The sequence below is a fragment of the Prosthecochloris marina genome, assembly GCF_003182595.1.
In the GTDB taxonomy this organism is placed as follows: domain Bacteria; phylum Bacteroidota; class Chlorobiia; order Chlorobiales; family Chlorobiaceae; genus Prosthecochloris; species Prosthecochloris marina.
This window is the reverse complement of the sequence record NZ_PDNZ01000007.1, coordinates 57672-115342: the sequence shown is the minus strand read 5'-3', so window position 1 is coordinate 115342 and position 57671 is coordinate 57672. Positions and strand designations below refer to the sequence as shown.

At 47.5% G+C, this 57671-nt stretch carries 58 protein-coding genes (2 of these 58 cut by a window edge); 26 read left to right on the top strand and 32 right to left on the bottom strand.

The genetic code is table 11. From position 1 onward, the window contains the following. From CR164_RS10400 to CR164_RS10370, 7 genes are all read right to left on the bottom strand, one after another. A protein-coding gene (locus tag CR164_RS10400) for a tetratricopeptide repeat protein (protein WP_110023928.1) crosses the window boundary here: on the bottom strand, window positions 1-633 show its beginning. The gene continues 768 nt to the left of window position 1, outside the view; only the first 633 of its 1401 coding nucleotides appear in the window; its start codon is at window positions 631-633; its stop codon lies off the left edge, out of view. A gap of 139 nt (window positions 634-772) precedes the next feature. After that, on the bottom strand, window positions 773-2686 hold the full coding sequence (uvrC, locus tag CR164_RS10395; protein WP_110023927.1) for an excinuclease ABC subunit UvrC: 1914 nt from the start codon (window positions 2684-2686) through the stop codon (window positions 773-775). Between the two features lie 283 nt (window positions 2687-2969). Next, on the bottom strand, window positions 2970-4739 hold the full coding sequence (locus tag CR164_RS10390; RefSeq protein WP_110023926.1) for a sodium:solute symporter family protein: 1770 nt from the start codon (window positions 4737-4739) through the stop codon (window positions 2970-2972). Window positions 4740-4779: 40 nt separating this feature from the next. Beyond that, a complete protein-coding gene (locus CR164_RS10385) occupies window positions 4780-5055 on the bottom strand; it encodes a DUF4212 domain-containing protein (RefSeq protein WP_110023925.1) in 276 nt (91 codons plus the stop codon). 187 nt (window positions 5056-5242) lie between these two features. After that, window positions 5243-6340: a hypothetical protein gene (locus tag CR164_RS10380; protein ID WP_110023924.1), complete on the bottom strand. Its 1098-nt coding sequence runs from the start codon at window positions 6338-6340 to the stop codon at window positions 5243-5245. A gap of 368 nt (window positions 6341-6708) precedes the next feature. Next, window positions 6709-7563 carry a DUF1207 domain-containing protein gene (locus tag CR164_RS10375; RefSeq protein WP_110023923.1) on the bottom strand — a complete coding sequence of 285 codons (855 nt, stop codon included), beginning with the start codon at window positions 7561-7563 and terminating at the stop codon, window positions 6709-6711. Between the two features lie 21 nt (window positions 7564-7584). Then, complete coding sequence (locus tag CR164_RS10370; protein WP_110023922.1) at window positions 7585-8529, bottom strand: aspartate carbamoyltransferase catalytic subunit; 945 nt, start codon at window positions 8527-8529, stop codon at window positions 7585-7587. A gap of 311 nt (window positions 8530-8840) precedes the next feature. Between CR164_RS10370 and hypA the strand changes: the two genes are divergently transcribed. The 7 genes from hypA to CR164_RS10335 all read left to right on the top strand — a co-directional run bounded on the left by hypA (window position 8841) and on the right by CR164_RS10335 (window position 17244). Then, window positions 8841-9182, top strand: a complete 342-nt coding sequence (gene hypA, locus CR164_RS10365) for a hydrogenase maturation nickel metallochaperone HypA (RefSeq protein WP_110023921.1) — start codon at window positions 8841-8843, stop codon at window positions 9180-9182. Window positions 9183-9310: 128 nt separating this feature from the next. Next, window positions 9311-10099 carry a hydrogenase nickel incorporation protein HypB gene (gene hypB, locus CR164_RS10360; RefSeq protein ID WP_110023920.1) on the top strand — a complete coding sequence of 263 codons (789 nt, stop codon included), beginning with the start codon at window positions 9311-9313 and terminating at the stop codon, window positions 10097-10099. Then, complete coding sequence (gene hypF, locus CR164_RS10355) at window positions 10069-12360, top strand: carbamoyltransferase HypF (RefSeq protein ID WP_322113415.1); 2292 nt, start codon at window positions 10069-10071, stop codon at window positions 12358-12360. Before hypB ends, hypF begins: the two co-directional genes overlap by 31 nt. A gap of 220 nt (window positions 12361-12580) precedes the next feature. Further along, entirely contained in the window at window positions 12581-12808 is a 228-nt protein-coding gene (locus CR164_RS10350; RefSeq protein ID WP_110023918.1) for a HypC/HybG/HupF family hydrogenase formation chaperone, read from the top strand. A gap of 82 nt (window positions 12809-12890) precedes the next feature. Continuing rightward, window positions 12891-13982 (top strand): hydrogenase formation protein HypD, encoded by a 1092-nt coding sequence (gene hypD, locus CR164_RS10345; RefSeq protein WP_110023917.1) that lies wholly within the window; start codon window positions 12891-12893, stop codon window positions 13980-13982. 81 nt (window positions 13983-14063) lie between these two features. Continuing rightward, window positions 14064-15113 carry a hydrogenase expression/formation protein HypE gene (gene hypE / locus CR164_RS10340; protein WP_110023916.1) on the top strand — a complete coding sequence of 350 codons (1050 nt, stop codon included), beginning with the start codon at window positions 14064-14066 and terminating at the stop codon, window positions 15111-15113. Window positions 15114-15234: 121 nt separating this feature from the next. Then, complete coding sequence (locus CR164_RS10335; protein WP_110023915.1) at window positions 15235-17244, top strand: ATP-binding protein; 2010 nt, start codon at window positions 15235-15237, stop codon at window positions 17242-17244. A 31-nt stretch (window positions 17245-17275) separates the two neighbouring features. Here the strand turns inward: CR164_RS10335 and CR164_RS10330 are convergent, their stop codons facing one another. The 12 genes from CR164_RS10330 to nifH all read right to left on the bottom strand — a co-directional run bounded on the left by CR164_RS10330 (window position 17276) and on the right by nifH (window position 29001). Next, window positions 17276-18085: a TOBE domain-containing protein gene (locus tag CR164_RS10330; protein ID WP_110023914.1), complete on the bottom strand. Its 810-nt coding sequence runs from the start codon at window positions 18083-18085 to the stop codon at window positions 17276-17278. A gap of 72 nt (window positions 18086-18157) precedes the next feature. Next, entirely contained in the window at window positions 18158-18835 is a 678-nt protein-coding gene (locus CR164_RS10325) for a molybdate ABC transporter permease subunit (RefSeq protein WP_110023913.1), read from the bottom strand. After that, a complete protein-coding gene (gene modA, locus CR164_RS10320; protein ID WP_110023912.1) occupies window positions 18832-19560 on the bottom strand; it encodes a molybdate ABC transporter substrate-binding protein in 729 nt (242 codons plus the stop codon). Before modA ends, CR164_RS10325 begins: the two co-directional genes overlap by 4 nt. A 121-nt stretch (window positions 19561-19681) precedes the next feature. Next, on the bottom strand, window positions 19682-19993 hold the full coding sequence (locus CR164_RS10315; RefSeq protein ID WP_110023911.1) for a (2Fe-2S) ferredoxin domain-containing protein: 312 nt from the start codon (window positions 19991-19993) through the stop codon (window positions 19682-19684). A 202-nt stretch (window positions 19994-20195) separates the two neighbouring features. Beyond that, a complete protein-coding gene (locus CR164_RS10310) occupies window positions 20196-21470 on the bottom strand; it encodes a radical SAM protein (RefSeq protein ID WP_110023910.1) in 1275 nt (424 codons plus the stop codon). Between the two features lie 11 nt (window positions 21471-21481). Then, window positions 21482-22834: a nitrogenase component 1 gene (locus tag CR164_RS10305; RefSeq protein ID WP_110023909.1), complete on the bottom strand. Its 1353-nt coding sequence runs from the start codon at window positions 22832-22834 to the stop codon at window positions 21482-21484. After that, the gene (gene nifE / locus CR164_RS10300) at window positions 22831-24192 is read right to left on the bottom strand and encodes a nitrogenase iron-molybdenum cofactor biosynthesis protein NifE (RefSeq protein ID WP_110023908.1); all 1362 of its coding nucleotides are present in this window, start codon (window positions 24190-24192) and stop codon (window positions 22831-22833) included. The genes CR164_RS10305 and nifE overlap by 4 nt, the downstream gene beginning before the upstream one ends. 24 nt (window positions 24193-24216) lie before the next feature. Beyond that, window positions 24217-25599, bottom strand: a complete 1383-nt coding sequence (nifK, locus tag CR164_RS10295) for a nitrogenase molybdenum-iron protein subunit beta (protein ID WP_110023907.1) — start codon at window positions 25597-25599, stop codon at window positions 24217-24219. Between the two features lie 164 nt (window positions 25600-25763). After that, entirely contained in the window at window positions 25764-27389 is a 1626-nt protein-coding gene (gene nifD, locus CR164_RS10290; RefSeq protein WP_110024004.1) for a nitrogenase molybdenum-iron protein alpha chain, read from the bottom strand. Between the two features lie 33 nt (window positions 27390-27422). Beyond that, window positions 27423-27800, bottom strand: coding sequence for a P-II family nitrogen regulator (locus tag CR164_RS10285; protein ID WP_110023906.1), 378 nt, complete (start codon window positions 27798-27800; stop codon window positions 27423-27425). Then, a complete protein-coding gene (locus CR164_RS10280) occupies window positions 27800-28156 on the bottom strand; it encodes a P-II family nitrogen regulator (protein WP_110023905.1) in 357 nt (118 codons plus the stop codon). Before CR164_RS10280 ends, CR164_RS10285 begins: the two co-directional genes overlap by 1 nt. Before the next feature lie 20 nt (window positions 28157-28176). After that, on the bottom strand, window positions 28177-29001 hold the full coding sequence (gene nifH / locus CR164_RS10275) for a nitrogenase iron protein (protein WP_110023904.1): 825 nt from the start codon (window positions 28999-29001) through the stop codon (window positions 28177-28179). A gap of 520 nt (window positions 29002-29521) precedes the next feature. Here nifH and CR164_RS10270 point away from each other — a divergent pair. Continuing rightward, the gene (locus tag CR164_RS10270) at window positions 29522-29884 is read left to right on the top strand and encodes a hypothetical protein (protein ID WP_239994536.1); all 363 of its coding nucleotides are present in this window, start codon (window positions 29522-29524) and stop codon (window positions 29882-29884) included. A gap of 37 nt (window positions 29885-29921) precedes the next feature. After that, entirely contained in the window at window positions 29922-30062 is a 141-nt protein-coding gene (locus CR164_RS13035) for a hypothetical protein (RefSeq protein WP_153303695.1), read from the top strand. A 139-nt stretch (window positions 30063-30201) separates the two neighbouring features. Here the strand turns inward: CR164_RS13035 and CR164_RS10265 are convergent, their stop codons facing one another. The 10 genes from CR164_RS10265 to CR164_RS13030 all read right to left on the bottom strand — a co-directional run bounded on the left by CR164_RS10265 (window position 30202) and on the right by CR164_RS13030 (window position 38619). Beyond that, window positions 30202-31833 (bottom strand): sigma 54-interacting transcriptional regulator, encoded by a 1632-nt coding sequence (locus tag CR164_RS10265; protein WP_110024001.1) that lies wholly within the window; start codon window positions 31831-31833, stop codon window positions 30202-30204. Next, on the bottom strand, window positions 31830-32993 hold the full coding sequence (locus CR164_RS10260; RefSeq protein ID WP_420820813.1) for a homocitrate synthase/isopropylmalate synthase family protein: 1164 nt from the start codon (window positions 32991-32993) through the stop codon (window positions 31830-31832). Before CR164_RS10260 ends, CR164_RS10265 begins: the two co-directional genes overlap by 4 nt. Window positions 32994-33209: 216 nt before the next feature. Next, complete coding sequence (hpt, locus tag CR164_RS10255) at window positions 33210-33731, bottom strand: hypoxanthine phosphoribosyltransferase (RefSeq protein WP_110023903.1); 522 nt, start codon at window positions 33729-33731, stop codon at window positions 33210-33212. A 2-nt stretch (window positions 33732-33733) separates the two neighbouring features. Then, window positions 33734-34765: an adenosine deaminase gene (locus CR164_RS10250; protein WP_110023902.1), complete on the bottom strand. Its 1032-nt coding sequence runs from the start codon at window positions 34763-34765 to the stop codon at window positions 33734-33736. 383 nt (window positions 34766-35148) lie between these two features. Further along, window positions 35149-35736, bottom strand: coding sequence for a gamma carbonic anhydrase family protein (locus CR164_RS10245; protein ID WP_204901809.1), 588 nt, complete (start codon window positions 35734-35736; stop codon window positions 35149-35151). Beyond that, a complete protein-coding gene (locus CR164_RS10240; protein WP_204901808.1) occupies window positions 35733-36449 on the bottom strand; it encodes a LysE family translocator in 717 nt (238 codons plus the stop codon). Before CR164_RS10240 ends, CR164_RS10245 begins: the two co-directional genes overlap by 4 nt. 211 nt (window positions 36450-36660) lie before the next feature. Continuing rightward, window positions 36661-37506 (bottom strand): class I SAM-dependent methyltransferase, encoded by an 846-nt coding sequence (locus tag CR164_RS10235; RefSeq protein WP_110023900.1) that lies wholly within the window; start codon window positions 37504-37506, stop codon window positions 36661-36663. Between the two features lie 129 nt (window positions 37507-37635). Next, complete coding sequence (locus CR164_RS10230; protein ID WP_146204167.1) at window positions 37636-38121, bottom strand: hypothetical protein; 486 nt, start codon at window positions 38119-38121, stop codon at window positions 37636-37638. Between the two features lie 12 nt (window positions 38122-38133). Next, window positions 38134-38295, bottom strand: a complete 162-nt coding sequence (locus CR164_RS10225; protein ID WP_110023898.1) for a YqaE/Pmp3 family membrane protein — start codon at window positions 38293-38295, stop codon at window positions 38134-38136. 159 nt (window positions 38296-38454) lie between these two features. Continuing rightward, window positions 38455-38619 (bottom strand): hypothetical protein, encoded by a 165-nt coding sequence (locus CR164_RS13030; protein ID WP_153303694.1) that lies wholly within the window; start codon window positions 38617-38619, stop codon window positions 38455-38457. 79 nt (window positions 38620-38698) lie between these two features. Here CR164_RS13030 and CR164_RS10220 point away from each other — a divergent pair, with 79 nt between their 5' ends. From CR164_RS10220 to CR164_RS10195, 6 genes are all read left to right on the top strand, one after another. Then, window positions 38699-39889, top strand: a complete 1191-nt coding sequence (locus CR164_RS10220) for an acetate/propionate family kinase (protein ID WP_110023897.1) — start codon at window positions 38699-38701, stop codon at window positions 39887-39889. Window positions 39890-39955: 66 nt separating this feature from the next. Beyond that, complete coding sequence (locus tag CR164_RS10215) at window positions 39956-42337, top strand: phosphoketolase family protein (protein ID WP_161953523.1); 2382 nt, start codon at window positions 39956-39958, stop codon at window positions 42335-42337. Between the two features lie 180 nt (window positions 42338-42517). Next, complete coding sequence (locus tag CR164_RS10210; RefSeq protein WP_110023895.1) at window positions 42518-43495, top strand: calcium/sodium antiporter; 978 nt, start codon at window positions 42518-42520, stop codon at window positions 43493-43495. A gap of 110 nt (window positions 43496-43605) precedes the next feature. Beyond that, on the top strand, window positions 43606-44586 hold the full coding sequence (locus CR164_RS10205; RefSeq protein ID WP_110023894.1) for a TIGR00341 family protein: 981 nt from the start codon (window positions 43606-43608) through the stop codon (window positions 44584-44586). A 49-nt stretch (window positions 44587-44635) separates the two neighbouring features. Continuing rightward, entirely contained in the window at window positions 44636-44941 is a 306-nt protein-coding gene (locus CR164_RS10200; RefSeq protein WP_110023893.1) for a Rieske (2Fe-2S) protein, read from the top strand. Window positions 44942-45117: 176 nt separating this feature from the next. After that, window positions 45118-46023, top strand: coding sequence for an EamA family transporter (locus CR164_RS10195; RefSeq protein WP_110023892.1), 906 nt, complete (start codon window positions 45118-45120; stop codon window positions 46021-46023). A gap of 487 nt (window positions 46024-46510) precedes the next feature. Here CR164_RS10195 and CR164_RS10185 read toward each other — a convergent pair whose 3' ends face one another. Then, window positions 46511-46999 (bottom strand): YqhA family protein, encoded by a 489-nt coding sequence (locus tag CR164_RS10185; protein WP_110024000.1) that lies wholly within the window; start codon window positions 46997-46999, stop codon window positions 46511-46513. Window positions 47000-47254: 255 nt separating this feature from the next. On the opposite strand from CR164_RS10185, the gene CR164_RS10180 reads away from it, so the two are divergent. Both CR164_RS10180 and CR164_RS10175 read left to right on the top strand, forming a co-directional pair. Then, window positions 47255-47764, top strand: a complete 510-nt coding sequence (locus tag CR164_RS10180) for a CIA30 family protein (RefSeq protein ID WP_110023890.1) — start codon at window positions 47255-47257, stop codon at window positions 47762-47764. Window positions 47765-47841: 77 nt separating this feature from the next. Beyond that, window positions 47842-48204 carry a hypothetical protein gene (locus tag CR164_RS10175; protein ID WP_110023889.1) on the top strand — a complete coding sequence of 121 codons (363 nt, stop codon included), beginning with the start codon at window positions 47842-47844 and terminating at the stop codon, window positions 48202-48204. 69 nt (window positions 48205-48273) lie between these two features. On the opposite strand, the gene CR164_RS10170 is transcribed toward CR164_RS10175, so the two are convergent. Next, window positions 48274-49068: a TonB family protein gene (locus CR164_RS10170; protein ID WP_110023888.1), complete on the bottom strand. Its 795-nt coding sequence runs from the start codon at window positions 49066-49068 to the stop codon at window positions 48274-48276. Between the two features lie 212 nt (window positions 49069-49280). Next, window positions 49281-50036: an imidazole glycerol phosphate synthase subunit HisF gene (gene hisF, locus CR164_RS10165; RefSeq protein ID WP_110023887.1), complete on the bottom strand. Its 756-nt coding sequence runs from the start codon at window positions 50034-50036 to the stop codon at window positions 49281-49283. Between the two features lie 251 nt (window positions 50037-50287). Between hisF and CR164_RS10160 the strand changes: the two genes are divergently transcribed. From CR164_RS10160 to CR164_RS10120, 9 genes are all read left to right on the top strand, one after another. Next, window positions 50288-50617, top strand: a complete 330-nt coding sequence (locus tag CR164_RS10160) for a hypothetical protein (protein WP_110023886.1) — start codon at window positions 50288-50290, stop codon at window positions 50615-50617. A 35-nt stretch (window positions 50618-50652) separates the two neighbouring features. After that, window positions 50653-51699, top strand: coding sequence for an NAD(P)/FAD-dependent oxidoreductase (locus CR164_RS10155; protein WP_110023885.1), 1047 nt, complete (start codon window positions 50653-50655; stop codon window positions 51697-51699). Beyond that, window positions 51696-52619, top strand: coding sequence for a 1,4-dihydroxy-2-naphthoate polyprenyltransferase (locus CR164_RS10150; RefSeq protein WP_110023884.1), 924 nt, complete (start codon window positions 51696-51698; stop codon window positions 52617-52619). The genes CR164_RS10155 and CR164_RS10150 overlap by 4 nt, the downstream gene beginning before the upstream one ends. 7 nt (window positions 52620-52626) lie before the next feature. Beyond that, entirely contained in the window at window positions 52627-53499 is an 873-nt protein-coding gene (locus tag CR164_RS10145) for a carbon-nitrogen hydrolase (RefSeq protein WP_110023883.1), read from the top strand. Window positions 53500-53544: 45 nt separating this feature from the next. Further along, window positions 53545-54717: a Na/Pi symporter gene (locus CR164_RS10140; protein WP_110023882.1), complete on the top strand. Its 1173-nt coding sequence runs from the start codon at window positions 53545-53547 to the stop codon at window positions 54715-54717. Between the two features lie 35 nt (window positions 54718-54752). Next, window positions 54753-55061, top strand: a complete 309-nt coding sequence (locus CR164_RS10135) for a hypothetical protein (protein ID WP_110023881.1) — start codon at window positions 54753-54755, stop codon at window positions 55059-55061. Between the two features lie 97 nt (window positions 55062-55158). Beyond that, window positions 55159-56409, top strand: coding sequence for a M48 family metallopeptidase (locus CR164_RS10130; RefSeq protein WP_110023880.1), 1251 nt, complete (start codon window positions 55159-55161; stop codon window positions 56407-56409). 62 nt (window positions 56410-56471) lie between these two features. After that, window positions 56472-57521 carry an agmatine deiminase family protein gene (locus tag CR164_RS10125; protein ID WP_110023879.1) on the top strand — a complete coding sequence of 350 codons (1050 nt, stop codon included), beginning with the start codon at window positions 56472-56474 and terminating at the stop codon, window positions 57519-57521. A gap of 109 nt (window positions 57522-57630) precedes the next feature. Continuing rightward, on the top strand, window positions 57631-57671 hold the 5' portion of the coding sequence (locus tag CR164_RS10120) for a hypothetical protein (RefSeq protein WP_110023878.1). 190 nt of this gene lie beyond the right edge of the window; only the first 41 of its 231 coding nucleotides appear in the window; the start codon lies at window positions 57631-57633; its stop codon lies off the right edge, out of view.

Here is a 57671-nt window from a genome sequence, read left to right as displayed (position 1 = left end):
CTTATTGTACCAGGCATTGATGTTATAAGGGTCCTGGTCGATGGTTTTTTGATAGCAGGCAGAGCTTTCCTCCATTTTTCCAAGAACATCCTTGCAGAATGCCAGTTCGTACCAGGCTTCGGTAAAATCAGGTTCAAGATCAAGACATTTTTCCAGGTATTTTTCAGACTCTGTGTAGCGTTCCAGCTTCTGCAGAATCAGGCCCCGGTAAAAGTAAAGCTCTTTTTCGAGGGATGAGTCAAAAATAATGGAGTCAAGTTTTTCAAAAGCCGCTTGATAATCAGCAGTATTGAAATGTGCAAGAGCAAGGTTCAGCATCATTTCACTGTCCGCTGGACTGAGCAGAGCAGCTTTGGCGAACGCTTCCTTTGCATCATCAAAAAAACCGTTTACAGTCAAACAGTTTCCTAAATGAAACCATGATTCGGCATTATAGGAAGCGATTTCGGCTAAATGACGGGCGACAGTCAGTGCGTCCTGATGTTTTCCCTCATCATTGAACTGATTGATTATCTCTATCAGTTGCTCACTATCGTATATGGATGTTAAATCGAGATCGTCAAGTTGAACTTTTCCGAAAAAACCATTCGTGTCGTAATTGCCGCCTTCATCAAAGAAGTCAAGGAAGCTCATAGATGTGGAGTATATTTTCTTCTTCGTTTCCTTCTACTACATGTCAAAATAAATATACGAGATTTTTTGCAAAAAGAGAGCTTCACAGAAAACGCTTTCAAACAATCCTTCTGTCGGTCGAGAGGGTGCCGTGTCGCCGTTATGTGCCACCGTTTTTTTTGGGTTTGTTCCTCTCATAGAAAAATTTTATGACGGATTCTGCCATTTTGGGTCCGATTACTGTCTGGAGTTGTTCCTGAGAAGCATGTGAAATCTGTTCGGTCGAACCAAAATGTTCCAGAAGCTTCATAGCGCTTTTCTCCCCTATACCCGGAATATCGGTCAGAGACGTTTTAAGGGTGCGTGTTGTTCGCAGTTTTCGATGGTAGCTTATCGCGAAGCGGTGAGCTTCATCGCGTAATCGCTGCAAGAGCTTGAGCGCTGGTGAAGTCTTGGGAAGATTAAATGGATCACCGATTCCGGGCAGATAGATTTCTTCAAGACGTTTTGCAAGGCCGATTACCGGCACGTTGATTTGCAATTCAGTGAGAGTTTTCCTGGCAATGTTAACCTGGCCTTTTCCACCATCAATTACAATAAGGTCAGGGATCGGAAGCTCTTTCGAGAGTTTCCCGCTGTAACGGCGTACCAGTGCCTCGTGCATGGCTGCATAGTCGTCGGAGCCTTCAATACTCCGCAGTTTGAATTTTCTGTATTCGGACTTTCTTGGTTTTCCATCGGTAAAGCATACCATTGAACTGGTGTAGTCACTGCCTTGAAAATGAGAGTTGTCGAAACATTCGATTCTTTTGGGCAAGTGTTCGAGATAGAGTGTTTCTTGCAGGGCTTTGAGAGCAGGATGTTCCCGAGCAATTTCACCGCGCTTTTGTTTTTCTATCAGATATTCCTGTAAGTGATGGCGGGCATTTTCCTGACACATCTCCACAAGTTTGGCCTTTTCTCCTCTCTGCGGAGTTATGAAGCGTATCGATTTGATGACGGATGTATCTTGTTTTTTTGGATTGGAAAGCAGCGAGTGAAGAGCTTTTTGGTTCTCTGCCGGTAGAGCGGCCTGCGTGAAAATTTCCTGTGGAATAAGGTCCGGAGTTTCCAGGTAGTATTTTTCAAGGAATTTCGACAGCAGGTTAGCAGTTGGTTCTTCTTCTGTATTTGAGAAATACATTCTCTGAGACCCGAGCAGTTTGCCTTCTCGAATTTTAAAGACGATTCCACATGCGTCGTCTCCTTGCCTTGCTATTGCGAAAACGTCACGGTCAACCTGATCGTTTGTGACAACTTTCTGACGTTCAGCATATTTTTTCAAACCGTCAATCTGCATTTTCAGCTCGGCAGCCTCTTCGAACTTGAGTTGTTCGGCGCATCGTCGCATCTCTTTACTCAGTGAGCGGACCAGTTCGGAGGTTTTGCCTTTCAGCAGTCTGATAACTTCATCGATCATAGCATTGTATTCCGCTTCAGACTGAAACCCTTCACACGGTCCCTTGCATTTGTGAATGTGGTAGTCCAGACAAACCGTGAATTTTTTTTGCCGGATATTCTCTTCACTCAGCTTGAGCTTGCAACTCCTGACCTGAAATATCGAACTGATCAGCTCGAGCACTGAACGAAGTTGCCGGGCTTCGGTGTAGGGTCCGAAATATGTCGAACCGTCTTTTTTTACATGCCGGGTAATGAATATTCTCGGAAAAGGTTCCTTGGTTATTACCAGGTAAGGATACGTTTTGTCATCCTTGAGATTGATGTTGTAGCGAGGCTTGAGCTGCTTGATGAGATTGTTTTCGAGAATAAGCGCTTCGACTTCGGAAGAGGTTATGATGACCTCGAGATCAGCAATATGATTGACGAGAATTCGGGTTTTTCCATATAACTGGTTGCTGTTGCCGAAATATGAACGGACTCTTGAACGCAGACTTTTTGCTTTCCCAACGTAGATAACGTTTCCCCTGGAGTTTTTAAACTGGTAAATGCCAGGGTTGGACGGCAGGGCGGCGACTTTTTTCTCAAGCTCTGCTTTCGCGTTCTGATTTTTTCTCTGATCAGCGGAATTTGGCATGTAAGGTTGTGTCTGCACCTCTTGAAGTCAGTCTCTCAAAAACCAAAAGTAAAAAAATAAACGGTATTACGGCGATACGGATAGTCAGGTGAGGTGTAACGTGCGAATTCATAAGGACTATGGATTCCCGGGTAAGATCCGCGTAATAATTGTTTTGGGTTTCACAGGTCAGGTCCGAGGAGCACAGTCATGAAGGGGCGTTCAACTGTTACGATTGTCGGTTCAAAATAAAAAAGGCGCGAGAACATCGCGCCTTTTTGAGCATTTCCGCCAAATGCGTCAATCAGTGCATGGAGGCTTCTCCTGCCCCTTTTGGATACCTGAGGCTGTCGACCAGTTCCTGAATATCTTCAGGTGGTGCCGGAGTGATTTTTGCAACAATGAAGCTTACGGCGAAGTTGATAATCATCCCCACTGTACCGATTCCTTCAGGTGAAATGCCGAGGAACCAGTTTTCAGAAACATTCGCAGCCGGGTTGATGAATTTGAAATAAATAATGTACGCGGCGGTAAAGGTAATGCCGGTTAACATACCTGCAATCGCGCCTTCCTTGTTCATCCGTTTGTAGAAAATACCGAGGATGATGACCGGGAAGAACGATGATGCAGCAAGACCGAATGCGAAAGCAACAACCTGCGCGACGAAGCCCGGAGGATTGATGCCGAAGTAACCGGCTATAAGCACTGCAAAGGCGACGGCGATGCGGGCTATCATAACTTCCGATTTCTCGTTCAGGTCTGGATTGATCTGTTTCTTTATCAGGTCATGCGCGACGGATGTCGAGATGACCAGAAGCAGACCGGCCGCCGTAGACAGCGCTGCAGCAAGCCCGCCTGCTGCGATAAGCGCGATAACCCAGGCCGGAAGATTGGCGATTTCAGGGTTTGCCAGGACCATGATGTCCCGGTCGATATACAGTTCGTTTGCGTTGTCGGTTGGTTCGTTCGAGATAAGCCGTTGGCCGTCTGCACCTTCACCTTCTGTAAAAACCGGTTTGCCGGCGAAAGCCTTGCCGTTGACATACTGGATGGCTCCGTCATCGTTTTTGTCTACCCAGGCAATGAGGCCGGTGCCTTCCCAGGTTTTGAACCATGAGGGGAGCTCGGCGTACTGTGTGTTGCTTACGGTATTGATAAGGTTATAGCGCGCAAATGCCGCAACCGCCGGAGCGGTGGTGTACAGCAGAGCTATGAAGAGCAACGCCCAGCCTGCTGAAATACGGGCATCACGTACTTTAGGTACCGTGAAGAAGCGCACGATAACATGCGGGAGTCCGGCGGTTCCAACCATCAATGCAAAGGTGATGAAGAAGACGTCGATCATGGGTTTGCTTCCATCGGTATAGGCCGCAAAACCGAGTTCCTGGTGTAGGCCGTCAAGCTTGTCGAGCAGATAGCCGCTACCGTCGGTAAGCATGCTGCCGAAACCCTGTTGAGGAAGAGGAGTACCTGCGATCAGCATTGAGATAAATATTGCCGGGACCATATATGCGAAAATAAGCACACAATACTGGGCAACCTGGGTATAGGTGATGCCTTTCATGCCGCCGAGAACCGCATAGAAAAACACAATACCCATACCGATGAGAATACCGATGTTGATCGGCACTTCAAGGAACCTCGAGAATACCACTCCTACACCGCGCATCTGGCCTGCAACGTAAGTGAACGAGACAAAAATCGCACAGATAACCGCAACGGTTCTTGCCGCGTTGGAGTAGTAGCGATCCCCTACAAAATCGGGAACGGTAAACTTTCCGAACTTTCTGAGATAAGGGGCAAGAAGCAGGGCAAGTAACACGTACCCGCCTGTCCAGCCCATCAGATAGATGGAGCCGTCGTAACCCATGAAGGATATAAGGCCGGCCATTGAAATGAATGAAGCTGCCGACATCCAGTCAGCTGCTGTAGCCATGCCGTTTGCAAGAGGGGGAACGCCTGCGCCGGCGACATAAAACTCTTTTGTAGATCCGGCCTTTGCCCATATCGCGATCCCGATATAGAGTGCAAATGTCAAGCCGACAATAAGGTACGTCCACGCTTGTACATCCATAATTGTTAATAATTGGTTAAAAAAAATTGCAGTAGAAGGGTTAATCTTCGTGTACGTCATACTTTTTATCCAGCCGGTTCATCAGGCTGACATAAACGAAAATCAGGATAACAAACACATAGATGGAGCCCTGCTGGGCAAACCAGAATCCCAGTTTGAAGCCGCCTCCACCTGTCCATTCAGGAAAGCGGATGGTATTGAGTGGTTCGGCAAGTAAAATTCCGAAGCCGTAAGAGACAACAAACCATACAACAAGCAGCCCTATCAGATACTTGAGGTTTGTTGACCAGTACTCCTGTAGTTTTCCTTTTTCCATGACATCAATGGTTTAAGGTTGACTGAAAAGCGTCTTAAAAAAAAGAAGCACAACAATTTAAGAAGCATAATAATTTAATGAAAGAAACAATCCTTCTGAAGAACATGTCGTTAACGATTGTCCCATAAAAAAAAGCCGCAGGAAAACCTGCGGCTTTACTGATCCACGATCGAGGTATCGGGATCGCTTAGAACTTGACCTGTGCCCAGAGCTCTGTTCTCAGGCGGTTGAATTCAATTGAATCGTTGTTGAATTCGGACGAGAGGTAGCGGACAGTCGGAGACAAGGTGAAGCTGCCCATTGCGGACTCGTAAACCTTGTAGTTGTACTGTGCCCAGACAAACATGTTGGCGTAATCGTCGGAACGACCATAGCTTTCGTCTTCCGTGCTGTTGTAATCAATCCATGCTGTTACCGGACCGTGTTGTGCCTTGACCCTGAAGAGGTAACCGTCGTAGTTGATATCATCTTCGTCAACATAGGTGTAGAAACCGCTCAGTGTGAATTTGGTATCACCGGCCGGGATAACGACGTTGGTACCGAACGTCCACGGAGTGATGTTCTCATAGTCCCCTCTGTGATCGACACCAATAACATCCCGGAGAGGCGTATACATTGAGTGAGAACCGATGAGATCGGAATCGGTTATGGCAGCAAGAATCTGCGGGTCGATAGTGACATCACCGATGTTTGTTTTATAAATCAGGTGAATAGCGTAAGAATCTTCGAAAACATCGTCTTCCTGCATGTCGTTGTCAAGCACGCAGAGCGTTGCGTTGAGTTCGCCGGGACCGACCTTCGTACCGTAGTTGAGCGCGAAAACGCGATCGTTGTTGTACAGGAAGTACGGGATTTCAAGAGGCTGGAAAGGATAAACCGCAAGGTCGAAGATAGGATTGTTAAGGCTGTTCAACGGCATCTTTCCCATTGTGTAATGAGAGTTTTCCATCATACGGCCAAAGTAGAACTGACTGATGCCGAAGTCTTCTGCGAGTGTTTCAGGAAAAGATCCTTTTCCTCCAACAGCTGCGAACCAGCCCGGTGATTCGCTGGCAAGCATGGCTTTTGCATAGTAGCCTTCGCCAAGATCGGCTGCAACATGCAAACGAACTCTGTAAAGCCAGTAGAGGTCGTCAGCTTGTTTGTTGAAATCACCTTTGAATTCGTAGCTTTCGTATCTCGGGCGGACCATTGCGTCGCCGCTGAATTTGACGCTTGCCTCGGATGTGGTCACAAATGTGGCCATCATCGCGAATGCAAACACAAGCGATACAAGTTTTTTCATTGCTGCTTTTCTCCGTTAGGTTTTGTGTTGCTTCGAAAATAAAAGCATCTTCCCCGACGTGTTTATGCAGGGTACAATGCTTTTCGGAAAGAACATGTACATGTAAACTTTAAATGTACATAAATTGGATAAAAAAAAGAAGTTACTTTTAGCGTCCATCGTATGGATAAACGGCAAAAGTACTCAAAAGTAATTTTGAGCGGAATGCCTGTATGTTGAATTGTGGAGTGACATGCTGTACTTCAGGGGGGTTACAACGTTACAAAAAATACTCTAACAATTTAAAGAACAATATCACATCATGCAAACATAACATGTGCTGTCTCTATGCCGGTATTTCGGCAGATCTGAAATAGAGAAGCTATTGTTCATAGATCTACAATAAACCCGAGAGAGCTGAAACTTTCATCGTCGTAAAAATACATACCGTGACGGCTCAGTCCGTTATAATAATTATATGCGATACGGACATTTTCAAGACCGAGGCCGGTAAGTTTCCAGCCTGCCTGAAGGTTCCAGGTTCCATGGAATCCGTCGGTTTTATCGAGTTCGTCATCCCATTCGGGAAGCAACTTGAAATCCGCTGCCAGGTAGGTGTTGCCAGGGGTTGAAAGTTCCAGGCCCGCCTGAAGCGAATGGCGGCTGATGTCGTCGGGTATGGTATGGAATAGGTATTGATAGCCGAGATAGACCCGGTAGTTTTCCGAAGAGAGAGCAAGGACGAGGTTTATGAACTCACGGCTGTAGGTGAACGGGATACCGAAAGGGCAATCATCCTCGTTTATCCACTCATCGGCTTCTTCGTCGTAGTGCCCGTCTTCGAAGTGAGCCGAGATATGGCTGATACGGAGCCTTGCCGAGAGATCATCGAACGGCAGGTTTTCATTCTTTAAAGGGTGTTTCCAGGAAAAGCTTACCCCGAAAAGGTAATCGATGGTATCTACCGGAAACTTGAAATTATCGTCTCTTCCCAGGAGAGAGAATGTCGCGAAGTCGATGCCAAAAGCGAAACGATTGTCTTTACTCTGGTACAGATCTGCGGAGGTGCCGATGTCAAGCTGAAGGAAATCGTCATCGAGCCATGGCATGACCGCAATTCGGGGTTCAAGAGGATCTGCAAGCAAGGGCGTGAACATTGTCCGTAATGTCGGACCGGCAAATGTTGTTTGAGCGGATAGAAAGAGAATCAATAAAATGATCGGCGTGACATAGACTTTTCGCATGGGTGTACTATTTTTTGGTGCTTAATGTGTTTTTGTTGTTGCTCCGCCAAGCAGCATTTCCAGGACAGCGGTTCTGACAGCAACTCCATTGGTTACCTGTTCAAGGAGCACACTTTTCGAGTAACCCGGTGGTTGGATGCGGTCAGCAACGTTGCTTGATATCTCGATCTCTCTGTTGATCGGGCCGGGGTGAAGGACAAGCATATGCTTGCGGATTTTCTCGAGCCGTTCATCGGTGAGACCGTAGTTCAGTGAGTAATCTTCGAGAGATGGCAGATAGCCGCCGGTTGTTCTTTCCAGTTGCAATCGGAGCACAATTGCGGCATCAGCCCACCTTATGGCATCGTCTATGGAGGTGAAAACGTTTACGCCAAGAGAATTCGTATCGGCAGGAAGAAGCGATACAGGGCTGCAGATCCCGACTTGCGCGCCGAGTGTGGTAAGGCCGAAAATATTCGACCGGGCTACGCGGCTGTGCAGGATATCACCAAGGATCATGATTTTGGCGCCTTGCAACGACCCGAAATAGTTTCGTAATGTAAATATGTCAAGCAGTGCCTGTGTGGGATGTTCATGTATTCCGTCACCCGCGTTTACAACATGTTTATCGGTTATGCGGCTTATCTGTTCGGCTGACCCGGAAGAAGGATGACGAATGACAAATGCATCAACCTGCATTGCTTCCAGGTTTTTTATGGTATCTACAATACTTTCCCCTTTGCTGACACTGCTTGAAGAGGCGCTGAAATTAAGGGTGACGGCTCCGAGGTTGCGTGCTGCTATTTCGAAAGAAAATCTTGTTCTTGTCGAGTTTTCAAAAAATGCCAGAACAATGCGTTTGCCTTGCAGCGTTCTGGGTATAACGTTTTCAGTATTCAGAAACAGGTCTTTATGAACAGCGGCCTTGTCGAGAATCTCAATTATTCTGCCCGCCGATATTCCGGATAATCCAGTGAGGTCTTTCAATGCAATGTTTTTCCAAAAGTGTCAATAGCCGCGTGCGAAAACACTCTGCAAATTTACAAAAAATATAAACTTAAATTGAGTAATTGTTCACACTCCCGGTAACGGCATTCTGCGAACGGGTACGTGCCGATGATCGATAGTGAAAAGAACCTGAACGTTAGCTCAAATTTATGTTTTATTTCTTATAACGGTACTTCGGGAAAATTTTTTACATGTTCAATGCAAGAATAACATAAGAGGTTGGCGGTTTGCAGGGTAGAGGAAATGATTTTGAACTTTCTGTTGTTACTTTTCAACGATGATAAGAGTCTATGCATGAAATGTCGATAGCGCTATCTATTATAGATGCCGTAGTTGCAAAAGCCGAACAGGAACAATCCCGAAAGGTCAGTGAGATCGAGCTGGAAGTCGGCAGGGTTTCGGGGGTTCAGCCCGAATCACTGAAATTCTGTTTTTCCGCGGCTGCGAAAAACACTATTGTCGATGGGGCCGATCTTGCAATTCATGAAATAGAGCCTGTTGGAAAATGCCAGGAGTGCGGTAAGAGTTTTCCTGTCAGTGATGTGTATGCGAAATGTGAAGTCTGCGGGTCTTTGAATGTCAGAATTATTTCCGGCAGGGAACTGTTGATCAAATCGATTACGCTTGAGTAGGGCTGAGACAAAGAGCTGAAAAACAAAGGGGGAAAAATGGTGTCAGGATGGCTGTCATGTCGTTGCCCTGGCAGCATCGATTCAGTAAATCAACGATTCGATAAATAAATTAAATTAACATAATACCTATGTGTGATACTTGTGGATGTTCATCCGGCAATGGTGCCGTTATCTATAAGCCAGGCGATGCTGCATATCATGTTCATGTCGGTGACGACGGTCACGCTCATCATCATGTTTCCGGAAATCATGATCATGCCAATAGCCGCCAGGTGATGGTTGAGCAGGATGTATTATTGCAGAATAATCTCCTTGCCGAAAGAAACCGGGGGTTTTTTGAGGCGAAGAATGTGCTTGCGCTCAATTTTCTGAGCTCACCAGGCTCGGGAAAAACTTCTTTGCTCGAGAAAACCGTTCCGTTCATAAAGCCGGATTGTCAAATCAGTGTTATTGAAGGCGATCAGCAGACAACGAGGGATGCCGAACGGATTCAGGCTCTCGATATCCCCGTTTTACAGGTTAATACCGGCACCGGGTGCCATCTCGATGCGCTGATGATAAACCGGGCGGTCAAAGAGATGAATCTTGCAGACAACTCTCTTCTTTGTATCGAGAATGTCGGTAACCTCGTCTGTCCTGCGTTGTTCGATCTTGGGGAGGCAATGAAAATCGTTGTGATCAGTGTAACGGAAGGGGATGACAAGCCGCTGAAATATCCAACGATGTTTGTCGAGGCCGATATCTGTATTTTGAACAAAACCGATTTGCTGCCGTATGTTCCCTTCGATGCAGCAGTATGCAGGGAAAATGCTTCGAGGGTCAACCATAAGCTTGAATGGTTCGAGCTTTCCGCGGCGACGGGTGAAGGTTTTGATGCATGGATAGGATGGCTGAAGTCAAAGCTGAAAAAAGACTGAGATTCTTCGTCAATGGCGTTGTGCAGGGGGTCGGGTTCAGGCCCTTTGTTTTCCGTCTTGCGAAAGAGGCCGGCTTCAGTGGTTTTATACGCAATACTTCTTTGGGGGTCTGCGTAGAGGTACAAAGCAGCAGTATCGAGAAGCTTGGTCTTTTCAGCCGGGAACTTTTCGAGAAAGCCCCTCCTCTTGCAAAAATTTCATCGTGTGAGATAGCGGAGATTGCTTTGGAAGAGGAGAGCGATTTTTTCATTGTTCCCTCCGATGACACAGGGGCAGTTCAGACGATGGTATCTCCGGATTTTGGGGTTTGCGATGATTGCAGGGAAGAGCTGCTTGACGTTTCCAACCGGAGGTATGCGTATCCTTTCATCAATTGCACCAACTGCGGGCCGCGCTATACCATTATAGAAAAGGTTCCTTACGATCGCCCCTATACTTCGATGAGGCAGTTCACGATGTGTCCTGATTGTGAGGCCGAGTATCGGGATCCGGTGAACAGAAGATTCCACGCTCAACCAAACGCATGTCCTGATTGTGGGCCGGTTCTCAGCATGCTCGATCTGAACGGTAAAACGGTCGACTGCATCGATCCTTTGGGGTTTGCTCTCGACATGCTTCGAAAAGGCCTGATCGTTGCGGTGAAAGGCATCGGTGGATTCCATCTTGCCGTGGACGCTTTCGATGCTGCCGCTGTTCGCCGTCTGAGAAAAAGAAAAAGGAGGGAGGAAAAGCCTTTCGCCTTGATGGCAAAGGATATTGAAACTGCTGAAAGGTTCTGCATAATCAATGATGAAGAGCGCCGGACTCTTCTTTCGCCGGAAGCGCCGGTTGTTCTTCTGAAAAAAAAAGGTGCTTGTTTTTCAGATGATATTGCACCGGGAAACGATCGCTTGGGTATCATGCTGCCGTATTCGCCTCTCCATGTTTTGATGATGGAACGAGGGCCCTCGGTTCTTGTCATGACCAGCGCAAATTGTTCCGATGAGCCCATCGTTATTGAAAACAGCGAAGCAGTCGAGCGGCTTGGCGGAATTGCCGACGGTTATCTTATGCACAATCGCCCGATTTATCTCAGGTGCGACGATTCCGTAACGGTTCATATGTCGGGAAAAATACGGCCAATAAGACGTAGCCGAGGATATGCTCCCGCTCCGGTTTTACTTTCTGCGGGCGGTCCGCCGGTTTTTGCCACGGGAGCCGAAATAAAGAATACTGTTTGCCTGCTTAAAGGGGATAATGCAATAGTGAGCCAGCATATCGGAGATCTGAAAAATTACGAGGCTTACAGCCATTTCCTGAAAGTTACCGAGCACCTTCAGGATATTTTTCGAGTTTCTCCTGAATTAAGGGTTTGCGATATGCACCCGTCCTACCTATCGACCCGCTGGGCTTGGGAGCAGAAAGATATGCCGCTCTTGCAGGTGCAGCACCATCATGCCCATCTTGCATCTTGTCTGGCTGAGAACCGCTGTGATGATCCTGTTATCGGTGTTATTCTCGATGGAGCAGGGTATGGAACCGACGGGACAAGCTGGGGGGGAGAAGTGTTGATAGGAAACGCAGCCGAGGTTTTTCGTTTTGCCTCTTTTGAGCCGGTTCCGTTACCCGGTGGCGATGCCGCGGTGTCCCATCCCTGGAAGGTTGCAGTCGGGTACCTTTCCTGTTGTTTCGACACTCTTCCCGAGCTTGATTTTCTGAAGAACGAGGATACTTCAGGTGTCACTCAATTACTTGAAAAAGGTATCAATTCTCCTCTGACAACAAGCTGTGGGCGGCTTTTCGATGCTGTTGCCGCTTTAACCGGGCTGCGGAAGGATGTCAGTTATGAGGGGCAAGCGGCAATTGAGCTCATGCAAGCGGCCGGAACAGCCGAGGGGGAGCCTTACTCATGTGAAACGGTTCCAGCTGGTAACGACAGATGGATTATTTCGCTTTCACCTGTGATTCACGGCGTTGTCGATGATGTTCGTACAGGCAGGAGCGTTTCTTCCATCAGCAGAAATTTTCATGCTACACTTGTCGCTTTGTTGTGCACTGTCATAGAGAAAGCCGCAGCTTTTTCAGGAATTCGCAAGGTGGCGCTCAGTGGAGGAGTTTTTCAGAACATAGTGCTTTTCGAAGCTCTTGTTTCAAAACTCGAGAAAAAAGGTTATACAGTTCTTGCCCATGCTCTGGTGCCTTGTAATGATGGAGGTATTTCTCTCGGACAGGCGGTGATCGGCAGGGAGTACCTCAAGGGCAAGTATAAAGGGGTCGTGTGAACGCTGGATGCATCGGAATGCCATCAATCCCGACGAGAGAGGCTGCATGTCATTTCCGTGCTTGGCGCACGAACCCATTGATCGTGTGTATAGTTCTCTCTATAGTTGCCGGATATCGAATACGGCATAGGAATGGAAATGACGATTGTGTGTTTTGCTGTGAAAAGACGGCATGAAAATGAATTGGTGATTCACAAGCTGAATAAACCGGAGAGTAGCAATGTGTTTGGCTATACCAGGTAAAGTTGTTGCGATAAGCGATGAAAACGGATTGAAAATGGGAACTGTCGATGTCAACGGTTCTCTGATTAAAGCGTGTCTCGAGTATGTGCCCGAGATTCGGATCGGGCAGTATACTATCGTCCATGCTGGATTTGCTTTGAAGATAATCGATGAACAGGAAGCTGCCGAAAGCCTCAGACTTTGGGACGAGCTGTTACGTAAATAGCCGGGTGTCTTGATAGGTAAGCTGTCTGATGGTTCATTGTTCCCTTGGGCAGTTAAGGTATCGGGTCATCAAATGTCAAATTATGAAATTCATCGACGAATACAGGGACAGCGACAGGGCACGAAACATTCTCAAGAAAATCGAGGATACAGTGACAAAGCCCTGGACCATCATGGAAATCTGTGGAGGGCAGACTCACTCCATCGTCAGAAACGGTATAGATCAGCTTCTTCCGGATGGAGTCCGGTTGATTCACGGGCCAGGTTGTCCGGTTTGTGTTACGCCTCTCGATATTCTCGATCGAGCATTGTCGATTGTATCGAAGCCTGGGGTGATTCTTGCAAGTTTCGGTGACATGCTTCGCGTGCCGGGAAGCAGAGAGACTCTTTCGGTGGCAAAAAGCGGAGGGGCTGACGTCCGTGTTGTATTTTCTCCCCTTGAAGCACTGAATATTGCGAGAGAGAACCCGCAGCATGAAGTTTTTTTTCTTGCCATAGGTTTTGAGACAACAGCTCCCGGAAATGCAATGGCGATAAAGCAGGCTGCAAGAGAGAATCTGCGAAATTTCAGTGAACTTGTCAGCCAGTTCATGGTGCCTCCTGCGATGCGGGCAATACTTTCCTCTGAGAAAAATATGATTCAGGGGTTTCTCGCTGCAGGGCATGTTTGCACAGTTACGGGTTATGAGGAGTATGAACGCATCGGTGAAGAGTTTCATGTTCCGATTGTTCCGACAGGATTTGAACCTGTGGATATCCTTTCAGGAATATTACGGGTGATAGAAATGCTTGAATCAGGAAGGTCCGGTGTACATAATGAGTACGGTCGGGTAGTGAGTCGAGAGGGGAATCCGGTGGCAAAAAAGGTTGTCGATGAAGTATTTCACGTTGCAGACGGTCATTGGCGTGGCATAGGAGTCATTCCGCAAAGCGGCCTGCAACTGCGTGACGAATTTGCTCCTTTCGATACCCAAAAGAAATTCAATGTCGCTGACATACAGCCGGATGAATCTCCGTTGTGCAGGAGCGGGGACGTGCTGCGGGGGATGATAACGCCTGAAAGGTGTGAGGCTTTCGGCAAGGAGTGTACGCCTTTGAAGCCTCTCGGGGCACCTATGGTTTCGGCCGAAGGGGCGTGTGCAGCATATTATAAATACCATGGAAAAGTGTTGTAACGTCGGAATCTGGAAGGATGACAGGAAAAAAGCTGCAGACGAAGAACCTGGATCGAATAATTCACCAAATCAATACTTCTTATGTCCATCGAATTACAGTGCCCGGTACCTCATTTCAATCATGAAACCATTCAGATGGCTCATGGAGCAGGGGGCGTTCTTTCGCGTGAACTGACCCGGAAAGTATTTCTCCCTTGTTTTGGCAACAGTTCGCTTGATACGCTGGACGATCAGGCAAAGCTCTCAATCGGAGCTGGTAAGATTGCTTTTACCACCGATACTTTCGTTGTCAGTCCGATATTTTTTCCTGGGGGCACAATCGGTGATCTTGCCGTTAGCGGAACCGTCAACGACCTTGCCGTAGGCGGGGCGATTCCGCTTTATCTCAGTGCGGGTTTTGTGCTTGAAGAGGGGTTTCCCCTGACAGATCTCCAAAAAGTAGTAAGCAGTATGGCGGATGCTGCCGACAAGGCTGGAGTGCAAATTGTTACAGGTGATACAAAAGTGGTAGAAAAGGGGCAGTGTGACGGAATATTTATCAATACATCGGGTATCGGCGTTATAAAAAATGGGATCGATATTTCCTGCACGAATCTCAAGCCGGGTGACAGTATTATTGTTTCCGGTACTCTTGGGGACCATGGAATGGCCGTTATGGCCGCTCGGAAAGGTCTATCTTTCCAGTCGGATATCATAAGTGACACAAGGTCGTTGAGTGCATTGATTTCCGAAATACTGGATGAAGTACCTGAAGTTCATGCCATGAGGGATCCTACAAGAGGAGGGCTTGCAGCTACGTTGAACGAGCTTGCAGAGGCTTCCCGAAAAGGTATTGTGCTTGATGAATCAACCCTTCCCGTTCGTCCGGATGTTCAAGGAGCAAGTGAACTCCTCGGTATCGATCCTCTCAATGTTGCAAACGAAGGTAAGGTTGTTGTTGCAGTGCCGCGGGAAAGTGCTGAAAAAGTATTGCGGGTCATGCAACGGCATGCGTATCCATCGGCTGGCGATGCTGCGATTATAGGAGAGGTGGTGGATGAACATCCTGGAATGGTGATTGTCCGTACGTTTCTGGGGAGTAAGCGTATTCTGGAAATGCCCCTGGGAGAACAACTGCCGAGAATCTGTTGAAGAGTTTTCCTTTTGATATTGGTATTCGATAAAAGTAAATTAAACAACAGACTTTTTTGCAAGTCGCTTGCATAATTTGATGCACAACGGTGTCGAATAAGGCTGTTAAACGTCTACCCTGATGAACCAGTCGCAAGGTCGTAGAGAAGATGAGCCCCGTATCGGGTATGAAATGCTGGAGTTTCGTCCTGAATGGCAGTTTGACGATCCGAAGACCGGTGTTTATTACCATAGTGCAGTTATTCCCGGAAAGCTTTTTTTTACTTCTCTGGGAGGTGATATGCAGTCCGAAACCGTTCAGAAAACGATCCCTTTCATCGAACGGGTTTTTGTCGAGGGCATGCTTGAAAACTGTGAATATATAAGGATAGCCGATTATTCAGAGGTTACCAAGGCGTCGATCAATGCAAGGATACTCTATGCCGGTACGATAAACAGGCTCAATGCTTCTCATAATTCCCATCCCTCTGTCACATATATCTGTGGTGCATCGCATCTTGTCAAAACGATGTTGCGGATTTTTTCGCGCGTTGTCAAGCAGCGCCTTGTTTTCGTTGAATCAGTTGAAGAAGCTTTCCGGTATTTAAACAATAGTCGTGTTTCTTCTGTGCCTGTGCCATCGGATGATGTTGTTGTTTCACGTAGAGAGATCGATGATTTTGCGGCGATGTGCGGTAATTTTTTGTTTGGAAAAAAAGATATTATTCCTGCTGCCAGCGATTATCTTGCGCCCGACCACCCGCTCAACGAACTTTACAAAATCATCATGATTTTTCATGATGATTTGCTGGAGCTGCAAAAGAAAGAGATAGAACAGAAGCAAGAAATAGAAGTCGCGCTTGAAGGTGCAAAGAAGCTCAATGAGAAGCTGGTCGAGGAAAAACATAACGTTGAAAAGAAAGAGCAGGTGCAACTCAGGCTCATTCAACGCTTGAAAAGAGCGCGAATGCAGGCTGAAAGCGCAAGCAAGGCAAAAAGTGAGTTTCTTGCAAATATCTCCCATGAGATTCGTACGCCACTTCATGCAGTGATAGGGATGACCGAACTCTTGATAGAAACCAAACTGGATAAAGATCAGCGATATTATACCGACACGCTGTATTCAAGCGCTAAAATGCTGTTAATGCTGATTAACGATATTCTTGATTTCAGCAGAATAGATGCGGGGCTTATCGATGAGGAAAAAGAGGTGTTTAATCTTCGTCAGCTTTTTCTCGATATCATAGCGATAATGAAGGAAAAAGCAAGCTACAAAGGCTTGGTGCTTGAAGGTAATGTGGATGAAGGTATTCCGGATACCCTTCTTGGCTACTCCGAGTATATAAAACAGGTGCTCCTGAATCTGATTCAGAATGCTATCAAGTTTACCTATAGAGGGCAGGTTACGGTTACCGCCAAGGTTGTTTCTGAAACCGAAGAAAAGGTTGTCATCAAGATGTCTGTGCAGGATACGGGTATCGGTATTCCTGAAGAGCAGCAGGAGCAGATTTTTCAGCCTTTTACCCAGATCGACGCTTCATCGACCCGTAAAGAAGGGGGGACCGGGCTGGGCCTTGCAATCGTGAGAAAGCTGGTAAAACTCATGGGTGGGGAGCTCAGGTTGAAGAGCAATGAAAGAGAGGGGTCCACTTTCAGTTTTTCACTTGCTTTTGACAAAGTTCAGGATGAGGCCGACCATGCGGTGTTTAGCTGTAAAGAGAGCCAGGCTGCCAGGGGCCTGAACAATGTTTCTGAAAATACAGTTGAAAAGAAGCTGGTTTTGCTCGTAGAGGACAATACGATAAATCAAAAAGTGGCCCAGGCAATGCTTGAAAAAATGGGTTACTCGATCGATATCGCTTTTAACGGGGCTGAAGCGGTTGAAGCACTTCAACGAAAAAATTATGGGCTGGTACTGATGGATCTTCAGATGCCGGTTATGGATGGTTATGAAGCGACAAAAGCCATAAGGAATTCCGGAAAGGTGCTTAACAGCAAAATTCCCATTATCGCTATGACGGCTAATGCTACAAAGGAAGACCGGCAACAGTGTCTCGAGGCGGGTATGGATGATTATGTGCCAAAGCCGGTTGAACGTAAGGTTATGATGAATATGCTGCAGCGCTGGCTACCGCTTCCCGATGACCGGTGATTATCGATTGAGTATGTTTTTTCCAATGTACTCAGTGTACTCCGATGATAACGCTCGAAGCCTTAAACATTGCACAGGCTTTGCTGCCTTCTTTCAAACCGAGGTTTTTTGAGCTTTCGCGGGTTATAATCGAGGTTATAATGTTACTTCCGCCTATATCGAGATCGATTTCTACGTTTACCGGTCCATCGATGATTTTATCGACAGTTCCGAAGATCACATTACGGGTACTCACTTTGGATACATCGATCTCTTTGCCAATGATAACGGAACTTGACTTGATGATTGCATAGGCGGTCATTCCTTCCTCTAAACCCAGTTTGCCGATCGCACTGCTTGTTACGATGGCTGTTATTCGGATGTCTCCCTTGAGAGCAAGTGTGATTTCAGTATTCACCGTTTCGCATATGATTTTGGCAACGGTTCCGCTGAAGACGTTTCTGGCGCTGACTTTCACCGATATTCTTTTAAGGAATTGATAGAGCTTTTCCGGTCTTCCAAGGCGTTCTTCGAGATTTTCAAGGAATTTCCGGTGCTCTTCCTGTACTACCCGATATTGCCTGAGGATTTTTCTGCCTTCCGGGGTCAGTCTTGTGCCACCACCGTCCTTGCCTCCGGTCGTTCGTTCTACAATGGCTTTTTCTGAAAGGTTGTTAATCGTGTTGATCAGTTGCCATGCGGTTTTGTAACTGATCCCTATGGTTTTCGCCGCCTTGTTGATCGATCCAAGCTTTTCGATTTGTTCGAGCAATACGATCCTGTCGGCACCAAGAAACCTGCTTTCGGATTTTCGGAACCAAAGGGCTCCTTCCAGTTCGATTGATCTGTTTTGTGGGGACATCGGTGAACTTCCGGTTTCCAAAGCATGAACGCCTATATGAGAGTAAAATAGAAAAAAATTATTGTACCTTTTTCAGCCTTTCAACCGGTTCATACCGTAAAAAGCCAGAATGGATATCAGGGCGAGTAGACCGGAAAATACCAACGCTTTTTCAAAGTTTCCTTCGAAGACGGCGTTATAGATTGCTAAGGACATGGTTTCCGTTCTGCCGCTGATGTTGCCTCCGAGCATGAGTGTGATGCCTACTTCTCCAAACGACCTTCCAACCGAAAGCATGAGACCGGCAAGGACAACCTGTTTAATATTGGGAAGAGTGACTTGTAGAAAGGTGACGATTTCGCTTTTTCCAAGAACATACGAAGCTTCAGCAAACGAGGTCTCCGTGTTTTCTGTAGCTGATTGAACCGGCTTTACGACAAGTGGAAGTCCTGAAAGAAACGCAGCGAGATACACTCCCATCGGGCTGAAGATGATCTCGATACCTTTTGCGCTGAGAAACGGCCCGATGACACCATGCCTTCCAAGTATCAGGAGAAGAAGAAAACCTGTTGCAATAGGGGGAAATACGAGCGGGAGTGTTACAAGTCCGTCAAGCAAGCTGCGGAATGGCATTTTTTTACGTGAGAGCAGATAACCCAAGGAAATGCTGAAAACAATATGAGAAACGAGCACTATTGCAGCAGTTTGGAGGGAGAGCACGATAGGGCCAATGTCCCGGTAGCTGGGAAAAACAGTGCTGTGCATCATCATAGCATTTCGTATTTACTCAGGATAGGGAATACCTCTTCAGTTTGCAGAAACGAAGTGAACGCTTTGACGTCGGGATCATTTTCAAATTCCCGGAGTATGCCAACTTCGATTGTGACGGCAGAGTATGTTTTTTCATTTACCGGTATGTAACCCCCTATTTTTTCTTTGATCCAGAGTGCATCGGTAAGATTAATGAACCCCGCATCGATCTCCCCTGTCATGAGGTAAGTGGATACTTGTGGTACGCTGGCGAATCTCAGTATTTTTTTGTGCACTTTTTTCATCAGTGCACTACTGTTGAGAAACTCGGCGGCTGCATTTCCATACATTGCTTTTGCCGAATCGGGCATGCCTATCCTGGCTATGGAGTCTCTTGTTATATCGAAGACATTTCCTAAAGTTATTCCTTTGCGATAGGCAAGAACAAGTTTTCCATGCCCCATGTGATGAAAGGATGAAAAATTCAGCCCTGAATGGTCGAGAAATTTTCTGTCTCCCAGGATAAGTGCCACGTTGCCGCTTAATGTGGCCTGTGAGATGAGATGTGACATGTTGCCAAATACAGGCGTGATTCTCCTGCCACTTTTCTTTTCATACAGGGCGATGATTTCAAGCAGCGGTTGTTTGTAACCGGCTCCCGAAGCAACGGTGATTTCCCCGGCAAAAACAGTGCCTCCGAGTAGCAGGAGTATCAGCAGAACAGCTGCTGTTTTTTTTTGAATCATGGTCTTATATGTTACGTCAGCGTTCTATGTGCTCATTTCGGTTGAAAATGTAATCGTTATTTCTTTTTGGTAATAACGATTGGTAAAGAAAAAAGAGTGTTCACTCTTTTTTCTTGTCCGATCATTCACTGATCAAATAGGCTTCACATGCTTGCCCATCCTCGAGGGCATCAAGAATTTCGTCCATTTTCTCCTCGCTATCGATTTCTCCATACCAATGGTTTTCAGGATGAACAACGACGATGGGCCCTTTTTCACAAACATTGAGACAAGCGGTTGCCGAAACGACGATATCGGTCATACCGCGGTCGGAAAGTTCGTTTTCAAGATATGGCAGGAGCTGTGCCGATTCTTTTTTGTGGCAGATGCCCTGTGGCGCTCCTTGTGCGCGGAAGCTTCCGCAGACAAGAATGTGATGTTTCGGTTTTTCCATGAGTTGAGTTTATTTATGGTTTTTTGTTTATCGTTTTTCATAGGACTGTCTCAAAAGGGTGATCCCTCGTATTTTGAGCAAGTGATCGTTTATGGCTCGGTTACCCTTAACGGCTGTCATCCTCTTGTTTGGTATCAACTCTTTTCAGGACGACTCAATCACTTCTGCCTTTTGCCCTCTGACTTTTAACTTTTCCCCTTTCTTATCCACATCCTCCGCCGGTGCCGGAGCAGTTTGTCTTGCATGCGTGCATCTGGCTGATACGAGCCATTCGGCTCATATCCTTACCGCTGAACACCCCGTTAACGCCTTCTTCGATAAGCCCGTCGAGTATGTAGACTTTCATTCCGCTACCGTTGAGCACTTTTTTTGGCGACTCGCCTGCTCCGTTGACCAGTATCGCACGGCAGTCCATCAGAAGTGAGGCCACCGCTTCCCACCGCATGGTGCCTCCACCGGGAGGAGGTGCCGGTCGGGATTCCACAAGAACCGGTCGGCTATTATCAGCTCCCGGCGCATAGACAAGAAAGCGGTCCGCTTCACCGAGGTGCTGGTTGATCAGTACGCCCTCCATGCTTGCAACGGCAATATAGGGCCGGTTTTCATGGGGTTTCTTCGGCAGCTGAGCGGCTTCTTGCAGTTGTTTCATTATCTCGTCACTGTTTTCCTGGCCTATGATACCGATTGCGTCTGCTCTGCATCGTGCACAGTGTTTCATTTGCGGCAAATATTGCGCCGTGTTTTTCTGTATTGCCTTTACCAGTTCAGGATGCGGTTCCGGAATGTTCTCGAATACGGTTTCTTCCGTTTTGTAATAGGGAAGGGCGTTGAAAATGCCGGCGCCGAGCTTCGAAACGGTTTCAGCAACATCGACGACGTGACGGTCATTGATGCCGGGAATGATGATGGAATTGATCTTGGTCGTGACTCCATGTTCTTTGAGCTTTTTTAGTGCTTCGAGCTGGTTGTCGAGTAGCAGCCTTGCTGCATTTACATCCCTGTATACTTTTTTCCGGTGGCGTATCCAGGCATATATTTCAGCTCCGATTTCCGGATTGACAGCGTTTATGGTAAGCGTTACGTGGCTTACGTCAAGTTCTGCAAGTTCACCGATATATGGCAGCACGTTCAACCCGTTGGTCGCAACGCACAGAAGCATGTCGGGATACTTCTGCCGGACAAGTCGAAGTGTTTCCATGGTGTCCTCGGGGTTTGCAAAAGGGTCCCCTGGTCCTGCGATGCCGACAACGGCGATATTTGGCGACAGTTCAAGTGCCCGGTCGAGGTAATGCAGAGCCTGGTGAGGGGAAAGTACCCTGCTGGTGACACCTGGCCGGTTTTCGTTCAGACAATCGAACTTCCTGTTACAGTAATTGCACTGGATATTGCACTTCGGCGCAACAGGGAGGTGAATGCGCCCGAAAGTGTGCCTCGATCTGTCGTTGAAGCATGGATGTTTTTCAATAGATAACGTCATGATACGTCCCCTTACATATATGTATAGCCGATTGGTGATGAATTCTGTCTGTATTCGATAACGGTGTTTACGATTCTGTCAAACAGTTCCTGGGTTCCTTTGTACCCAAGATGATGCAGCCGTTGTCCTCCGAATCTGTCATGAATCGGGAATCCGATACGGACGATTGGAATATGATTTTTCCGCGACATGGTAAAGCCTTTGCTGTTACCGATAAGCAGATCCGGTTCGAGGATTTTTGCCTCGTCCTCTATGTCGACGAAATCGACCCCGTCTCGGACTTTTATACCGAGGTCGTTAAGGTCCGGCACCATTTCCGCAAGGCGTTTTTTCAGGAAACCGCTTTTCCCTCCTGACGCGCACAGAACCGGTGTTATACCTATTTCTCTCAGGAAAGCGGTTATGGCGATCACAAGATCTTCCTCGCCATAAACGATGGCTTTTTTCCCGAATACGTATTTGTGCCCGTCAACGTAGGCATCGACAAGCCGCCGCCGTTCATCTTCGTATCTGTGAGGCAGAGGCGTCTCTGACAATTTTTCGAGCAGGTTGAAAAACGCATCGCTTTGTTTTATTCCTATGGGCAGGCAAAGCCGATAAGAGGGGACATCAAATTTTTCTTCAAGATATCCGGCAGGTGACTTTTCCCCGGTAAGGACCGAGGTGAACTCGATGCTTGCCGCTGCGGTTCCACTTTTACGGATTGCATGCTGTGGTGTTCCCCCTTTGGGGATCCTGTGGTATTCTTCCCACGGTCCTCCATCAAGTGTTTCCGAGTAGTCTGGGAGAAGTACGAAGGGGATGTTGAAGCTTTCGAGGATCTCCTTCAGGTACCGCAGGTCCGCCGGTGAAACCATGTTGGGAAAGAGGGTCAAAAGGTTCCGCTTCGTCCCTCCTTCTGCAAGTTGCGAGACTGTTGCTCTCATCGCGGCATGAAAACCATCGATATGCGTTCCCTGGTAGCTTGGCGTCGATGCATGGATCATCACGGGTCTGGGTAGAGCCGGATCGGATTCACTGCCATACTCTCTGAGGATCATGTCCACATCGTCGCCGATGGTTTCAGAGAGGCAGGTCGTCGCTATTCCGATTAGCTCGGGCTTGTATTGCTTTGTGATGTTCTGCAAACCGAGCTTAAGATTGTGGCTGCCTCCGAAAACCGCCGTGTCTTCATTGAAGTTCGACGATGCAATGTCAACCGGCTCCTTGAAGTGGCTGATGAGGTAACGGCGGATGTATGTTGCGCATCCTTGGGAGCCGTGCAGGAACGGAACACATCTTTCTATTCCTTTGAATGCCAGGCAAGCTCCAAGAGGGTTACAAAGTTTGCATGCGTTCTGGGTTGCTGTTTTTGCTGTTTTCATGAGAGACCTCCTTTTCTTGGAGCGAACTGCCATACCGGACTCATGACAGATTCGTAGACTTCTTTTGCGAAATTGTACATGCCGATAAAGCCGGCAAGCGGGATCTTTCTTTCGTGGTTATGGTCACAGAAGCTGACACCGAGTTTATAGGCGATCGGTCGTTCCTTGACGCCTCCGATCAAGAGGTCAACTTCTTTTTCGAGAATGAATTTTGAGAGTTCGACAGGGTTTGAGTCGTCGACGATAATTGTCCCTTCATCGCACATTCCTTTCAATCCTTCATAATCGTCTTTGTTGCCGGTTTGTGAACCGGCAAGAACGACATCCATACCTAGAGAATCGAGCGCCTTGATCAGCGAAAAGGCCTTGAATGCGCCGCCAACGTAGATTGCAGCTTTTTTCCCGTCGAGCGCTTTACGAAATTCCAGAAGCTGCGGGTAGAGTTCACCAACTTCGCGGCTGACCACTTTCTTGGCGGCTTGAAGAATTTCCGGGTTGTCGCTGAAATGGGAGGCGACATCATAAAGCGCTTTCGACATATCCTCGATACCGAAATAAGAAACCCTCAGGTAAGGGATGCCGTATTTTTCTTCCATCGTTTTTGCCAGTCTGACCATCGAACCGGAACACTGAACAATGTTCAGTGAAGCGCCGTGCGAGCGTCTGATGTCGTCTACCCGGCCGTCTCCGGTCATGGTAGAAACAACCTCGATGCCCATCTGTTCGTAGTAGTCCTTGATGATCCAGGCTTCGCCTGCAAGGTTGAACTCACCCAGAATGTTGATGCTGTATTTTCCGATTCCTTCGGTGGAACCTGTCCCGACGATTTTCATCAGTGCATCACATGCGGCTTTGTAACCGTCTTTCTTGGTTCCTTTAAAGCCTTCGGAGTGCACAGGAAGAACCGGTATGCCTTTTTCTTCCGAGACTTTTTTACAGACAGCGTCGATATCGTCTCCGATGAGTCCGATGATACAGGTCGAGTAGATAAATGCGGCTTTCGGCTCATACTGATCGATGAGTTCAAGAAGCGATTTGTAAAGTTTCTTTTCTCCTCCGTAAATGACATCCATCTCTTTCAGGTCGGTGGAAAAGCTCAGGCGGTGCAGCTCGGGTCCTGAAGAGACGGCCCCCCGGATATCCCAGGTGTACGCAGCACATCCTATGGGGCCGTGAACGACATGAAGAGCGTCTGCAACCGGGTAGAGCACGACACGTGAGCCACAGAAAACACAGGCTCTCTGGCTAACAGATCCGGAAAGGCTGGTGGTTTCGCATTTGATGTCGAATGTTTCGGTTTCTTTGTTTTTTTCAAAAACCTGTTTTTTTCTTCCCTCGAGTATTTCAAGTTTTTCCATGGCTTCTACCCTTGGTTCAATGGTTTACATAACGAGTTCGAACGATTCTTCAGGAGCGTCGCGATCCTGGCGGTCCATGAGGACACCGAGTATTTTCTCGGCAAGTCTGATAGCCCCCATGTAGCCGATGTTCGGGAAATAGCTGTGCCCTATACGATCAAGAATCGGGAAACCATAGCGGACAAAAGGTATGTCCTCGTCGCGGGCAATGTATTTGCCGTACGTGTTTCCGATCAGGAGATCGACCGGTTCGTTCTTTATCCACTGGTGCAGCAGAAAGATATCGGCCTGAGGACCGTTTTTGACATTTGCATCCGCATGAGTGTCGGCCAGTATGGCACGAATACGTTGTTCGAACCGTTTGCCCGGAGTTCCGCTGATGATATGTACCGGCTTCATGTTCAGGTCGAGCAGAAATTCGGTAAGCGGAACAAGGTCGTCAGGGTCACCGAACAATGCTACTTTTTTACCATGGAAGTATTGTTCCATATCGGTCATCAGGTCGACAAGTCTTCCTCTTTCATCCGTGATCGACTCGGGTATTTTTACACCGGCAGCCTTGCTCAGCCTCATCAGAAAACGGTCTGTAGCTCTCAGCCCGACAGGAATGTCTTCGGTTTTGAACGGAACCTTGCATTTTTTGTCGAGAGCGACAGCACCCGGTTCACCGCTGAAACAACCCAATGCGATCGATGATTTGCTGTCACCGGTACTTTTCAAGTCAGGTACTCTGATGCCGCCTTTGGGGTAGAAAACATGTTTTCCTGTCTGTGGTGCATCGAGCACATCCGAGGTGTCGGGAAAAAGCTGAATCGTTACGCCGAGTTCTTTTGCAAGCCTTTTGATTTCCCGCATGTCTGGAGGTTCCATCCATCCTGCAACAATGTTGATCTGGTCGATCGGCTTACCGGTATTCTCCGCGAACTGCTCGGCCATGGCTGCGACCATGTTGGCATAACCGGTGACGTGTGAACCCACAAAACTCGGGGTGGGTGCGTAAATCACATGTTTTCCTTCGGGGATTTTGCCGTCATCTTTGGCCTTGGTCACAATCTGTTGCAGGTCGTCACCGATTGTTTCCGAAAGACAGGTTGAATGAACCGCGATAAGATCGGGTTCGTAAACCGTAAAAATGTTGTCTATAGCTGTTACAAGGTTTGCCTGTCCTCCGAATACCGACGCTCCTTCCGTGAAAGAGCTCGTTGCAGCCATAACGGGTTCCTTGTAATGACGTGTCAGGGTGCTGCGGTGGTAAGAGCAGCATCCCTGGGAACCATGGCTGTGGGGAAGACAGCCATGTATGCCCAAAGCGGCATACATGGCGCCTATCGGCTGGCAGGTTTTAGCAGGGTTTATCGTGAGTGCTTCACGTTCGAGTATCTCTTTATTGGTATGTCGTAATAGCATGTTCTTTAATCTCCTTTTTTGGGGCGTCTCTGTTAATTTGCCGTGCACCATGATTACTTCGTTGATCGGTGCTCGAAATCCTGACGTACTTCATATGCACTCCGGTTTCTGTGCTCCGTTCGCCTTGCACTCAAGGCGCTTGCGGCAATGTATAGAGATGCCTTTTACTGTGTCACGTAGTCTGCTTCCAGCTCGATCGATGTTTCCTCCCAAGGTGCCTGGATCAGTTTCCATACACGGCTGTTGACCATCCGGTCGATGTCCCTGTAGAAGTTGATGGCACCGGTAAAGCCAGCGTAAGGCCCTCCATAATCATAGCTGTGTAGCTGTTTCAGGGGGACACCCATTTTTTGAACCACATATTTCTCCTTGATGCCGGCACAGAAAATGTCTGGTTTGTAGAGCTCGATCAGTTTTTCGGTTTCGTAGTGGCTGATATCGTCGATGACCAGAGATCCTTTCTTCATATCCGGCATCATGCCGTCATAATCCCTGATGTCGAGGCCGGCTTCTTTAAGCTTTTCAAGCTCCTCTTCGGTTTTTCTGGGTTTGTACTTTTCCGGGTCGGCACTGATCTTCAGTTCTTCGATATTTTTGCTGTCGGCATCGACTTTGATGTTCGGAATGACCCGTCGCCCTTCATAGTCGTCACGATGCCCGAATTCGTATCCTGCCGATAGGGTTTCCATTCCAAGTTCCATGAACAGTTCCTGGTAATGGTGCGCTCTCGATCCACCCACGAACAGCATGGCGAGCTTGCCCTTGGTTTTTGGATGTATTTCCTCGATAACCGATGAAACTGCAGGCATCTCTTCGGCAATTACCTCTTCGACCCTTGCCATCAACGCATCGTCTTCGAAGTATCGGGCAATCCGGCGTAATGATTTTGCAGTCGCTTCCGCTCCGATGAAGTTCACTTTCATCCAGGGAATACCGTACTTCGTTTCCATCATTTCAGCCATGTAGTTGATCGAGCGATGGCACATGATGACATTCAGGTCGGCCGTGTGTGAGTTCTCGAACTGGCCAATGGTCGAGTTACCGCTGAAACTTGCAACCAGAGTGATTCCGCACTTGTCGAGCAGTCGCTCGATTTCAAATGCATCACCGCCGATGTTGTATTCGCCGAGCATGTTGATCTTGAAACTGCCGCCCTTGTCCGTGTCGTCCAGGCCGACAACATGTTTGAAGACCTGGTTGTTGGCGATATGGTGTCCGGCCGACTGGCTGACGCCCTTGTAGCCTTCGCAACTGAATCCGAAAATGTTGCAGTCGCCGAGTTTCTCCCGCATCTCCTTGGCAACCGCATGAATGTCATCACCTATGAGGCCTACCGGGCAGGTTGAGAAAATGCCGATAGCTTTCGGGTGAAAGAGATCATATGCTTCCTGGATCGCCTTTTTGAGTTTTTTCTCGCCCCCGAAAACCACATGTTCTTCCTGCATGTCGGTAGAGAAGCAATAGGTCATGTAGTTTTCTCCTTCAGGGCCGTCCGGTCGGGTTTGGTTTCTCCTGGTCAACCATGCGTAAAAGCTGCAGCCTATCGGACCATGAACCAGATTGACGATATCCCTTGTCGGTCCTAAAACAACACCTTTACAGCCGGCGTAGGAACAACCTCTTTGCGTGATTATGCCGGGTATGGTACGGATGTTAGCCTGTACCTGTGGGATTTCAGCGGGATCGTTGACGACGATCGCTTTCCCTCTTTTCTTGGCGACTTTCGGCGGATACTTCTTTATCAGTTCCTCCTTTACTGCGGAAGGATCCGGTAATATTCTTGACTCCATAAGTTGTGTCTCCGTTTTCATCATGAATTATTTTTATACAAGCGCTGCATCGCCGATTTCTCCTGTACGAACCCTGATGCTGTCGGTGATGTCGGTAACGAAGATTTTGCCGTCACCGGGTTTTCCGGTCTGATTTGTTTTAATTATTGTGTCGATGGCGGTTTGTTTCATCTCATCAGGTACCACAATGGCAATGAGTCTTTTCGCAACCAGGCGGGGTGGTCCACCAAGCTGCTCTATTGCTTCCTGGTAACCGTTTTCGGCGCCTTCCAGAATATCGAAATGCACTTGACCTTTTCCTCTCCCGAGAATGCGTCCGAGGGCGGTAAATGAAGAGATGCCGGCGTCGATGAGTGCCTGCTTTGTTTCATTCATTTTTTTCATCCTGATAATTGCAATGATCTCTTTCATTATGCCTCCTTCGGTTCCGCAATTTCAGGTTCGCTTTCCTTGAGTCCCGAGCTGATGGTGTAGACCTCCTCAACTTTGGAAACAAAGATTTTACCGTCGCCGAACTTTCCTTCTTCTCCTGTCTTGGCGTTCATCATGATTGCATCGAGGACGAACCTTTTGTCGGCATCGGGAACGACGGTTACGAGCATCTCCTTCGGTAATTCATCGTATACGACGTCCCCGACCCTCAGCCCTCTTTGCTTTCCTCGTCCTACAACCGGAATTTTCGTTACGGCCGGATACCCTGCGTCGAGTAAGCCCTGCATGACTTCCTGTGCTTTGGCTGGCCGGACAATTGCTCTGATCATTAACATGTTGATGACTCCTTTGTTTTTTAGTTTGCTATACCGAAATCGATCAAGAGTTTTTCGAGTTCATCGATCTCGAGAGGCTTTGGAACGACAAACATCTCGTTGTCGTCGATTTTTTTTGCCAGAGTACGGTATTCATCGGCCTGGGCATGTGTGGGCTCAAAATCGATCACGGTTTTACGGTTGATCTCAGCCCGCTGTACCATGTTGTCGCGTGGGACGAAATGGATCATCTGGGTGCCGAGCTGCCTTGCGAGCTCTTTGATCATCTCTTTTTCATTATCGACCTTGCGGCTGTTGCAGATGAGACCTCCCAAACGAACGCCGCCGGCATCGGCATATTTCAGAATTCCTTTACAGATATTGTTGGCCGCGTACATGGCCATCATCTCGCCCGACACGACGATATAGATTTCTTCAGCCTTTCCGTCACGGATCGGCATTGCAAAACCTCCGCAAACAACGTCGCCGAGTACGTCGTAAAAGACATAGTCGAGGTTCCACTCGTCATCATAAGCACCGAGTTGCTCCAACATATTGACCGAGGTGATGATTCCGCGGCCCGCACAGCCTACTCCCGGCTCCGGTCCCCCGGACTCGGTACAACGAGAAGCGCCGTACCCTTCCTTGATGATATCTTCGAGTTCAACATCCTCTCCCTCCTCGCGCAACGTATCGAGAACGGTTTTCTGGCTAAGTCCGCCGAGAAGAAGCCTTGTCGAATCTGCTTTCGGATCACAGCCCACAACCATGACCTTTTTTCCCATCTCTGCAAGTCCTGCAACAGTGTTCTGTGTGGTGGTTGACTTGCCGATGCCTCCTTTTCCATAAATTGCAACCTTCCTCATTGTTTTAAATATTTGGGTTATATGGTTGTATTTCCTGAATAATTCAGGTTTTTTTCTCCTGCTGTTGCGTTTTTAAGGTCAAGTTTCGTGCCAAAGGAAGTGTTGTCGTTGCAGAAAAGTATTTCTCCTGTTTTTTTTCTGGTTAACTCGTTATTTTTTAGTGAGTTATTGCTTGTGTTTTTTTTCTGCAGGTTTGATCAAGCATCCCGAAAGCCGGCCTTGGCAGGATAAAAAAAGCTACAAGGAGGTGTGAAAAGCGGTTTTCTTACAGAAGTGTAGCTTTTTCGTTGTTTCGTATCGGTTGTGAAGGGATTGTTACTGGTTACATGCTCGTTGCTGAGCCGGTTTTCATAAGCGGTGCAAGATATGAACGGCGTGAAAGGAACGGGAATGCTTTCGTCGGTGGATATTTATTTCCTACATAAATGTTGTTTTTTTGTCATGCGGATAGAAGGTGATGATATGTGTCCGTAAACCCCTTATATTACAATGACTAACCGAAGAGAGGTCGATAAGCTGTTTGAAACTGGAACAGTGTGGTTTCTGGAAGGTAGGAATGCTGAGAGAAAGAAAACTGAAAAGTATGATGCACTCAGGAAAAACAAGGTCGGAATCTTTTTTGCCTGAATTATCTCGAACAGAAAAGAAACGCGATGCAAAAGCGGTCGGTGCTGTAGCTTTGGGGGCCCTTGCTGTTGGCGCGCTTGCCATTGGTGCGTGGGCTGTAGGGGTTTTCGCAGTAGGACGGTTTGTTGTCGGCAGGCTGTTGGTGCGCTATTCAAAATTCAAAGGTTTGGAAGTTGACGAGCTGAAGGTTGGCCGTCTTCATGTCGGTGAACTGCATGTCGACAAGGTTACAAAGCCGGAAAACAAGGATTCATGAATTACCTGTTCCGCAGCGTTTCTTTGGCTGGAGATAGGTGATTGCCGTATTGATTTTTAGGGCTCTCGGTGGTGGTGGTGATCGTTTTGACTTCAATCCATTCTACGGCCTCATGGAATGTGCGCTTTTCTGGGCATCTTCGATAAGTGGCAGCGGGAATGCAGGTACTATTCGCTGAGTTATGATGGGAGCTGTTTTGTCGGCGATGTCGATGACGGAATCTCCGGTTACTCTGTCCGCAGCGTGCAGGAGTAGGCAGAGTTGCGTTCTCGTGTTTCGTTTGTTTTCGGGCCTTCCTCGTGAAAAACCTCTATATCTTACGGCCTATACTTTTTGTAGTCGATACCGAATTTTTTGACACGTAGCCCCATGACTCGTTCAGTGAGGCCGAGCTGCATGGCGGCTTTAGCCATGTTGCCTTTGGTGCGTTTCAACGCCTCGATAATCATCTCATGTTCGATGGCATCGAGTCTCTGCTGCAGAGAGCCGCTGGCAGGTGTGCCGCTTGATTCAGCGGTTTGCAGGGTCGGTGGAAGATGGTAGCCGTGTATGACATTGTCCTCGCTTAGAATGACCGCTCTCTCGATGCAGTTTTCAAGTTCCCTTACATTACCCGGCCAGTGGTAGCGCATAAACATGTCTATGGCTCGTGTCGATATCCTTCGCACGCCCTTGAAGTTAAGTGCATTGTATTTTTCAACGAAATAGTCGGCGAGTACCAGGATATCGGCTTTTCGTTCACGCAAGGGGGGAACTGTTATCGGGAAAATGTTGAGCCGGTAGTAGAGATCTTCTCTGAATTTTCCGTTTTCAATTTCATCTTCAAGGTCTCTGTTGGTTGCTGCAATGACTCTGATATCGGTTTTCAGGGTTTTGGAGCCACCAACTCTCTCGAACTCTTTTTCCTGAAGAATCCGGAGCAGTTTGGCTTGTACAGGCAGCGTGAGCTCGCCAATTTCGTCAAGAAAAATCGTTCCGCCGTCTGCTAGTTCGAATCTTCCCTGACGGTTGGCTGTGGCACCGGTAAAAGAGCCTTTTTCATGTCCGAACAGTTCACTTTCGATAATACTTTCCGGCAGAGCCGCGCAGTTGAACTTGATAAAAGGCTTTTCTGCACGGTGGCTTTTATAATGAATGGCGCTTGCAACCAGTTCCTTGCCGACACCGCTTTCACCAAGAATGAGTGCTGTGGCGTTTGTTGGTGCGATTTTGTCAATCATTCTGAAAACAGCGATCATTGCTTTCGAACTGCCGATGATGTTGGCAGGGCGGTGTTGAGCGCTGTAGAGTTCGTCGTCAATTTCATGTACATCACCGCGGTAGAAGGAAAAGGGTTCGTGCCGGTCGGGCGAGCCGTTTGGTATTTCTCCCTGCCGTTCTTCCTGATCAAGCTGTTTAATGCGAACCGCCTGTGATATCATGGCGGCAATTATAGAGAGAAGATCGACCAGTTCTTCAATAGACTCCTCTTCCTGCAACTGATTTGGGGTGTTTCCGGTATGATTGTCATCTGTAAACACCGGTCGGTCAGTGCTGAGCGTTCCGATGACTTCACTATCCGCCTTGATCGGTACACAGACAAAGCAGAGGTTCTCGGTGCTGATACGGTTTCTCGATCCTGTCCGATCCAGAAACTGCGGTTCTTCGTCAATCCTGGGGACAACCCGACTCTTGCCTGTTTTGACAACGTTTCCGATGATGCCTTCACCCGGCATGTATCGTCCTCTGGCCTGTTCTTCTTCGGTGAGCCCGAAAGATTCATTGATGACAATTTCATTTGTGTCACGGTTCAGGATGGTGATGACGCCCCGTATCATGTTCATGTGTTCAGACATGATGCTGAGTATGTCCCGGAGTACCTTGTTGATGTCTTTGGTATAATTCAAGGCCCGGCTGACTTCCGCAAGAAGGCTGAGTGTCTTTGTTTTTTCACTTACCGGGATTCTCATCTTTTGCATGTGTCCTGAGGGTTGACAAAGCATTGTATGTAAATGTTTACCAGTTCGGTTGCCGAGAGTCTGCATTTTTTCTTGTCAGCGGCGAGTCTGATATTCGGGAGCAGCTTTTTTGCTTGTTCCCGATCAACGCTGATACCTCTGGTTGACAGTACATGCTGGACCGAAGCGCTGCCTGAATGTTTTCCAATGACAAGCTCATAGTTGTCTTTGCCGATGTCGCGCGGTAAAAAAGGCTGATAGGATAACGGGTCTTTGAGCAGGGCATTACAGTGAATCCCCGATTCATGCTGGAAAACAGCATTGCCAATAACCGGTTTCTGATCTTGGATGAATCTGTTTGAAGCACTCGCAACTGTTTTGCAGAGAGTGTGTAGCAGTTCAGCTTTTATGGAGGTACGGTATCGTCCTGAAAGTTTCAGTGCAATAGCAAGCTCTTCAAGGGCTGCATTTCCTGCGCGTTCTCCGAGTCCGGTAACGGAGACGCTTACAGCATCGCATCCGGCTTCGATAGCGCTGAATGCGTTTGCCGTTGCCATGCCCAGATCATTGTGGGCATGGAATTCGAGAGGTACCGAAGCCGAAGCTTTAAGATGCTGTATCTGTTGCATGAGTGTCAAAGGGGTTGCAATGCCGACAGTGTCGGCAATACGTACCCGGTCTGCCCCGCATGCAGAGGCATCCTGAACAAAAGTTTCAAGAGTTTTGCCATTTGTTCGCGTTGCGTCCTGGCCGCCGACGCTTACAAAGCTGAAATGTTTTTTTGCCTCCGGTATGAGGGTTTCCAACTGGCGGCGAACCCATGTATAGTCCTTTTCCATAAGGTTCAGGTAGAGTTCCGAAAGAGGGAAGCTGAGGTGAATACCCTCGGTGCCGCATGCTCTTGCGCATTCGAGGTCCGTCCTTTTTGCTCTTGACCAGGAGGTCAGGCGTACAGGGAGGTTCATTGACACAATCTCTCTGATGACGCTCTGTTCTTCGGAGCTGATAGCGGGATAACCGATTTCCAATTCATCGACTCCGGCCTCGGCCAGTTTCCTCGCGATATCTTTTTTCTCTAAGGGGCTAAAAGCAACTCCAGGAGCTTGTTCACCATCCCGAAGTGTTGTATCGATTATCCACGGAGTAAACACTGGGACATGCATATGTGGCATAGCATTGCTCATAGTTGTCGGAGTCTTCTTGGTACTATTCTTTTCTTTTAAAAATGCTGTTGTGTCAGAAATAATAAATTTTACATCATCTTTTCTCTGAATAAATAAGGGTATTGTTTTAAAAAACAAAAATATTTTAAACATTTTGGTGGTTTTCTTGAGGGGGAAATCCGGCGTATTTGGGGGATGCTTGCCGGGAGTGACAAAATGGCAGGTTTACTTCAGGGTTCCGAGGAACGGAAGTTGTCGATACTTTCCGGCATAGTCTATGCCGTAACCCACGACAAACCTGTTCGGGACTGAAAACCCCAAATAGTCAATGGTTACCGGGTGTTTTCTTACAGCAGGTTTTTCAAGCAATGAGCAGATTTTGAGCGATGCGGGGTTGCATTTTCGGAACTCTTCATTAATTCTGCTGATTGTAAGGCCTGTATCGATGATATCCTCTACTACCAGGATGTCGTATCCTTCAATATCGATAGTGCCGGTAATGCAAACCTTGCCTGATGACTGTATGCTACTGCCGTAACTTGAAGCCCTTATAAACTCGATGTGACAAGGCACTTCAATAGAACGTACGAGGTCGGCTGTAAACATGAATGCACCTTTCAGTACACAGATGACAATCATTTTATTGGTTTTGGCGAAGTCGGAAGTTATCAGCGTACCGAGTTCCCTGACGCGCTGTTGTATTTTTTCTGCTGAGATGAGTTCAACGATGGTTTCTTTTCCTGTCATGGTCAATTGTCTCGGTCTGTTTTTTCATGTGCGTGCTGCACGAATGTTTTTATTTCGTCGAGATAGCGTTGCCTGGTTTCTTGCGGAAGAAACGAGGCATTGAAAGAATTAACCGCAAACTGAATGATATCTTGCCGGTCAAGGTTCAATGCTTGCTGGACGGCCATATAGTTTTCATTGATATAACCGCCAAAGTACGCAGGATCGTCTGAGTTTACCGTGACAAGAAGTCCTCTATCAAGCATCTTTTTGAGGTTGTGTTTTTTCATCGAGGGGAAAATGTGCAACTTGACGTTGGAGAGGGGGCATACGGTGAGAGGAACTTTCGATGCCACGAGCTTTTCAACCAGCTTTTCGTCTTCCATGCAGCGAACACCATGATCGATCCTCGCGACATGGAGGGTGTTCAATGCCTGCCAAATGTAGTCTGCATGTCCCTCTTCGCCAGCATGTGCGACGGTAAGGAAGCCTTCCTTATTCGCGCGTTTATAAAGCTCTTTGAACTTGTTGGGCGGGTTGCCGAGTTCAGAAGAATCGAGGCCGATACCGGCAATGATGTTTTTGTAGTCAAGTGCCTGTTCAAGGGTTTCCAGCCCTTCTTTTTCGCTGAGATGACGAAGAATGCACAGAAACAGTTTCGTGGTGATGCCGAATTGTTTTTCGCCATCTTGAAGTGCTCTGTGTATGCCTTTCGTGACCGTGCTGAAAGCGATGCCTTCCCTGGATGTGTGGGTTTGGGGGTCGAAAAAAATTTCAGCATGACGCACATTCTGGGCAGCGGCCTTTTTCAGGTATGCTGTTGTGAGGTCGTAAAAGTCCTGCTCGTGAAGCAACACAGATGTGGCATTGTAGTAAATATCGAGGAATGACTGCAGATCGTCGAAGGCATATGCCTTCCGGACAGACGCTGCATCGGGATAGGGAAGTGGCACGCTGTTACGTTTTCCCATTGCCATCATCATTTCAGGTTCAAGCGTGCCCTCGATATGGAGGTGCAGTTCCGCTTTGGGTATTGCCTTGATGAAGGTTTTCATATTGATCCAAGATACCAAAAAAGCGTGGTATGAAGCAGGAATATGATTGAAGCTTCGGCACCTGTTATTTAGGGCGTGTCGTGAGTGCTTGGCGCTGCCGATTGTATGGAGAGAATGTAATCCTTGCGGGTCAGGGGCAACGGAGCAATCACTTTGAATATCTCTTTTCGTTCGCTCCTGTTGCTGACGCATGCTCAATGTGCCGCTGCATACAAGACTTGCATTTCAATATGCATGAAGATGTCGATTGCGATGAACTCTTTTTCCTTTTTCTTGAGGACGCAATCGGAAAATGCGGCCCGCTTCATTTGAGATTCAGTTTTTTATGTATTTACCTTCTCGCTCCTGCAAGTTCGTCCAGCTTTTTCACTAAAGGTGTTATGCTATGGCTCCTTGTCTTGGTTGCTTTTTTTGATTGTGTCATCTCGATGAAAGTCAAGTACGGTCGATAACTGACGCGTAATTTTGATCATGTCTGCCTCCTGGCGTTCAATGCCATAGACGGAAAGCGGGAAATTTAGCGGTTCTTGGATTTTCCAGATTTGTTGATGCTTGTCCGGCGGAAAAATCCTTGCAGGGTCTCCGACCGCAACCCATCCGATCGGAATGGTTTTTCCGGCAGAAACTTTTGTCTTGAGATGGACAACACCGTTAACCCGGACTTCGCAGCCTTTTTCTAAATGTGCACCATGGAATACAGCTGCACCGGTGGCAATGAATACTTCATTGTCGATTGTACAACCCGCCACATGGGTGTTGGGACCGATCAGGCAGTTGTTTCCGATTTTCAAGTCGTGTCTGGAAGAACTTCGCAGTACGGCATTTTCCATCACAATGCATTCGCTACCGACTTGTATAGATCCGCCTTCTGCAATGACCTGGGCACCAAACAGGATCCGGCTGTTTTCACCTATGGTTACTTCCCCACAGACAACGGCGTTCGGTGCAACGTAAGCTGTTGGATGGATCACCGGGCTTTTTCCTTGATGGCTGATGAGCATAGAGAAGCTGTAGTTTTGTGAGTTATGGAGCCTGCTATTTCCCTCCTTGTGAACCTGTCAATGCGGTTCCTATGCCGAGTCCGATAGAGGTGCAGCCTGCAAGGTAACGGCTGAGCATGTTCACGCTCCGGGTGCGGGTAATCATCGGAGATAGCGTTCCTGCGGCAAGGGCATAGATTGCATCGGTTATTGCCGCAAATCGCGACAAAGAGGGATCCAAGCGTTACGGTCTGCAATATGGGTGCTGCTCCTGACGCCATGAACTGGGGCAGGAATGCGCCGAAAAAAATGGCTGTTTTCGGGTTGAGAAGAGCGACAAAAAAACCGTCACGAAAAATCCGCCTTGCAGGAGTCGATGAAAGGGCTCTTGCATGAACTGTGGAACGAGGGGAGCGCAACGTCCGGACTCCCAGGTAGATCAGGTAAAGCGCACCGCAATATTTGACGATGGTAAAGGCGATCGAAGAAACAGCAAAAAGCGTTGCCAGTCCGACGGAAGCTCCGATTGCATTGCCGAGATTGCCGAGAGCGACCCCGCCAACCGGAGCCAGTCCGGCATGACGCCCCTGGGTCAGGCTGCGTGTAACGATATAAAGAACGCCTGGTCCGGGTGTTATCGCAAGTATTAAGCTGCAAGAGGTAAAGATTACGAGCACTGGTAATGGTGGGAACAATTCATTCATGAATAAGTGCTTTAGGCATCTCAATGTATTCGGTGATTCAATTGCTTCGTCGAGTGGTATTCGAAATCCTATACTCTGTGTAAACTCCGGTTTCTTTGCAAGCAATGTTTCACGAACGCTTCAAATTAAAGAAAAAGCTCACCACGTTCATCTCTAATCCTTTATGAAATTTGCATCTCATCTGTTTAAAACATGAGTTGGTCAATAAGGTTCAACGGGGCTTCCGATCCTTTTTTGCGGATATTTGGTGGCCATTATTTGGTTTAGTTGCAGTAGCCTTGAAAAATGTGTAGCAGAAAACACCATCTTTTTCGGTTGTTCTGTACAGATCCTTTATGCCCGTATCGAACGTTTTTTCATCAAGCAGGCCTGCTTCGATGGATGATTCCCGAACGCCTTCGATCATTGCTGTGAAGGTGTTTTTTGTGAATCCTTCTACAAGATGAGGTTTACTTGAATCAACATATACCATTCGGGGAGAGACGTGAACCGAACCGAATTCTGCTGCGGTAAGAAGCGGATACAACTCTCTTCCTATTTTAGCATTACCTCCCGCTCTTTTTTGCAGCTCAACCTGACATTGGATCGCTTTATTTGCTGACTTGCTGTCAGGATGGAAATAAGCGGAACCATGATCTCCCTCGACGGCCGTGATTGTGCCGCCGACTTTGAGAACAGTTTTCAGGCAATGCAATGCCTCGACGGGGCAAACGAGATGCTCGAGCACGAAGCAGACAAAGATATGATCGAAGGCCTCCGGTCCGAACGGTAATGCAAAAACGTCTCCTTGCTGAAAATCTACGTTTGTGATTCCTGCATTATCAATGTTTGCCCTGGCTTTTGCGAGTGATTGCTCCGATATATCAAGTGAGGTAATATGTGCATGAGGGCTGTTACGAGCCAATGTGATGGTTTGGGCACCTACTCCGCATCCAGCTTCGAGAATCCTGCTTCCTGCAGGATAGCATGTGTCCGAATGCAATAGCTCCACAAGGGTAGAGGCCTGGTCTTGTAACCTTATGTTTTCTAATTGATTATATCCATGGACGTATTTCATTTCCTATGTCATTTGTTCCAACGTTTACATAAGTCATTCTCGATATTCAATAAATCCAATGTCCTTCATGTGGTAACATTAATGATATCAACGATGCTGTTGCAGGTTGATGGATAGTGGACGGAAAGATCAACCATCGAGTGTCTTTTTCTTTTCATCACTGCCAAGTCTCCTGTAAGCGGTTATACCGAGTACAATCAAAGCTGTCAGCAGGGAAACAAACTTGATCGGGTCGCTCAGCTCCGGCCAGTTGAATAGATAGCCTTCGACAAGTGTAACTATGCCTCCGAACACCATACCGGGGGCAAGAGCAGGAACCCGAATGAAGGTTCCTGCAATAACAGCGATCAGACCTACAGGAACCGCAGTGAAAAACAGGTGCATCTGATGCTGTTTGTTTGCCGCATTGTATCGAGCCGATGCTTCCTCCCTTTGTCTGGCCATCTCTGCCTTTTCCGCCGGGGTGATGTCTTCTGCCGGGGGTTCTTCGAAGAACTGGCCAGTGTGATAGTCTTCCCAGTTCGGGGCTGGACTGAAGGTTTTAACGCCGTAGAAAACAAGCATAGGAAGAAGTATCGCTATCCCCATGGCTATGGCGAAGTTGATGCCCTTCATGAACATTTCTCCTTATTTATTTTTGGCAATGACCCATACTGCATGAACAATGCCCGGTAAGTAGCCAAGAATGGTTAAAACAATGTTGAGCCAGAAGTGCTTGCCGAGCCCGACTTGCAAAAAGACGCCGAGAGGTGGCAGGAGAATTGCAAGAATGATTTTGAGCAGTTCCATAAATTTGTCTTCTTTCTTTTCGTCAAGGATGCTATTATCGGTAACTGACCAGGTCTTTGTGGAAAACAAGGGTGTACAGATAATGATAGAAAAGTTACGATTTATAAGACGATATTCCGGAAAAAGCCGACTGGTTGATCGATTAATAAGCCTGTTGCGTTACATTTTCGTTAACTGTTTCCAGTCTTCTCCGGTTATCGTTTCTTTTACAGTGCCTTGACCTGTCGCCGGTAGGTTTTGCTGGTTTTCAGCTGAATTGATCGGTAGCCCTGAATGATTTCTGTAGAAAAGAGGAGGGCTTTTTTCCTGTGGGTTGTGGTTCATGTTTTTAAACCCATTGGACTCGTAGTGCGGTGAACAAAGTTTCGATACGTTTGGTATGCAGTGAAACGACAAGACGGTTATGCGGTATATTCTTTCGATCAATACAGGCTCTTCGAGCATCAAGTTTTCGTTGTACGGTATCGGCGAAGTTGAAAACGTTATTTTTTCCGGTTCCCTGACAAGGATCGGTTCCAAGGGTGGATGTTTCTCTGTCAGAGATACAAAAGGTAGGGTTGTTGTAGAGGAGCCTATCGCTGTCCCTGGTCATGAAAATGCATGTATTCATGTTTTTTCTTGGCTTCTGGCCCGAAGCGGGATGCCCATGCCTGATGCGATAGGTCACCGCATGGTGCATGGAGGGCCTGAATTTACCACTCCTGAGATTCTTACTCCTGCATTGATCGAGTCACTCGAGCAATTGAGCCCTTTTGCACCTGAACATCTTCCCCATGCCTTGAAAGCCGTTAAACATGCCGGGAACCAACTTCCCGGTGTGTTACAGGTTGCATGTTTCGATACAGCTTTCCATCATACCATGCCCTCTGTTGCCCGGCTCTATCCTTTACCTGGGGTTATTCGAAATCAGGGGGTGCAGCGCTATGGATTTCATGGTCTTTCCTGCGAGTATCTGTTGGGTGATCTCGAAAGGCTTGAAGGGAGAAGCGAAGTCCTTCAGGAAAAGATCATTCTTGCTCATCTTGGACATGGAGCCAGTATGACGGCCGTATTGCATGGAGAAAGCGTGGATACGACGATGGGGTTTTCTCCGGCTGGCGGTTTGGTGATGAGTACCCGGACAGGGGATCTCGATCCGGGAGTTATTCTGTTTTTGCTGGAACAGGATGGGTTGAGTCCGGAAGTGATAAAGGACATGGTAAATCGCCGTTCCGGACTGCTTGGAGTGTCAGGAAGAAGCAATGATATGCGTGACCTTCTTGATATGGAACAGAATGACGCTGCGGCACATCAGGCGATAGAACTTTTCTGCTACCAGGCGAAGAAGCATATCGGAGCACTTACCACAACTCTGGGTGGGCTCGATGCTCTTGTTTTTACCGGCGGCATAGGTGAACATTCGGCAGCTATACGAAAACGTATCTGCTCCGGGCTGGAGTTTCTCGGTATACATATCGATGAGCGGAAAAACAGCTTGAATATGCCTGTCATATCGCAAGAAACGGGACATGTCATCGTCAGAATTATGAAAACCAACGAGGAATTGATGATCGCCCGTCATACTTATGCATTATTGAATGAAAAAAAGCGGTAAGTATTTGTATTACTAAACTGATGAACCATATAAACGAGGGAGAGAAGAATGATGAATGGAGACCAGATGATCGAATCACAGGCCAAAAACTTGCTTTCTGAAAAAGAGATGGAACTGATAAATGCATACTGGAGGGCAGCTAACTATCTCTCTGTCGGCCAGATTTATCTCTTGGACAACCCGTTGTTGAAAAAGGCTCTCAAGCCGGAACATGTCAAACCCAGGCTGCTGGGGCACTGGGGGACAACACCCGGCCTGAATTTTATCTATGTTCATCTGAACCGTATTATCAAGGCAAGAGATCTCGATATGATTTATATCGCCGGACCAGGGCATGGTGGACCTGCATTGGTATCCAACGTCTGGCTTGAGGGTACATACAGCGAATATTATCCCGATGTATCATTCGATGAACAAGGAATGAAACGTCTGTTTCGGCAGTTTTCTTTTCCGGGAGGCATCCCCAGCCATGTTGCACCCGAAACTCCCGGTTCCATTCACGAGGGAGGTGAATTAGGGTATGCACTGTCTCATGCTTACGGGGCGGTTTTCGACAATCCCGACCTGGTCGCGGCTTGTGTTGTCGGCGATGGAGAGGCGGAAACGGGTCCTTTGGCTACGGCATGGCACAGCAACAAGTTTCTCAACCCAAAGCGTGATGGCGCTGTGCTTCCTATCCTTCATCTCAATGGGTACAAGATTGCCAACCCGACGGTACTTGCCAGGATATCGCATGAAGAGCTGGAGAATCTCATGATCGGTTATGGTTACAAGCCATACTTCGTTGAAGGAAGCGATCCTGAAGCTATGCACCAGAAGATGGTTGCAACGCTTGATAGCTGCTTTGACGAGATCAGGGATATTCAGTATAGGGCCAGAATTGATGGAGATGTAGAACGTCCACGATGGCCCATGATTGTGCTGCGTTCCCCGAAAGGATGGACCGGGCCCAAGGAGGTTGACGGCAAAAAAACGGAAGACAACTGGCGGTCTCACCAAGTGCCGTTTTCGAATGTTCGCGAAAATCCAGAACATCTGATGCTTTTGGAATCGTGGATGAAAAGTTACAAACCTGAGGAGCTGTTTACCGAAGAGGGGGCACTGAAAGCCGAGCTCCAGGAGCTTGTCCCTGAAGGAAAGCGCAGGATGGGTGACAATCCTCATGCAAATGGCGGTTTGCTTCTCCAGAAACTTCGTATGCCTGATTTTCAAGAGTATGCAATTGATGTACCGAAACCTGGATCGGTCATCGCAGAAGCGCCAAGGCCGATGGCTCGTTTTCTCCGGGATATCATGAAGCGCAATGCAAGCGCAGCTAATTTCAGGGTTTTCGGACCGGACGAAACAGCATCCAACCGTCTCAGTGCTCTTTTCGAGGAAACGGAAAGGGTATGGATGGGAGAGATAATTCCTGAGGACGACCACCTTTCTCCTGATGGAAAAGTAATGGAAATCCTTTCCGAGCATACATGCCAGGGTTGGCTCGAAGGTTATCTGCTTACGGGCAGGCATGGTTTCTTTTCCTGCTATGAGGCCTTCATCCACATCATCGATTCAATGTTCAACCAGCACGCCAAATGGCTGAAAGTTACCAATGACGAAATTCCATGGAGGAGACCGATTGCTTCCTTGAACTACTTTCTGACATCGCATGTCTGGCGTCAGGATCATAACGGGTTTTCTCATCAGGATCCCGGGTTCATTGATCATGTTGTCAACAAAAAAGCTGATGTGATAAGGATTTACCTGCCGCCGGATGCCAATACGCTTTTGTCCGTAACCGATCATTGCCTTCGTTCACGGAACTATATCAACGTGATCGTTGCAGGAAAACAACCAGCGTATCAGTGGCTTGACATGGATGCTGCCGTCAAGCATTGTACAAGTGGCATCGGTATCTGGGAGTGGGCCTCGAATGATACTGATGACGGGGATCCCGATGTGGTGATGGCATGTGCAGGTGATGTTCCGACACTCGAAACGCTTGCCGCTGTCGATATCCTGCGCCGTCAGATTCCGGATTTGAAAATCAGAGTGGTCAATGTTGTCGATCTTATGACCCTGCAGCCGGAAGAAGAACACCCACACGGTCTTAAGGACCGGCATTTCGATGATATCTTTACCACGGATAAACCTATTATTTTCGCGTATCATGGCTATCCTTGGTTGATTCATCGGTTGACCTATCGAAGAACAAACCACAAGAATCTCCATGTCCGAGGGTATAAGGAAGAGGGGACGACGACCACCCCGTTCGATATGGTGGTGATGAATGATCTCGACCGTTTTCATCTTGTTGCCGATGTTGTCGATCGGGTTCCTCGTCTACGGCAGAGGGCTGCGTACGTGAAGCAGTATGTTCGTGACCGCCTTATCGACCACAAGGAATATATTTGCAAACATGGTCAGGATATGCCTGAAATCCAGGACTGGAAATGGGAATGGTAAGTGTAGATTATCGATAGTCGAACTTTTTTTCATGCAACGACATGGTTGTTCTTAAAACTGTCCGGAAAACCCGGTTATTCTGAGACCGGAAATGGTGTATGATTATTATGTTATGATGTGTTACGTTGTAAGGTGGATGTATTTCGTTGCTATGACACATTGATAACCTGCTGATCGTTTATGCTCCTCGACAGTTTTCTCCTTATTCTCGGGCTGACCCTTCTGCTTGGAGGGGGTAATTTCCTGGTGACCGGTGCTTCAGCTCTGGCAAGAAATTTAGGGGTGCCCCCTCTGGTGATCGGCCTGACGGTTGTGGCTTTCGGTACCAGCGCCCCTGAACTTTCGATCAACCTGCTTGGTGCTTTGCAAGGGAACAGCGGAATCTCTTTTGGGAACATTATTGGATCCAACATTGCCAATATCGGTTTGATTCTTGGCCTGACGGCTCTCATCAGGCCCTTGACGATCGAGAGCGTTGTTATCTCGAGGGAGATACCGATGATGATTCTTGTTTCTGCAATAACGTTGATCGCTGCAAGTGACATGTTCCTCCGTTCGGCTCAGGATATGTTCGACCGTTCGGACGGCTTGGTGTTTCTGATGTTATTCGGGGTGTTCATGTACTATACTATCGGGGACCTCATGAAAAAACGGCGGGATAGCCTGGTTGAAGAGGCTGAAGATTTTGCCGGAGGTAAAGGCTTGAGAGGTACGGTGCTGAATATCGGGATGTTTGTCGGCGGTCTTGCCGGGCTGCTTGGAGGTGGAAAAATTTCGGTTGATGCTGCGGTTGCTATTGCTGAAGCACTTGCTGTTCCACAGGTTATTATCGGTCTGACGATTGTAGCTTTTGGGACCAGTCTCCCTGAACTGGTTACCTCTCTGGTTGCAACCTTTCAGGGGAAAGCCGATATTGCAGTTGGCAATGTTGTGGGGTCGAATATTTTCAATCTGCTGCTTGTCAACGGGTTATGTGCTTCGATAACTCCTATTACCGTGCCAGCGGGTGGTGGATTTGCCGATCTTGCCATGATGATTCTGTTGTCACTGTTCCTGCTCCCCATGAGTATCACTGATCAGAAAAAAATTGTGCGTTGGGAGGGGGCCGTTCTGCTCGGGCTGTATCTTGGCTACAACATCTGGAGAGTCGTGGGGTAGAAGGAGGCTAAAGTCACAAGGCAGAAGGGAAAAGACTGCAGGCTTTCAACTCTGAATTCTTGCAGTTCAGTTATCAATCCCGACAAGTCGGGGTATCGAACCATTGAACTATGAAACTCATCGAGGTTATTGCTGATGAAGGCAGTGTGAAAACTGTTGCAGCTATTGCCGAGAAACACAAGGTCCGTGATTTTCGTACCGGGCTGAAGGACAAAGACGATTCACAGCCGATGCGGCTTGTCGTAACGGACGATAAGGTGCAGGATGTGCTGGATGCTCTTCAGGGAGTTCTTGGCGCGCAGTCCTATGCAAAACTGCTGGTTTACCCAATCGATATTTCCCTTCCAAAGCAAACCGAAGAGCAGCAGGAAAAAGAGGCTCATGCAATGCGAGCTCGTGAATCACTGTACAAAGAGGTTCAGAAAAATGCACGTCTTGATACAAACTACCTTGTACTTGTCATGCTCTCTACGATCGTTGCTGCTATAGGACTGATCGAGAACAATGTGGCCGTTGTTATCGGGGCGATGGTAATTGCTCCGCTGCTTGGGCCGAATCTGGCTTTCGGACTTGGCACGGCGCTCGGTGACCTTTCTCTTATGAAGAATTCCCTGAAAACGCTGTTTGCGGGAGTACTGCTGGCCGTAACCGTTTCTGTTGTTATGGGGATTGTCTGGCCGTTTCCTCTTACAAGTCCTGAGCTTATCGCCCGCACGGATGCGGGTCTGGATTCGATAGCTTTGGCCTTTGCTTCGGGGGCGGCAGCAGCGCTTTCGCTCAGCACCGGATTGCCGAGTGTTCTTGTCGGCGTTATGGTGGCGGTTGCTCTGCTTCCTCCCGCAGCCACCTTCGGACTGATGCTCGGGCATGCCCGTATCGACCTTGCGGCAGGCGCGGCTCTTCTTCTTGCAGTGAACGTGGTTAGCGTGAACCTTGCCTGCAAACTCGTGTTTCTCATCAAGGGAGTGCGACCGAGAACCTGGTGGGAGAAGGAAAAAGCTAACAAGGCAATGCGGAGGTACATTGTTGTCTGGGTGTTTACTCTCGTTTTGCTGGGGCTGGTTATCTATGTTAGAACTTTTTCTCTCTGAAGGGTTTTTTGCTTTAAAAAAGGTTTCAGCCAATTCAAACATTACTCATATGAACTGGTACAAAGTACTCGAAAATGCTTCCGAAATTGCGGAAAACCAGGTTATGGAGGCAACGGCCGGTGGACGAACGATAGCGCTTTCGAAGGTCAATGGAGTAATCTGTGCGTTGGGGGGTGAATGTTCTCATGAAGGCGGACCTTTGGGGAAGGGGGATATTGAAAACGGACACCTGGTTTGCCCTTGGCACGGCTGGGAATTCGAGCCCTGTACCGGCAGAGATGTTTACAATCCTGCTCGAGGTGTCGAGTCGTTTACGGTTGAGGTGCGTGGGGATGGAGTGTATGTGGAGGTGTAGGGTCATGATCAAGTCAGACCGATGTTTATGGTTGGAGTTTTTTTCCGTGGTAATTCATTTACAGGCCGATAGAAATGGGTGCGCCTGATCGGGAAAGAGAGATGTTATTGCTCCAGGTGGGACGGGCAGGGAGATAGTATTGCCGTGGAGTGGCAGCGAATGAAGGATTCGGAAAAATGAAAATACAGGATATTCTTGTTGCCATAGTGGTAGCATTTATCTGGGGATTCAATTTTGTTGTCATCGAGCTTGGACTCGACTCTTTTCCGCCCTTGTTGTTTTCCGCCCTGCGATTTGTCTTTTCTGCATTTCCAGCGATTTTGTTCATTCAAAAAGGTTCTGTCAGCCTGCGGTGGATTATATCCATCGGTCTGGTTTTGGGGGTTGTGATGTTCAGTTTGTTGTTTGTCGGAATGAAGATTGGAATGCCGGCCGGGCTGTCTTCGCTGGTGCTGCAAATTCAAAGTGTCTTTACATTGCTTCTGTCTTCATTCCTGTTACGGGATGCTCCTACTGCGTTCCAAAAACTCGGTATTTCGATTGCTTTTGGCGGAATATTTATCCTGGTGTTCGACAGTATCGGAGAGGGCCGTTCAAGCTTGGCTGGATTGTGTATCGTTATCGCTGCCGGTCTGGCATGGGCGGTATCGAATATCCTGATGAAGAAAGCGGGGAGAATCAATATGTTTCATCTGGTCATTCAGATGAGTCTGATTCCTCCGTTACCACTGTTTTTCCTGTCGTTTTTTTTTGAAGATGGACAGATCGAGACGATTGCCAATATATCTCTGACCGGTGTATTCGCTATTTTTTATACGAGTATTGTTTCGACCGTGCTTGCGTTTGGTTTCTGGGGGAAGCTGCTATCGCGATATTCTCCGAATGTTGTCGCGCCGTTTTCCTTGCTCGTTCCGGTTTTCGGCATGCTGTCTTCATGGGTTGTGCTGGGTGAATCGTTCAACAACTGGGAATGGATCGCCTCTCTGTGTATTTTTGCCGGTCTGCTGGTGATAGTAGCTCCACCGGATGTGTTGAACAGGATCAAATCGTCCCTTGCGTTGGCAATGCAGCGGTGGGAATGAAAAGATTCGGTGTTGACGGTGTGGGATATACTATATCCGGTATGCTTTGATTGTCAACTCGTCGCGGTAGAGTGCAGGAGCAATAGCTATTTTTTCTCCGTTTTCAGTTTCGATAGATTTCGAATTCATAGTTGATTCATAATCCGTCGAGCTCTTCATTTGGTCCAATACCGGATCTCGTGTTGCAATTTTCGATCGGCAGTTTTATATGTTCTACCGGTATTGTCTTGTTTGATTCGAGGCAAAGGCACACCTTGCTCGAGCTGGAAAATCCGTTTTGTTACTCTGCGTATAGCTCAGATGCCAGACAGTAAAGGCTTTCCGGGGTGTCGCTGGTACATTGCAACGGTATCGCATGGGCAATGATATTGCCTGTGTCAACTCCTTCATCGACAAAATGTATCGTGGAGTCTACCTTGTCGTAGGCTTCGTTCAGCAAAGCGAAAAAGAAACAGTGTGTATGGTGGTGGACATCCAATATTCCTTTTTACTCTTCAATTTTGCCTTCCTCTTTCTTCTTCTTCTGCCCTGTGAAGTAGGTAAGTGCTACAACGACGAAAGCAATGGCTGCGCCGTAATAGACAATCTCGGTCTCTCCGTGCCATTTGATGACATGGCCGAGAAAAACCACACTCATAACCACGATAACGACCCCTATCAGCTTTTGTTTGAGATCGTCGAGTGTATGTATTTCCAGCCAGTCGGGTACTTCTATATTGTCATCGATGAACAGTTCGTAAAGACCTGTCGATATGATGTACATCACGGTGCCGATCAGAAAGATATCGGCAATTTCGACAAAACTGAGCATCAGGGCTTTCGATCCCTTGCTCGATACATATCCCGTTTGGATAGTGTCGATGATTTGCTGAACGGTAAGTACGCCGCCGTAGATGAAAAGCGAGACTGCTGCTATAAATGCACCGATAACGCCGATGATGACCATGTAACGTCCGTTTGAGAGGATGAACTTCATAAGAATCAATTCAAAGATCAAAAATTATATGGCAAAAGTTCTGAATCCATAAACCTGAAGTCAAAGAGATCAGTTAACAGTTTCAGGTTTACAGTTGGTAAATAAGACGATGTTCTATTGCCTGTTAAACTGCCGCTGAAATTTAAGGAATACCCTCTTGAAATGAAATGCCCTGAAGGGTGTCTGGGTAGGGGAAAGGGTAAAAAAGCGATATTTTATCTTTAGCTTTTCTCCAATCATCTAATGGAGCGAACCATGGGTGCGCAAAGGAAAATAATCACCGACTTCATACATCCCCCTTTTCTTCGCTGGACCAGCGTCAACGATGGCGTTATGGGTGGATTGTCCGACAGCCTGATGCAGCGTTCCGGTGAGGGTAAAGGGGTTTTTTCCGGCCATCTTTCCCTTGAAAGCAATGGTGGGTTCGCCTCGGTACGGGCACTGCTTCCGGAAAATGATTTTACGGGTTATCATGGGATCGAACTGTATATCAAAGGAGACGGCAAGCGTTACAGTTTTCGTTTGAGAACGGATCTGCTGTTCGACGGCCTGGTGTACCGCCAGGAATTCGATGCGCCGGTGGACAGATGGATGGCGGTTCAGTTACCGTTCAGTGATTTCAAGCCCTCTTTCCGCGGTCGAACTGTTTCCGACGCCCCGCCTCTTGACCCGGCCCGTATTTTCCAGATCGGTTTTCTTCTTTCCGAAAAACAGGAGGGTACGTTCAGGCTCGAAGTAGACAGGATCGAGGTTTTTCAGTCCTGAGCAAGATGATATATTAAAATATTACAGAGGCGATCAAAATGTCGGGGGGTCAAAAAAAACAATAGGGAGTTAGAGTTATGCCTTCAGGTGTCATTGTAGTCGAGAAGATAGCGAAGTACGATATTGCGTATTACGCTGGCGGGAAGTTTGCTAATGGCTATCCATACAGGGCGATTATCGGGCTACGCAGAGATGATGGCAGCCTGATAGGCGGAGCGTATTTTCATCGTGAACATGGATCCATGCCTGATGCGGATGAGCAGGTGGCAACCGGATATGTATGGTGTAACTACCGTTCGGAGGACTTTCCGCAGGTGGTGGACATTTTACGAAACGAAGGTCCTGTGTATGTGCGCTACGTGGCCGGTAGCTGGCACATGGGTTCGATCACGACGATGCCGGAACCTGTGGGTGAGGGTGAACCGAAAGGCAGTGAATAGTGAATAGTGAATGGTAAATGGTTATAGGGGGAAACTCAGTAGATTGTTTTCTTAACGAACGGGTTGCCTTTAGCGTAAAGAAAAACGAATTGGGATGGTTAACCACGTCTCTATCGGTTCTCCATTTTGCATAGCGGGTTCGTAGGTTGAATTCATGACCGCGTCCATCGCTGGTTTATCGAAAACGGTTTGTTCGGGTGGCGTACGCTTTAGAACGTGCGCTTTACTGGGTTTCCCGTCTTTGCCTATCATAACGATGACAAACACTTTTCCTTCGATACCTGCAATTCGAGCTTTTTCAGGGTATTCTGGTTTTTCCTGGTGAAGAAACCCTGGCATGATGTCAGCCTGAACCCATCTGATGGCATCTTTTCCGACAGTGGCATCCTTTCCGACGATGGTGGGCTTCGGTAAGATGTTGTCTTCCTCTTCGTCCGATAGAATGCGCGCTTTGTCAATGACAAAAGTATTGGCATCACCACTTTTTGCTTTTCCCTCGATCGCAACAAACTGTCCTTTCGATAATCGAGCAAGTGACGCCATATCTTTTCTTGCGAAAAAACATCGGATGCCTTCAGGTTTTTTTGCTCCAATAATCACGTACGTTCGGTCACTTGTATCTATGCCAATATCCAGAACGACGCCATACACGATAATCACGCTGCTCCGGTATTTCATATCTGCAGCAATAACGTTCAGGTCATACTCTTTATGCAGTTCAGCCGCAGATATGATATGGGTGGTCGGCTGGGGTTTAAAAAAGTTTTCAAGATTTTCTTCATCAATGGTGCAACCGGTACTGAACGCCGCAAAGAGTAGCGTGAAGAAAAAGGAGAGGATGTAACCTGAACAGTGCTTTTGCATGATTTTGAGTATGTGTTGTCTTGAGGTCAGTTGAGCCACACGGTATCATGAGAAAGATGCAATAAACAGGTCACTATTCAGTGTCACACTATCTTTTCGCCGACTGAAAACTGCCTGAATGCTTACCGGGCTTCCGGACCCCACCTTCTGAATTCAAAAGTATTGCTCCCCAACAGATCAACAACCCGACACCCAACAGAAATCTTTTTCTGTTACAGTCGAACTTCTATTCCTCTTTCCCTCAGATATTCCTTCGCTTCCCTGATCGAGTATTGCCGGAAATGGAAGATTGAAGCGGCAAGGGCGGCGTCGGCATGTCCTTTGGAGAAGCCATCGTAAAGATGTATGAGATTTCCGGCCCCGCCTGATGCAATGACAGGTATGTGAACCGTTGTCGATATTCTATGCAGAATTTCATTATCGTATCCTGACTTGGTGCCGTCACGGTCCATACTGGTCAGAAGGATTTCTCCAGCGCCGAGATCCTGTACCATGTGAGCCCATTCGACTGCTTCGTATTTTGTCAGCTCTTTGCCCGAATGGGTGTGGACGATATACTTGTCACCGACTTTTTTGACATCGATTGCAACCACGACTGCCTGCGATCCGAACTTTTCGGCGATTCTCGTGATCAACTCCGGATCATAAACTGCGGCGGTGTTGACCGAAACTTTGTCAGCACCGTGCAGGAATGCATCTCTGGCGCGTTCGACCGAACTGATGCCGCCGCCTACGGTGAGAGGAATAAATACCTTTTCCGAAACTTTTAGAACTTCCTCGAGTGTTGTTCTTCTCGATTCGATCGAGGCTGAGATATCGAGAAAAACCAGCTCGTCCGCCAGTTCATCATTGTAGAATTCGGCTTGTTCGAGAATCGAACCGGCATCCCGCAGACCTTCAAAGTTGATGCCCTTGACAACTCTTCCGTCACGGACGTCGAGGCATGGTATAATACGTTTGGCTAACATCTGTTGTTTGAAAATTCAGTTCGATAATGAATAGAGCCCGGTAACCAGCGGTAAGTGGCTTTTTATGAAAAACAGGTTATGCTTGTAACGGGATCACACGGTTCTGTTTAAAGAGATTCAACTTAGGAATAAATCAATTAACTGGTAAACTCCAAGATTTAATAATGTAATGCGTCTTAAAATTCTCATTTTTCAAGCTACTATTATATATTAGCAGCCGTGAAACCGAGAATAACAAGGAGAATGAGAATATGAAATTTCCGGTATGTGATTTTGCGGATTCCGAGGACGGTTTTTACTCGCAGTGTGCCAGCTGTCCGATCGATGCTTCAACAGCAGGGTGTGCCCTGACCGAGCTGGAAGATGGCACTTATGAATTTGTGGGTAAAACACCTCATGGAGGGGTGAGAGCAGTGTTTCTTTTCAAGAACGATGCTGGAGACCAGGTTGCCAAACAGGATGCGGTCCATGTTGAAATCCATGAACTCGATGAGCACGGGCACCTTGTGACCATCCTCTATGGGATCGTTGATCCGGAAGGTATGATCTATCTGAAAAGGTCGGACACTGAAGAACAATAGCAGCAATTCAGTAACGTTTTTTCAATTCAACAGTAATGACAAAGAACGGAGAAATGTCTTCCGGAAGGGGTAGTATGCGTGATTTGACGATTATCGGTGGGGGACCCACAGGTATTTTTGCTGCCTTTCAGTGCGGTATGAACAATATCTCGTGCAGGATTATCGAAAGCATGCCGCAGCTTGGCGGTCAGCTTACTGCGCTATATCCTGAAAAATATATTTATGACGTAGCAGCATTTCCCAAGGTTCAGGCTGCAGAGCTTGTTGAAAGCCTCTGGAAACAGGCTGAACGGTATGGTCCGGAATTGATTCTGGGTGAAACGGTGTCCAGGTACCGGAAACTCGATGACGGTTCATTTGATGTTGAGACCCGAAGTGGCAGGGCTTTCGCTTCCCGTTCGGTACTTGTTGCAGCAGGATTGGGTGCGTTTTCTCCGAGAAAGCTTCCCCAGCTTGGCGATCTCGGTGAGCTCGAAGGACATTCAGTGCTGTATTCGGTGCAACATATGCAGCAATTTGCTGGCAAAAAGGTGTTGATTGTAGGGGGCGGGGATTCCGCTCTCGATTGGGCAATGATGCTGCTTCCTGAAGCTGAGCATGTAAGCGTTGCCCACCGTTCCCCGGAGTTCAGGGCTCATGGTAAAACGCAACAGGATGTACTGGAAGCTGCCGAAAAGGGTTTGCTGGATGTCTATCTGAACACGGAAGTAAAGAGTATCGAGCATGACGGCCCTGCGTTGCGAAAAGTACATCTGCGTTCGAAAAGTGGAAAGGAGACATCTTTCGAGGCAGATTATATGCTGGTATTGATCGGTTATATTTCAAATCTCGGTCCTCTTGCAGAATGGGGACTTGCCTTGAACGACAATGCTATTGTTGTCGACGGTCACATGAAGACAGACGTGGATGGTTTGTACGCTGCCGGAGATATCGCTTCTTATCCCGGAAAACTTAAAATTATTCAGACCGGTTTGAGTGATGCGACGATGGCGGTTCGTCACAGTCTTACCTATATTCATCCTGGAAAAAAGATCAAGCATCAGTTCAGCAGCATTAAAATGGCTAAAGAGAAAAATAAATGACGCAAGGAACTGTAAATGCTCAGCCAGAGCCTTCGCGTTTTCAGGCATGGATGATGGCCATACGTCCCAAGACACTTCCTGCCGGTGCTGTTCCTGTTGTTGTCGGCACAGCCTTTGCTGCAGCCGACGGAAAAATTTTGCCTGTTGCTGCTGCTATTGCATTGCTTTGTGCCTTGGGAATACAGGTTGCTACGAACTTTATCAATGAAATATACGATTTCAGAAAAGGAGCCGATACAGGGGAGAGGCTTGGGCCGACACGCACTGTCGCTGCAGGATTTATCTCGGAAAAAACCATGGTTACCGTTTCAGCTGTGTTACTGCTGACAGTATTCCTTTTAGGTCTTTATCTGGTATACCTTGCAGGCTGGCCAATTCTTTTCATCGGGTTGCTTTCGATGTTTTTTACATGGGCATATACAGGAGGACCTTATCCTATTGCCTATTCAGGGCTTGGAGACCTTTTCGTGTTTGTTTTTTTCGGGCTTGTCGCTGTCGGTGGTACCTACTATATCCAGGTGGGTTCGGTTACCTTACCGGTACTGACGGCTGCGGTTGCTCCTGGAATTTTTTCTGTCAACATCCTGCTTGTCAATAATATCCGTGATATCGATACAGATCGGAAAGTGGGGAAGATGACCCTCCCTGCAAGGATAGGGGGCGGAAATGCAAGATGGCTTTATCTCGGCTTGACTGTTGTCGCCTATTTTGTGCCTGTCTGGATATGGATGACCGGATACTCTGCCTGGGTCATGCTTTCCTGGTTTTCCATACCGCTTGCTATCGGTCAGGTCAGAGCACTTTTCCATAGTGAAGGCAGGGCTCTCAATGACGTGCTTGCAGGAACAGGGAGGGTAATGGTACTGCATGGAACACTGCTTGCCTTAGGTATGGTGGTCCCGATATTTTCAGCTCTATAACTATACGATGCATTCAGAAAAGGTGAGAATCGCCCTCGTGCAGATGGCCTGTGAAGCCGATCCGGAGATGAATCTGAAAAAGGCATGCCGTAAAATTGTAGAGTCGGCATCCAGAGGAGCGAAGATAGTCTGCTTGCAGGAACTGTTTACAACAGTCTATTTCTGCCAGGCCGAGGAGTACGAACCGTTCAGCCTTTCCGAACCCGTTCCCGGCCCTTCGACCGATATGCTTCAGGCAATAGCCGCCGAGCACGGCATTGTCATTATAGCCTCGTTATTCGAGAAACGCGCGCGTGGGCTTTTTCATAACACCGCGGCAGTTATCGATGCGGATGGTTCTTACCTCGGAAAGTATCGCAAAATGCATGTCCCTGACGATCCCGGCTTTTATGAAAAATTTTACTTCACGCCGGGTGACCTCGGTTACAAGATATTCAAAACACGGTATGCTACGATCGGGGTGTTGATCTGTTGGGATCAATGGTTTCCGGAGGCGGCACGCCTGACCGCTCTTCAAGGGGCGGAAATTCTTTTTTACCCAACGGCTATCGGGTGGGCTTCGAGTGAAACGTCGATGGAAGTTCGGCATTCCCAGTTGCAGGCATGGAAAACGATACAACAGAGTCATGCAATTGCAAACGGGGTTTATGTAGCCACAGCTAATAGAGTTGGAACTGAGGGTGATCTCCGTTTCTGGGGCAACAGTTTTGTTTCAGATCCGTTCGGACAGGTTACTGCTTCTGCTGATGAAAACAGTGAGCAAATCCTGCTGGAGGAGTGTGATCTTGGTAACATAGCGTATTATCGGTCACACTGGCCTTTTTTGCGGGACAGAAGGGTTGAAACATACGGGGAAATACAACGGCGTTATATCGATTGAGCAGGGGGCTGTTACTAAAAAGATCGCGAAAAGTAAAATGGATTTATGAGTGTCAATACCGGAGCTTTACCTCAAATAAAGTCATCTCCCGAATCAAAGCCAATGATAAAGGAATGGTTTTTTGTCGTTGGTCTTGTATATCTTCTGCTGGTTTGTGTGGCTCTTATCGGAAGCGGGTTCAAGGAAGCTGCAGGTGAAAATGCCAAAGGGCTTTTTGCTTTTGCCAGTAATCCCTTAAGCGGTCTGGTTATCGGTACAATCGCTACAGCACTTATTCAGTCTTCGAGTACTGTCACCTCGATTATTGTCGGACTTGTTGCCGGGGGGCTTCCTGTTTCGATAGCTATTCCAATGGTTATGGGGGCAAATATCGGCACGACGATCACCAATACCATTGTGAGTCTCGGGCATGTCCGGGAAGGAGAGGAGTTCAAGCGGGCTTATGCCGCTGCAACGATTCATGACTTTTTCAACCTGCTCTGTGTTGTTATTTTTCTCCCGCTTGAAATGCTTACCGGTTATCTTGCCAAGGCCGGTTTTTTTCTTGGTGGTTTGTTTGTCGGCAAAGAGTCGATGTCTATCAAAGGTTTCAATTTCATAAAGCCTATTGTAAAGCCTGCCGTTTCGATGGTCGAAGATTTCCTTCAGTCTTTTTTGCCTCAGATAACAGCTGGTTTTATTATGATTATGATAGGAGTTGTCCTTATTGTTGCCGTGATCACAGTGCTCAGCAGGTTGCTGAAAATGCTTATGGTGGGAAAGGCAAAGGATATTCTGCGTAAGTCTGTCGGCAGAGGACCGGTTTCCGGTTTGTTTTCAGGCGCGCTCTTGACTGTGCTTGTTCAATCATCTTCGACAACAACGAGTCTTGTCGTACCCCTTGCCGGAAACGGCGTGTTTTCTCTCAGGCAGATTTATCCGTTTACATTGGGTGCGAATATCGGTACCTGTATAACGGCTTTGCTTGCTGCAACAGCCATAACAGGGGCCAATGCTGTTTTTGCTCTGCAGATCGCTTTTGTACATCTGTTGTACAATTTTTCCGGGGTTCTCGTGATTTACGGACTTCCTTTTTTGAGATTACTGCCTGTTCGTGCTGCCGAAATGCTTGCAACTGCTACCGTTCGCAACAAACTGTATGCCTTGGCATATATTATCGGTGTTTTTTTTCTGATTCCAAGCGTTTTAATTGCAATTAGTGCCCGGTTCGGGTTGTGACGGGTGGTTTGTCAATTGAGATAAAGGAAACGCATATGCTGAACCAGATCAAAAGAAAGAAAGAGCTTGAAGCGAGAATTGCCGATCTCGAGACTTCCCTGAGCAATTTGAAAAAGCAATTGAAGGAGGAAACAACTCAGGAGCACCAGGAAGGGATCGACCATCTTGAGGAATATCTTGATGAGGTCAATCATCGGTATACAAACCTGAGAGATTTCTTGCAGATTGTCCGGCAGGAGCTCAAAGAACTTTTTGCGAGAAAAAAGGCTGCAGACAGGAAAAACAAAGATCTACGAGAAGTTATCAAGGAAAAAAGAGCGGACTCGAAAAGAAAGCATCAATAAGGGATCTGAGAAAGGAACGAGGCGGTTATAAGAGCCAGCCCCCGAAGGGGAACCAGATAAAAAAAGTTGAAAGATTGAATTCGAATTACTACTCAATATGAACATTTTCAGCATTATTATTCTTGGTACGTTGTTGGGTACTTTTTTCATAAAGCTGGTTGCCGATATCCTGAATATGAAAGCAGCAGGAGCAGTTCTGCCTGTTGAATTTCAAGATGTTTACGATCAGGAAGCTTATGAAAAATCCCAGAATTATCTCCGTCACTCAACAGTATTTTCTCTTGTGGCAGCGGCGTTTGAACTGTTGATACTGCTTGTTTTCTGGTTTGCAGGAGGGTTTAACTTTCTTGATAGTATGGTGAGAGGGCTTGATTTTTCATCTCTTGTAACAGGTATTCTCTACATTGGGATCCTTCTTTTTCTTCAGGGATTGGTTTCTTTACCGTTCAGTATATACCAGACATTCGTGCTCGAAGAAAAGTACGGTTTCAATAAAACCACTCCGCTTACATTTGTTTCGGACAAGTTGAAAGGGGTGCTTCTCGGGCTGTTGCTGGGTACGCCGGTACTTGCCGGGCTGCTCTGGTTTTTTGAGAACAGCGGTTCACTTGCCTGGGTGTGGGCATGGGTGGCAGTCGCTTTCTTCGGTTTTGTGCTGCAGTATGTCGCTCCTACCGTGATTATGCCGCTTTTCAACAAGTTTACCCCACTTGAAGATGGTGAACTCAAGTCGGCAATCATGGGGTATGCCAAATCGGTTGATTTTCCTCTTTCCGGTATTTTTGTCATAGACGGATCAAAACGCTCTTCAAAGGCCAACGCTTTTTTCACCGGTTTCGGTAAACAGAAACGTATAGCGCTTTTCGATACGCTTATCGAAAATCATACCGTTACGGAACTTGTTGCGGTACTTGCGCATGAAATCGGGCATTACAAGAAAAAACATATCGTTATCGCGATGTTTCTCAGCATCATCAATATGGGAATCGTGTTTTTCCTGCTTTCGATTTTTCTCAACAACCGCGATTTGTTCGATGCGTTTTATATGGAGAACCTTTCTGTCTACGCAAGTCTTCTGTTTTTTTCCTTGCTTTACAGTCCTGTTGAGTTTGTGCTCTCGGTTGTTCTGCAGTCTCTTTCGAGGCGTCATGAATTTCAGGCTGACCATTATGCTGTGGAGACCTACAGTGAGGGCTCTACTCTCGTCGAAGCGCTCAAGAAGCTGTCGAGAACAAATCTCTCCAACCTTACACCCCATCCTTTTTACGTATTTCTGAACTACTCTCATCCTCCGGTGCTTCAGCGGATCGAGCGTATTAGGCGGGAGCTATCGACCGCAACTTTCTAACGGGGCAGTTTGAATCGTTAAAGAAAAGAGCGGTAACGGTAATTCAACGGTGCTTTTCATGTATGTCAACAGGTAAATACAGTCATTACTACATGCCCCCCGAATGGGTGCACCATGATGCAACGTGGCTCTCATGGCCACATAACAAAGCTTCCTGGCCGGGTAAATTCGAGCCGGTACCGGATGTTTTTGCTACAATTGCAGCTATGCTCAGCCGGTATGAAACGGTGCATATCAATGTTCTCGATGATGCTATGAGGTATGATGCCCAAGAGCGGATAAAAAGCAGACTAAGGCATGCAGAGGACATGAATCGAGTATGTTTTCACAAGATTCCAACGGATGATGCATGGTGCAGGGATCATGGACCGAACTATGTGTATCGCAGGGAGAACGGTGCTTCTCGAAAAGTAATCCTTGACTGGGAGTACAATGCCTGGGGCGGTAAGTATAAACCCTATGATAACGACAACAGTGTACCGGAGAAGATTGCGATCATGCAGGGCCTTCCTCTTGTCAAACCTGGAATGGTGCTGGAAGGTGGCGCGATTGACGTGAACGGAGATGGACTGCTGCTGACGACCGAAGCCTGCCTGCTCAATCCTAATCGTAATCCTTCCATGGCGAAAGAGGATATCGAGGAGATGCTTGTGCAGTATCTGGGTATAGAGAAGATTCTCTGGTTGAAAGAGGGGATAGTGGGGGATGACACGGACGGACATGTGGATGATCTTGCACGCTTTGTCGATGAAAGAACCGTTGTGATTGCTGTTGAAGAGAACTCCGGTGATGAGAATTACGAAATACTCCAAGAAAATTACAGATTACTTCAACAGTGTACTGATACCCGGCAAAGATCGTTACAAGTCGTAAAATTGCCAATGCCTGATCCGGTCTACCATGAAAACGAAAGGCTACCTGCAAGTTATGCAAATTTTTATATCGCTAACCGTCAAGTGCTTGTTCCGATCTACCGTTGCCCAAAGGACAGGGTCGCACTTGATATTCTGAAAAAATGCTTTCCTTCGAAAGAGGTGGTTGGAATTGACTGCACTGATCTTGTCTGGGGGCTTGGGGCTATACATTGTATAACCCATGAGGAACCTGTATAGAAAGAACTTTCGCGTTGAGTAGCCCTGTTACATTGAGGCTCGGTTTTCTGAGTTGTTACTCTGTTGAGAAGACATAACAGCACGATAGCTTATTGGTTATACAGTCCCAATGGAAGAGCCATATTGCCCTGAATCGGCATCCATGCTGCC

Excerpts from the sequence above, each read along its gene's own strand:
- uvrC (WP_110023927.1), bottom strand. The coding sequence starts at position 2,686 with ATGCCAAATTCCGCTGATCAGAGAAAAAATCAGAACGCGAAAGCAGAG.
- CR164_RS10390 (WP_110023926.1), bottom strand. The coding sequence starts at position 4,739 with ATGGATGTACAAGCGTGGACGTACCTTATTGTCGGCTTGACATTTGCA.
- CR164_RS10385 (WP_110023925.1), bottom strand. The coding sequence starts at position 5,055 with ATGGAAAAAGGAAAACTACAGGAGTACTGGTCAACAAACCTCAAGTAT.
- CR164_RS10380 (WP_110023924.1), bottom strand. The coding sequence starts at position 6,340 with ATGAAAAAACTTGTATCGCTTGTGTTTGCATTCGCGATGATGGCCACA.
- CR164_RS10375 (WP_110023923.1), bottom strand. The coding sequence starts at position 7,563 with ATGCGAAAAGTCTATGTCACGCCGATCATTTTATTGATTCTCTTTCTA.
- hypA (WP_110023921.1), top strand. The coding sequence starts at position 8,841 with ATGCATGAAATGTCGATAGCGCTATCTATTATAGATGCCGTAGTTGCA.
- hypB (WP_110023920.1), top strand. The coding sequence starts at position 9,311 with ATGTGTGATACTTGTGGATGTTCATCCGGCAATGGTGCCGTTATCTAT.
- hypF (WP_322113415.1), top strand. The coding sequence starts at position 10,069 with ATGGCTGAAGTCAAAGCTGAAAAAAGACTGAGATTCTTCGTCAATGGC.
- CR164_RS10350 (WP_110023918.1), top strand. The coding sequence starts at position 12,581 with ATGTGTTTGGCTATACCAGGTAAAGTTGTTGCGATAAGCGATGAAAAC.
- hypD (WP_110023917.1), top strand. The coding sequence starts at position 12,891 with ATGAAATTCATCGACGAATACAGGGACAGCGACAGGGCACGAAACATT.
- hypE (WP_110023916.1), top strand. The coding sequence starts at position 14,064 with ATGTCCATCGAATTACAGTGCCCGGTACCTCATTTCAATCATGAAACC.
- CR164_RS10335 (WP_110023915.1), top strand. The coding sequence starts at position 15,235 with ATGAACCAGTCGCAAGGTCGTAGAGAAGATGAGCCCCGTATCGGGTAT.
- CR164_RS10330 (WP_110023914.1), bottom strand. The coding sequence starts at position 18,085 with ATGTCCCCACAAAACAGATCAATCGAACTGGAAGGAGCCCTTTGGTTC.
- CR164_RS10325 (WP_110023913.1), bottom strand. The coding sequence starts at position 18,835 with ATGATGATGCACAGCACTGTTTTTCCCAGCTACCGGGACATTGGCCCT.
- modA (WP_110023912.1), bottom strand. The coding sequence starts at position 19,560 with ATGATTCAAAAAAAAACAGCAGCTGTTCTGCTGATACTCCTGCTACTC.
- CR164_RS10315 (WP_110023911.1), bottom strand. The coding sequence starts at position 19,993 with ATGGAAAAACCGAAACATCACATTCTTGTCTGCGGAAGCTTCCGCGCA.
- CR164_RS10310 (WP_110023910.1), bottom strand. The coding sequence starts at position 21,470 with ATGACGTTATCTATTGAAAAACATCCATGCTTCAACGACAGATCGAGG.
- CR164_RS10305 (WP_110023909.1), bottom strand. The coding sequence starts at position 22,834 with ATGAAAACAGCAAAAACAGCAACCCAGAACGCATGCAAACTTTGTAAC.
- nifE (WP_110023908.1), bottom strand. The coding sequence starts at position 24,192 with ATGGAAAAACTTGAAATACTCGAGGGAAGAAAAAAACAGGTTTTTGAA.
- nifK (WP_110023907.1), bottom strand. The coding sequence starts at position 25,599 with ATGCTATTACGACATACCAATAAAGAGATACTCGAACGTGAAGCACTC.
- nifD (WP_110024004.1), bottom strand. The coding sequence starts at position 27,389 with ATGGAGTCAAGAATATTACCGGATCCTTCCGCAGTAAAGGAGGAACTG.
- CR164_RS10285 (WP_110023906.1), bottom strand. The coding sequence starts at position 27,800 with ATGAAAGAGATCATTGCAATTATCAGGATGAAAAAAATGAATGAAACA.
- CR164_RS10280 (WP_110023905.1), bottom strand. The coding sequence starts at position 28,156 with ATGTTAATGATCAGAGCAATTGTCCGGCCAGCCAAAGCACAGGAAGTC.
- nifH (WP_110023904.1), bottom strand. The coding sequence starts at position 29,001 with ATGAGGAAGGTTGCAATTTATGGAAAAGGAGGCATCGGCAAGTCAACC.
- CR164_RS10265 (WP_110024001.1), bottom strand. The coding sequence starts at position 31,833 with ATGAGAATCCCGGTAAGTGAAAAAACAAAGACACTCAGCCTTCTTGCG.
- CR164_RS10260 (WP_420820813.1), bottom strand. The coding sequence starts at position 32,993 with ATGCCACATATGCATGTCCCAGTGTTTACTCCGTGGATAATCGATACA.
- hpt (WP_110023903.1), bottom strand. The coding sequence starts at position 33,731 with ATGACAGGAAAAGAAACCATCGTTGAACTCATCTCAGCAGAAAAAATA.
- CR164_RS10250 (WP_110023902.1), bottom strand. The coding sequence starts at position 34,765 with ATGAAAACCTTCATCAAGGCAATACCCAAAGCGGAACTGCACCTCCAT.
- CR164_RS10240 (WP_204901808.1), bottom strand. The coding sequence starts at position 36,449 with ATGAATGAATTGTTCCCACCATTACCAGTGCTCGTAATCTTTACCTCT.
- CR164_RS10235 (WP_110023900.1), bottom strand. The coding sequence starts at position 37,506 with ATGAAATACGTCCATGGATATAATCAATTAGAAAACATAAGGTTACAA.
- CR164_RS10230 (WP_146204167.1), bottom strand. The coding sequence starts at position 38,121 with ATGAAGGGCATCAACTTCGCCATAGCCATGGGGATAGCGATACTTCTT.
- CR164_RS10225 (WP_110023898.1), bottom strand. The coding sequence starts at position 38,295 with ATGGAACTGCTCAAAATCATTCTTGCAATTCTCCTGCCACCTCTCGGC.
- CR164_RS13030 (WP_153303694.1), bottom strand. The coding sequence starts at position 38,619 with ATGAACCACAACCCACAGGAAAAAAGCCCTCCTCTTTTCTACAGAAAT.
- CR164_RS10220 (WP_110023897.1), top strand. The coding sequence starts at position 38,699 with ATGCGGTATATTCTTTCGATCAATACAGGCTCTTCGAGCATCAAGTTT.
- CR164_RS10215 (WP_161953523.1), top strand. The coding sequence starts at position 39,956 with ATGATCGAATCACAGGCCAAAAACTTGCTTTCTGAAAAAGAGATGGAA.
- CR164_RS10210 (WP_110023895.1), top strand. The coding sequence starts at position 42,518 with ATGCTCCTCGACAGTTTTCTCCTTATTCTCGGGCTGACCCTTCTGCTT.
- CR164_RS10205 (WP_110023894.1), top strand. The coding sequence starts at position 43,606 with ATGAAACTCATCGAGGTTATTGCTGATGAAGGCAGTGTGAAAACTGTT.
- CR164_RS10200 (WP_110023893.1), top strand. The coding sequence starts at position 44,636 with ATGAACTGGTACAAAGTACTCGAAAATGCTTCCGAAATTGCGGAAAAC.
- CR164_RS10195 (WP_110023892.1), top strand. The coding sequence starts at position 45,118 with ATGAAAATACAGGATATTCTTGTTGCCATAGTGGTAGCATTTATCTGG.
- CR164_RS10185 (WP_110024000.1), bottom strand. The coding sequence starts at position 46,999 with ATGAAGTTCATCCTCTCAAACGGACGTTACATGGTCATCATCGGCGTT.
- CR164_RS10180 (WP_110023890.1), top strand. The coding sequence starts at position 47,255 with ATGGGTGCGCAAAGGAAAATAATCACCGACTTCATACATCCCCCTTTT.
- CR164_RS10175 (WP_110023889.1), top strand. The coding sequence starts at position 47,842 with ATGCCTTCAGGTGTCATTGTAGTCGAGAAGATAGCGAAGTACGATATT.
- CR164_RS10170 (WP_110023888.1), bottom strand. The coding sequence starts at position 49,068 with ATGCAAAAGCACTGTTCAGGTTACATCCTCTCCTTTTTCTTCACGCTA.
- hisF (WP_110023887.1), bottom strand. The coding sequence starts at position 50,036 with ATGTTAGCCAAACGTATTATACCATGCCTCGACGTCCGTGACGGAAGA.
- CR164_RS10160 (WP_110023886.1), top strand. The coding sequence starts at position 50,288 with ATGAAATTTCCGGTATGTGATTTTGCGGATTCCGAGGACGGTTTTTAC.
- CR164_RS10155 (WP_110023885.1), top strand. The coding sequence starts at position 50,653 with ATGACAAAGAACGGAGAAATGTCTTCCGGAAGGGGTAGTATGCGTGAT.
- CR164_RS10150 (WP_110023884.1), top strand. The coding sequence starts at position 51,696 with ATGACGCAAGGAACTGTAAATGCTCAGCCAGAGCCTTCGCGTTTTCAG.
- CR164_RS10145 (WP_110023883.1), top strand. The coding sequence starts at position 52,627 with ATGCATTCAGAAAAGGTGAGAATCGCCCTCGTGCAGATGGCCTGTGAA.
- CR164_RS10140 (WP_110023882.1), top strand. The coding sequence starts at position 53,545 with ATGAGTGTCAATACCGGAGCTTTACCTCAAATAAAGTCATCTCCCGAA.
- CR164_RS10135 (WP_110023881.1), top strand. The coding sequence starts at position 54,753 with ATGCTGAACCAGATCAAAAGAAAGAAAGAGCTTGAAGCGAGAATTGCC.
- CR164_RS10130 (WP_110023880.1), top strand. The coding sequence starts at position 55,159 with ATGAACATTTTCAGCATTATTATTCTTGGTACGTTGTTGGGTACTTTT.
- CR164_RS10125 (WP_110023879.1), top strand. The coding sequence starts at position 56,472 with ATGTCAACAGGTAAATACAGTCATTACTACATGCCCCCCGAATGGGTG.